Source organism: Pseudomonas sp. LM13, assembly GCF_041381355.1.
GTDB classification, from domain to species: domain Bacteria; phylum Pseudomonadota; class Gammaproteobacteria; order Pseudomonadales; family Pseudomonadaceae; genus Stutzerimonas; species Stutzerimonas frequens.
Window position 1 is genome coordinate 1 of the sequence record NZ_JACBXH010000039.1, and the last position, 41448, is coordinate 41448.

At 60.5% G+C, this 41448-nt stretch carries 37 protein-coding genes and 3 pseudogenes; 28 read left to right on the forward strand and 12 right to left on the reverse strand.

Annotated features, from left to right (window positions below):
• Positions 1-50 precede the first annotated feature (50 nt).
• The 4 genes from HZR81_RS19190 to istA all read right to left on the reverse strand — a co-directional run bounded on the left by HZR81_RS19190 (position 51) and on the right by istA (position 3493).
• Positions 51-527 carry a TIR domain-containing protein gene (locus tag HZR81_RS19190; RefSeq protein ID WP_012315200.1) on the reverse strand — a complete coding sequence of 159 codons (477 nt, stop codon included), beginning with the start codon at positions 525-527 and terminating at the stop codon, positions 51-53.
• Between the two features lie 4 nt (positions 528-531).
• The gene (locus HZR81_RS19195; protein WP_169882282.1) at positions 532-1089 is read right to left on the reverse strand and encodes a hypothetical protein; all 558 of its coding nucleotides are present in this window, start codon (positions 1087-1089) and stop codon (positions 532-534) included.
• Between the two features lie 116 nt (positions 1090-1205).
• Positions 1206-1961 (reverse strand): IS21-like element ISPpu7 family helper ATPase IstB, encoded by a 756-nt coding sequence (gene istB / locus HZR81_RS19200; protein WP_003290589.1) that lies wholly within the window; start codon positions 1959-1961, stop codon positions 1206-1208.
• A 17-nt stretch (positions 1962-1978) separates the two neighbouring features.
• Positions 1979-3493: an IS21-like element IS1491 family transposase gene (gene istA, locus HZR81_RS19205; protein ID WP_019364253.1), complete on the reverse strand. Its 1515-nt coding sequence runs from the start codon at positions 3491-3493 to the stop codon at positions 1979-1981.
• Between the two features lie 334 nt (positions 3494-3827).
• Here istA and HZR81_RS19210 point away from each other — a divergent pair, with 334 nt between their 5' ends.
• Complete coding sequence (locus HZR81_RS19210; RefSeq protein ID WP_500128985.1) at positions 3828-4799, forward strand: DNA replication terminus site-binding protein; 972 nt, start codon at positions 3828-3830, stop codon at positions 4797-4799.
• A gap of 175 nt (positions 4800-4974) precedes the next feature.
• Positions 4975-5265 carry a hypothetical protein gene (locus HZR81_RS19215; RefSeq protein ID WP_011077912.1) on the forward strand — a complete coding sequence of 97 codons (291 nt, stop codon included), beginning with the start codon at positions 4975-4977 and terminating at the stop codon, positions 5263-5265.
• 178 nt (positions 5266-5443) lie between these two features.
• On the opposite strand, the pseudogene HZR81_RS19220 reads toward HZR81_RS19215, so the two are convergent.
• Positions 5444-5833 (reverse strand): annotated as a pseudogene (locus HZR81_RS19220) (endonuclease); the annotation flags it as partial.
• A 144-nt stretch (positions 5834-5977) separates the two neighbouring features.
• On the opposite strand from HZR81_RS19220, the gene HZR81_RS19225 reads away from it, so the two are divergent.
• The 14 genes from HZR81_RS19225 to nuoN all read left to right on the forward strand — a co-directional run bounded on the left by HZR81_RS19225 (position 5978) and on the right by nuoN (position 22145).
• Positions 5978-7048, forward strand: coding sequence for an RNA-guided endonuclease InsQ/TnpB family protein (locus HZR81_RS19225; RefSeq protein ID WP_500128986.1), 1071 nt, complete (start codon positions 5978-5980; stop codon positions 7046-7048).
• A 183-nt stretch (positions 7049-7231) separates the two neighbouring features.
• Positions 7232-7639, forward strand: a complete 408-nt coding sequence (locus HZR81_RS19230) for an NADH-quinone oxidoreductase subunit A (protein ID WP_500128987.1) — start codon at positions 7232-7234, stop codon at positions 7637-7639.
• Between the two features lie 10 nt (positions 7640-7649).
• Entirely contained in the window at positions 7650-8324 is a 675-nt protein-coding gene (locus HZR81_RS19235) for a NuoB/complex I 20 kDa subunit family protein (protein WP_340553455.1), read from the forward strand.
• Positions 8325-8389: 65 nt separating this feature from the next.
• On the forward strand, positions 8390-10171 hold the full coding sequence (gene nuoC / locus HZR81_RS19240; RefSeq protein WP_500128988.1) for an NADH-quinone oxidoreductase subunit C/D: 1782 nt from the start codon (positions 8390-8392) through the stop codon (positions 10169-10171).
• Between the two features lies 1 nt (position 10172).
• The gene (nuoE, locus tag HZR81_RS19245) at positions 10173-10667 is read left to right on the forward strand and encodes an NADH-quinone oxidoreductase subunit NuoE (protein ID WP_500128989.1); all 495 of its coding nucleotides are present in this window, start codon (positions 10173-10175) and stop codon (positions 10665-10667) included.
• Positions 10664-12010, forward strand: coding sequence for an NADH-quinone oxidoreductase subunit NuoF (gene nuoF, locus HZR81_RS19250; RefSeq protein WP_500128990.1), 1347 nt, complete (start codon positions 10664-10666; stop codon positions 12008-12010). Before nuoE ends, nuoF begins: the two co-directional genes overlap by 4 nt.
• Positions 12011-12113: 103 nt before the next feature.
• Positions 12114-14837 (forward strand): NADH-quinone oxidoreductase subunit NuoG, encoded by a 2724-nt coding sequence (gene nuoG / locus HZR81_RS19255; protein ID WP_500128991.1) that lies wholly within the window; start codon positions 12114-12116, stop codon positions 14835-14837.
• Positions 14834-15829: an NADH-quinone oxidoreductase subunit NuoH gene (nuoH, locus tag HZR81_RS19260; RefSeq protein ID WP_500128992.1), complete on the forward strand. Its 996-nt coding sequence runs from the start codon at positions 14834-14836 to the stop codon at positions 15827-15829. The genes nuoG and nuoH overlap by 4 nt, the downstream gene beginning before the upstream one ends.
• 12 nt (positions 15830-15841) lie before the next feature.
• Positions 15842-16390 (forward strand): NADH-quinone oxidoreductase subunit NuoI, encoded by a 549-nt coding sequence (gene nuoI / locus HZR81_RS19265; protein WP_500128993.1) that lies wholly within the window; start codon positions 15842-15844, stop codon positions 16388-16390.
• Between the two features lie 70 nt (positions 16391-16460).
• Positions 16461-16961, forward strand: coding sequence for an NADH-quinone oxidoreductase subunit J (gene nuoJ, locus HZR81_RS19270; protein ID WP_500128994.1), 501 nt, complete (start codon positions 16461-16463; stop codon positions 16959-16961).
• Positions 16962-16964: 3 nt separating this feature from the next.
• Entirely contained in the window at positions 16965-17273 is a 309-nt protein-coding gene (gene nuoK / locus HZR81_RS19275) for an NADH-quinone oxidoreductase subunit NuoK (RefSeq protein ID WP_500128995.1), read from the forward strand.
• Complete coding sequence (gene nuoL / locus HZR81_RS19280; protein ID WP_500128996.1) at positions 17270-19114, forward strand: NADH-quinone oxidoreductase subunit L; 1845 nt, start codon at positions 17270-17272, stop codon at positions 19112-19114. The genes nuoK and nuoL overlap by 4 nt, the downstream gene beginning before the upstream one ends.
• Positions 19115-19135: 21 nt before the next feature.
• On the forward strand, positions 19136-20668 hold the full coding sequence (nuoM, locus tag HZR81_RS19285) for an NADH-quinone oxidoreductase subunit M (protein ID WP_500128997.1): 1533 nt from the start codon (positions 19136-19138) through the stop codon (positions 20666-20668).
• 7 nt (positions 20669-20675) lie between these two features.
• The gene (gene nuoN / locus HZR81_RS19290; protein ID WP_500128998.1) at positions 20676-22145 is read left to right on the forward strand and encodes an NADH-quinone oxidoreductase subunit NuoN; all 1470 of its coding nucleotides are present in this window, start codon (positions 20676-20678) and stop codon (positions 22143-22145) included.
• A 354-nt stretch (positions 22146-22499) separates the two neighbouring features.
• On the opposite strand, the gene HZR81_RS19295 is transcribed toward nuoN, so the two are convergent.
• The 3 genes from HZR81_RS19295 to HZR81_RS19305 all read right to left on the reverse strand — a co-directional run bounded on the left by HZR81_RS19295 (position 22500) and on the right by HZR81_RS19305 (position 26527).
• The gene (locus HZR81_RS19295) at positions 22500-22973 is read right to left on the reverse strand and encodes a hypothetical protein (protein WP_500128999.1); all 474 of its coding nucleotides are present in this window, start codon (positions 22971-22973) and stop codon (positions 22500-22502) included.
• Positions 22974-23080: 107 nt separating this feature from the next.
• Positions 23081-23320, reverse strand: a complete 240-nt coding sequence (locus HZR81_RS19300; RefSeq protein ID WP_500129000.1) for a hypothetical protein — start codon at positions 23318-23320, stop codon at positions 23081-23083.
• Positions 23321-24163: 843 nt separating this feature from the next.
• Positions 24164-26527, reverse strand: a complete 2364-nt coding sequence (locus HZR81_RS19305) for a DUF1173 family protein (protein ID WP_500129001.1) — start codon at positions 26525-26527, stop codon at positions 24164-24166.
• Between the two features lie 188 nt (positions 26528-26715).
• Between HZR81_RS19305 and HZR81_RS19310 the strand changes: the two genes are divergently transcribed.
• The 4 genes and pseudogenes from HZR81_RS19310 to HZR81_RS19325 all read left to right on the forward strand — a co-directional run.
• Complete coding sequence (locus HZR81_RS19310) at positions 26716-26949, forward strand: hypothetical protein (RefSeq protein ID WP_500129002.1); 234 nt, start codon at positions 26716-26718, stop codon at positions 26947-26949.
• 741 nt (positions 26950-27690) lie between these two features.
• On the forward strand, positions 27691-28941 hold the full coding sequence (locus tag HZR81_RS19315; RefSeq protein WP_500129003.1) for an ATP-binding protein: 1251 nt from the start codon (positions 27691-27693) through the stop codon (positions 28939-28941).
• A 62-nt stretch (positions 28942-29003) separates the two neighbouring features.
• Complete coding sequence (locus HZR81_RS19320; RefSeq protein ID WP_500129004.1) at positions 29004-29429, forward strand: hypothetical protein; 426 nt, start codon at positions 29004-29006, stop codon at positions 29427-29429.
• Positions 29430-29486: 57 nt separating this feature from the next.
• Positions 29487-29810, forward strand: a pseudogene (locus HZR81_RS19325) (DUF4158 domain-containing protein); the annotation flags it as partial.
• Between the two features lie 323 nt (positions 29811-30133).
• Here HZR81_RS19325 and HZR81_RS19330 read toward each other — a convergent pair.
• Positions 30134-31723: a DEAD/DEAH box helicase gene (locus HZR81_RS19330; protein ID WP_500129005.1), complete on the reverse strand. Its 1590-nt coding sequence runs from the start codon at positions 31721-31723 to the stop codon at positions 30134-30136.
• Between the two features lie 256 nt (positions 31724-31979).
• On the opposite strand from HZR81_RS19330, the gene HZR81_RS19335 reads away from it, so the two are divergent.
• Positions 31980-32882, forward strand: coding sequence for a DNA-binding protein (locus HZR81_RS19335; RefSeq protein ID WP_019406702.1), 903 nt, complete (start codon positions 31980-31982; stop codon positions 32880-32882).
• 6 nt (positions 32883-32888) lie between these two features.
• On the opposite strand, the gene HZR81_RS19340 is transcribed toward HZR81_RS19335, so the two are convergent.
• The 3 genes from HZR81_RS19340 to HZR81_RS19350 form a co-directional block, all read right to left on the reverse strand.
• Positions 32889-34154, reverse strand: coding sequence for a Y-family DNA polymerase (locus tag HZR81_RS19340; protein WP_052816819.1), 1266 nt, complete (start codon positions 34152-34154; stop codon positions 32889-32891).
• Between the two features lie 18 nt (positions 34155-34172).
• The gene (locus HZR81_RS19345) at positions 34173-35294 is read right to left on the reverse strand and encodes an ATP-binding protein (RefSeq protein WP_279647180.1); all 1122 of its coding nucleotides are present in this window, start codon (positions 35292-35294) and stop codon (positions 34173-34175) included.
• A 75-nt stretch (positions 35295-35369) separates the two neighbouring features.
• A complete protein-coding gene (locus HZR81_RS19350) occupies positions 35370-35810 on the reverse strand; it encodes a LexA family protein (protein ID WP_080695142.1) in 441 nt (146 codons plus the stop codon).
• A 172-nt stretch (positions 35811-35982) separates the two neighbouring features.
• On the opposite strand from HZR81_RS19350, the gene HZR81_RS19355 reads away from it, so the two are divergent.
• The 7 genes and pseudogenes from HZR81_RS19355 (at position 35983) to HZR81_RS19385 (ending at position 41426) form a co-directional block, all read left to right on the forward strand.
• Positions 35983-36528: a hypothetical protein gene (locus HZR81_RS19355; protein WP_500129006.1), complete on the forward strand. Its 546-nt coding sequence runs from the start codon at positions 35983-35985 to the stop codon at positions 36526-36528.
• A gap of 147 nt (positions 36529-36675) precedes the next feature.
• On the forward strand, positions 36676-37167 hold the full coding sequence (locus HZR81_RS19360; protein ID WP_500129007.1) for a DUF5983 family protein: 492 nt from the start codon (positions 36676-36678) through the stop codon (positions 37165-37167).
• 5 nt (positions 37168-37172) lie between these two features.
• Positions 37173-37433: a hypothetical protein gene (locus HZR81_RS19365; protein WP_500129008.1), complete on the forward strand. Its 261-nt coding sequence runs from the start codon at positions 37173-37175 to the stop codon at positions 37431-37433.
• Positions 37430-37687 carry a hypothetical protein gene (locus HZR81_RS19370; RefSeq protein ID WP_040137962.1) on the forward strand — a complete coding sequence of 86 codons (258 nt, stop codon included), beginning with the start codon at positions 37430-37432 and terminating at the stop codon, positions 37685-37687. Before HZR81_RS19365 ends, HZR81_RS19370 begins: the two co-directional genes overlap by 4 nt.
• Positions 37688-37752: 65 nt before the next feature.
• Positions 37753-38322, forward strand: a pseudogene (locus tag HZR81_RS19375) (RNA-guided endonuclease InsQ/TnpB family protein); the annotation flags it as partial.
• Between the two features lie 1127 nt (positions 38323-39449).
• Positions 39450-40280 (forward strand): replication initiation protein, encoded by an 831-nt coding sequence (locus HZR81_RS19380; RefSeq protein ID WP_500129009.1) that lies wholly within the window; start codon positions 39450-39452, stop codon positions 40278-40280.
• Between the two features lie 66 nt (positions 40281-40346).
• Positions 40347-41426: a DUF4942 domain-containing protein gene (locus HZR81_RS19385; RefSeq protein ID WP_500129010.1), complete on the forward strand. Its 1080-nt coding sequence runs from the start codon at positions 40347-40349 to the stop codon at positions 41424-41426.
• Positions 41427-41448 lie beyond the last annotated feature (22 nt).

Sequence of the window (41448 nt, forward strand, 5' to 3'; positions counted from 1 at the left end):
AGTAAAGAAAGCCACGTAAGCCTTGCTCCCTTATCTTTAAAGGGGTGCGCTTACGCGCACTCCTTGATGGCAGTTTCAATCCATGCTGGCAGGTTCGCTTTTATAGAACCGTAAGCATCATCTGCCCGGGGGTCGTAAACCCGTGGGCTGTACACCGTTCCGTTAGCCCGCTTGAGCGTCACGTAGTCGAAGGGGTTGAGGCCGTATGCCCCAGTGCCAGCATTTGGACACTTGAGGTTGTGGATACGAACACCAACCACAGGGATGCCCAACTCCCAGGCCTTCATGATCTCGAACTTCACCCATTTGCGTGATGCTGTCTCTTCACCAATCAGTACCACCAGGCAGGTCTTGCGCTTGAGATTCTCGGTGATCCAACGCTTGACCCCCTCCTCCGAACGCTTGATCTCCTCCCAGTGGTTTGGGCTCACGGGTTCATCACCATCGATCACCCCCATGTTGCGAATCTGCTGCACGCGCAACACATCCTTGCCGAAGTGGAAGCTATAAAACACGTTACGCTTCATCGCCTTATACCCCTTCCAGCTTCTTGATGATGGTGAGCACTGCAGCTTCGATGGATTTCGCACCGGCAGCCGGATCGTTCAGATTCTTAAGGCTTTCAGCCAGCCACTGATCATCAGGAGCGTACTTGGCCGGATCAGCCATGACCTTCTCTGCAAGCTCCTTGGCCTTGTACCCCGTAGCACCGATCGGCACCGGAACAACCCCCTGGCGCACAGCAATGTCGAACTCTCGCTCCACACCAGGCGCGCTCACGATCTCCCCGCCTTCAGTCTTGTTGCCGAAGACGAAAAGCGCGATGCCTGAGAGTGCGATCATCCGCTCACGGTATTGCTGCCATAGCACTTTCAGGTCCTGCCCCTGGGAAGCAACCTGCGGGAAGGGCCTCATCACAAGCTGGTCTTCTGAGAACTTCTCAGGGTTGGAGTAGATTGCATCCAGAGCACCGTTGATCACAGCGCTGCCCACCCCCCAGCCGAAGCCGTTCACCACCCGATAACCATGCTTCACCAAACTGGATGAGAGGGAGTGAATGAAATCCAGTGCTTCATCTGCGGATTCCACGCCATCCGGCCACCCAGTCCGCTCTCATCTGGCCAGGCATTCCAGGGCCATCTGGCCACCTGTTCCACGGCCATCCGGCCGGGCAGTCGGAGCGCAGCGACGCAGGGGTGGCATTGTTAGTCCGGGTTGGCTGGCGTCGTCAATTTCTGCGTCCGTTTGCGCATTGATTCACCCTTCAGATTGATCCGGTAAGCGTTGTGCACCAGGCGGTCGAGGATAGCGTCGGCCAGGGTCGGATCGCCGATCAGTTCGTGCCAGTTGTCCACCGGCATCTGGCTGGTAACGATGGTCGAGCGCTGGCCGTAGCGGTCGTCCAGTAGCTCCAGCATGTCGCGCCGCTGTTCGGCGGTGAACGGGGCCAAGCCCCAGTCATCGAGGATCAGCAGGTCGGTCTTGGCGTAGCTGCTCATCAGCTTGGCGAAGCGCCCGTCGCCATGGGCCAGACCCAGTTCTTCCAGCAAACGCGGCAAGCGCAGGTAACGCACGCTGTAGCCTTCTCGGCAGGCCTGGTGGGCCAGGGCGCAGGCCAGCCAGGTTTTACCGACACCGGTGGGGCCGCCGATGATCAGGTTGAGGCCGTCGCGTAGCCACTGGCCGCCGCTCAGTTGCAGGATCAGCGCCTTATCCAGCCCGCGCGGGCTGCGGTAGTCGATGTCTTCGAGGCAGGCGTTGTGCTTGAGCCGGGCCTGGCGCAGGCGGCTGCTCAGGCGCTTGTCGTCGCGTTCAGTCAGCTCGCGGTCGACCAGCAGGCCGAGGCGTTCCTCGAAGCTCAGGCTGTCGATGTCCGGGGTTTTCAGTTGTTCGTTCAGCGCCTTGAGCATGCCGTGCAGGCGCAGGGTTTGCAGCTTGTCCAGGGTCGGATGGGGCAGCATGGTGGGATTCCTTGTGTTCAGTGGTAGTAGCCGGGGCCGCGCAGGTTGGCGTGGTCGTCCGGCAGCAGGGGCAGGTGCTGCTGGGCCAGCGGCAGGTTCTCCAGCCCCTGGCGCAGGATCGATTCGAGGCTCTTGTAGCTGCACGTGCCGAGGCTGATGGCGCGACGGCAGGCCAACTCCAGGCGCACTTCGCCGTGGGTTTTGCCCAGGCGCAGGATGCCCAGGCAGGCCCGGTAGCCCTGCTGCGGATGGATGCGCCGTTCGAGGATGTGCCGGATCACGCCGGCGGTGTTCGGCCCGGTCTGCTCGGCCCAGCGGATCAGCCGTTGTGGCGTCCACTCGGCATGCTCGCGATGGCTCTTGGGCATGTGCTCGGCCTGCGTGCTGTGCCGGCCCTTGTGCATTGAGCGCAGGTGGCTGGCCACTCGCTGGTTGGCGTGGAAACACTCGACGGTGCGCGCCGTCAGGCGCACCTCCAGCTGCTTCTTCACCAGTTGATACGGCACCGAGTAGTAATGCCCATCGACCTCGACGTGGTAGTCGATGTGCACCCGCGCTTTCTTCCACTCGGCGTAGACGTAGGGTTGCTCCGGCAGGGGGCGCAGCGCCGGACGATCCAGGCTGTCGAAGGCCGTCTGGCGCGAGCCCGGCAGCTTCTTGAACGGGCGTTGGTTGAGCCGCTCCAGCAACACGGAGATGGCGCTGTTGAGTTCGTCCAAGGAGAAGAACTGACGGTTGCGCAGGGCCGCGAGGATCCAACGCTCGACCACCTGCACGCCGACTTCGGCCTTGGCCTTGTCGCGCGGTTTGCGTGCCCGCGCCGGCACCACCGCCACTCCGTAGTGCTCGGCAAGGTCGCGGTAGCTGGGGTTGATGTCCGGCTCGTAACGATGGGCCTTGCTCACCGCGCTGCGCAGGTTGTCCGGCACCACGATCTCCGGCACGCCGCCGAGGAAGGCGAAGCAACGGGTATGCGAGCCTAGCCAGTCCGGCAGCTGCTGCGACCAGGTGGCTTCGGCGAAGGTGTAGCTGGACGCGCCGAGCACCGCGACGAACACCTGCGCCTGGCGGATCTCGCCGCTGTGGCGGTCGATAACCGGCACCGTCTGGCCGGCATAGTCGACGAACAGCTTCTCGCCGACGCGGTGCTCCTGACGCATCACCACGTCCAGCTTGCCCTGCCAGGCCCGGTAGTGCTCACAGAACCAGCTGTACTGAAAGCCCTGCGGCTGGCTCAGGCGGTACTCCTGCCAGAGCAGCGCCAGGGTCACCCCGGGGCGGCGCAGTTCGGCATGCACCCATGCCCAATCGGGTAAAGGCCGCTTCTCGCTGGCAACCGCCGGGGCCGGCGGGAACAGTTGCTGCTCCAACTCGGCATCGGACAACGAACAGGGCCAACTGAGACCACTGGCGGCAAAACGATTGAGGTAGTCGCCGACGGTGACACGACCGACCTGCACGCTGACCGCAATCTGGCGAGCTGATAGTCCGACCTCGAACTTGAGACGTAGTACTTCGCGAATCTTACGCATGGATAAACGCTCCACGACGACCTCTCTGCTTCGAAAAAGAGGTCGATGGTAGTGAAGAAATCCTGCGTAGCTGCCTGCCCGGTTGAGTGGCCGGATGGCCGTGGAATCAGTGGCCGGATGCGCGTGGAATGGGTGGCCGGATCAGCGTGGAATCGGTGGTCAGATGCTCATGGAATGGGTGGCCAGATGACCGTGGAATCCGCAATAATACCACCCCTTCAATCGCGAGATCGTTTTCGCACCCTCGGCGTCGCTCCTGGTTAACATGGAGCGGAGGGGGAGGAGGGCATACGGTATAGCCGTAGTGAAGGGGTGGTATTATGAGGAATCCTAGATGACTGACGCAATTGTCTCCGCTTACGAGCGCTTGGTCGAAACCGTTGAGGCTTTCAATGAGAAGTGGCCCGCATTGGTTGTCGGCGGGATGATATGGCGCATCCCGCTCCTCACTGAACAGAGGACGCCATCTCGAATTAACGTCCAGGTACTGACAGGAACTGACGCGATCAAGGCCGCTGTAGAGGCGTTACGCGAGTTTGAGCGCGATCTCGGCCAGGCTCCAGGTACCGTGCTGCGTTTGCCGGGGTACTTTATCCTCTCCGGATCGATACTCGATGAGGGCAGGGCGGTGAACCGCTGCAAGAGCGAGCTGGTGGATGCGATCGAGGCTGAGCGAGTGTTTCGCAACGTTGCCGTCAGCCGCCGTTCCCACATCATGCGCCAGGCCCTGGGGAAAAATTTCTCCCTCAACCAGCTGAAGCGCGCAATCCAGGTTTTTGATGCTGCCCCAAGACAGATCACATTCACCTGGGCCGGTCACACCTCAGGAAAAGAGCGTGTCACTGTTGGCCACGTCCGTGAGGTGCTGCTCGCCGAGGCCCATGAAAAATCTATGGCCACCGGCGAGCCGGTGGTGAATAGCCCCCAGTGGATCGATCTGCGCAGCATTGCGAATATGGCTGAAACCGATATGCTGGATGTGCCAAAGCCCATCGCTCCGCATCCGCGGGCCATGCTGTGGTTTTCCGAGCGCAGCCGGTATGACGCAATGCTGCATGCCAACCTTCCATTCTTCGTACTCGATGGGCAACCCGCTGCAAGGATCGTTGGCCTCAAGAACTTCGATAGAGACTCGCGATCAGTAAAACGACCAGACGTAAAGCAACGGTTGCCGGCACTCCCTGGGGGGCGCTTTTTCGTAGCCTCATCCACTGCGGACCCAGTTGCTCAGGAGCCCGGCGCGCCAGAGACACCTGAGGTGCTATCGACGTACCGAGAGTCAGTAAAAGGCGTCGTTGATCAGTAGACTTACCCTTTATAAACAACAGCTTAGACTTCTTATAATCTTTGTTATGTTAAATTCGGTAGCAGCCTAATAATTAGGATGCGTCCTTTAGCCTCGCGCTTTGATGCTCTACCCAAATAGCTGGTGAACCACGTACGCTCTGCTGAGGCGGCTTGCATTCCGCCAGCTGCCTGAAATGGAGATCGAGAAGATGATGATTGATGGCGTTGAGAAACGAATTGAAGCCGGCGTGAATACGGCCCTGGACATGGTTGAGGTACTGGTTGCAGCTGGCCAGCCCCTCAAAGCTGCGATTGCCACCTCGCGAATACTCACGATGGAAGTTGTCCGCGAGTCTCTGGCAAAGAACCTGGCGAACAAAAGCGGCTCGGTGATTACTCACACCTTGGCCACTACGCCAGCCCATTCTGGTCCGGTACCGGCCCAGCACACTGCAAAAACGAAACAGCATCAGACCGTTGATTGATCATCGAGGCCGGCCGGGAGATCTTCACGATACACCCGGCCAGGCACGCAAAACTCGCTCCCTCACCTCACGCTTCCCGTCAGCACGGGCTGTAACGACCGCACAGCGCCCTGGAGGCTCAGGAAGGGTTAACCTGGCCCTGAAGGCTACAAAACCGCATATCCCCTCCGAACGGCCCTTATCGGCAGTTTCCGGCCCGTTTGAAACCCGCAGCTTCGGCGTCCGCAGCGCTCGCAAACTCTACCCGGTTGCGCGTTCCGACTTTTTCATAGCTCGGACAGCCCACTGGCAGGTGGTAAACATTGCTATTGCGGTTGCCAATCACCGGCGAAAGCGAGCTGGAGGCGTATCCACCAGATACCTGGTGCTGAACTGGTTCGCTCCGAATGGCCTGTGCCATTGTGCCCGCTCCCTTCACTCGCATACCGAGATTCCAGGATCTTTCACCTGTTACGAATGGGTTGCTATGCCCCATTACTCTGGCGATCCGCCGGTCACGCTCCTGTTCCCACGCGCTCACCGGGTATTGACGATCCCAGGCCATCAGCAACTGCTGTTGTGCTCTGCTGGGCTTTTTGCTGTCTTGCCGCGATGAGAAAGTCACCACCTACGCGAGAAGCCTCGGGGTTTAGCCCGAGGTCGAGAGCGTGGGTCGCGCAGCGACCCCTGTAGGGGTGTTGAAATCCTCCGCGACACTGTATATAAAAACAGCATGAAGCACACCAAGACTCTCAAGTTACGCATCAAGGACAAGCACGCGAAAACGCTGCTTGCGATGGCGCGTGAGGTTAATCTGGTGTGGAACTATTGCAACGAAACCAGCCATCGCGCCATACGGGATAAAAGCCAGTGGCTCTCAGGATTCGACCTGCAGAAGTTGACCAACGGCTTGAGTAAATGCGACGGCATCCTCATTGGCTCACCGACCGTGCAACAGGTGTGTGAGGACTACGCCAAAGCCCGCAAACAGTTCAAGCGGTCCAGGCTCCGCTGGCGTGTTTCCAGCAGGCAGTCCAGCAAATACAGCCTGGGCTGGGTGCCGTTCAAGGCTCGCGCCTTGCAGTACAAAAACGGCCAGATTCAGTTTGCCGGCCTCAAGCTTGGACTTTGGGACAGCTACGGCCTGAGCCAATACGCCCTTCGGGCTGGCAGCTTCAGCGAAGATTCGCGTGGCCGCTGGTATCTCAATATCTGCGTCCAGGTTGAGCAGCAGATGCCCACCGGAACGGCTGCGGTAGGCATTGATCTGGGCCTGAAGGCGGCTGCCACGACCTCGGAGGGAGAGGTACTGGTGGGTCGCCAGTACCGCGCCCTGGAGCAGAAGCTGGGCATTGCTCAGAGAGCCGGCAAGAAGGCGCGTGTTCGCGCCCTCCACGACAAGATCAAGAATCAGCGCAAGGATGGCCAGCACAAATTCTCCACTGCGCTGGTTGAGCGCAGCGCCGCTATTTTCGTGGGCGACGTAGCGAGCGGAAAACTCGTCAGGACCAAGATGGCCAAATCCACGCTCGATGCGGGATGGTGCCAACTGAAAACCATGCTGGAGCAGAAATGCCATCGGGCAGGCGTGGTTTTTGAGGTTGTGAACGAGCGCTATACCACCCAAGCCTGTTCGTGCTGCGGAAGCATTTCCGCCAGTAGTCCGAAAGGTAGAGCCGGCTTGCGAATAAGGGAATGGACCTGCGTGGACTGCGGTACAGCCCACGACCGCGATGTGAACGCGGCCCGGAACATCCTCGCGGCGGGACTTCGCCGTCTAGCTGTAGGAATCCCCGCTCTTTAGGGTGGGGAGGAAGTCAATGTTTTTTCTTGCTTTTGATCAACGCGGGGGAAATATATCGACAAGTTTCATGAGGAAACATGTACTTATTTTTTTATTGCCCTAGAATGTCAGACCATCAAGAGCTTGCGACGCATCGTCACATCGACAAGCACCATAACAAGCCGGTCCGACAAGGAGTCCGGTATGCCTGATGTATCCCTGTCCCACAACTGGGGCTTTGCGGTCTTTCTCCTGGGCGTCGCAGCGCTGTGCGCCTTCATGCTCGGCGTGTCCAGCCTGCTTGGCAGCAAGGCCTGGGGCCGCGCCAAGAACGAACCCTTCGAATCCGGCATTCTCCCCACGGGCAACGCGCGGCTGCGTTTCTCCGCAAAATTCTATCTGGTCGCGATACTTTTCGTGATCTTCGACGTTGAAGCCCTGTTTCTCTTCGCCTGGGCGGTCTCGGTGCGCGAAAGCGGCTGGACCGGCCTTGTCGGCGCTACCGTTTTCATAACAATTCTGTTCGCGGGTCTTGTCTACGAGGCCTCGACAGGTGCACTTGACTGGTCACCTGAAGGGCGCCGCAAGCGGCAAGCGAGGCTGAAACAATGAGGCTCTTCACATGCAATACAAACTTACCCGGATCGATCCGGATGCGGTCAATGACCGTTATCCGATCGGCCAGCAGGAGACTGTTGCCGATCCATTAGAAGACCAGGTTCATCGCAACATCTACATGGGCAAGCTGGAAGACGTGCTGAGTGGCGCGGTCAACTGGGGGCGCAAGAATTCCCTCTGGCCGTACAACTTCGGCCTGTCGTGCTGCTATGTGGAGATGACCACGGCCTTCACCGCTCCCCATGACATCGCCCGCTTCGGTGCCGAGGTGATTCGCGCCTCGCCGCGCCAGGCCGACTTCATGGTCATCGCCGGCACCTGCTTCATCAAGATGGCGCCCGTCATCCAGCGCCTGTACGAACAGATGCTCGAACCCAAGTGGGTCATCTCCATGGGTTCGTGCGCCAACTCCGGTGGTATGTACGACATCTACTCGGTCGTTCAGGGGGTCGACAAGTTCCTCCCCGTGGACGTGTACATACCCGGCTGCCCGCCCCGCCCCGAGGCGTTCCTGCAAGGCTTGCAACTGCTGCAGGAATCCATCGGCAAGGAGCGCCGCCCGCTTTCCTGGGTCGTCGGTGATCAAGGCGTCTATCGCGCCGAGATGCCGTCGCAGAAAGAACAGCGACGCGAACAGCGTATCCAGGTCACCAACCTGCGCAGCCCCGACGACGTGTGAATTTCGGCTTTCCCGACCGGAAGGCCTTCGCACACCCAAACGTTGACCGAAAAGCGACCGAGATCATGACTGCAGGCAATGCGCTGTATATCCCGCCCTACAAGGCTGACGACCAGGATATTGTCGTCGAACTGAACGCGCGCTTCGGCGCCGAAACCTTCATGCTGCAACCCAGCCTGACCGGCATGCCGGTGCTCTGGGTGCCCCGCGAAAAGCTCATCGAGGTGCTGGGCTTCCTGCGCCAGGTCAGCAAGCCCTATGTGATGCTCTACGACCTGAGCGCCACCGACGAGCGCCTGCGCACCCAGCGTCGTGGCCTGCCCGCCGCCGATTTCAGCGTGTTCTATCACCTGATGTCGCTGGAGCGTAACAGCGACGTGATGATCAAGGTCGCGCTCAACGAAGGCGATCTCAACCTGCCGACCGCCGTCTCCGTCTGGCCGAACGCCAACTGGTACGAACGCGAAATCTGGGACATGTTCGGCGTCACCTTCGCGGGCCATCCGTTCCTCACCCGCATGCTGATGCCACCCACCTGGGAAGGCCATCCGCTACGCAAGGACTACCCGGCGCGCGCCACCGAGTTCGATCCCTACAGTCTGACCGCCGCCAAGCAGGACCTGGAACAGGAAGCCCTGCGCTTCAAGCCCGAGGACTGGGGCATGAAACGCGGCAGCGAGCACGAGGACTACATGTTCCTCAACCTCGGCCCGAACCACCCCTCGGCCCACGGCGCCTTCCGCATCATCCTGCAGCTGGACGGCGAGGAAATCCTCGATTGCGTGCCGGAAATCGGCTACCACCATCGCGGCGCCGAGAAGATGGCCGAGCGCCAGAGCTGGCACAGCTTCATCCCCTACACCGACCGCATCGACTACCTGGGCGGGGTGATGAACAACCTGCCCTACGTGCTGGCCGTGGAGAAACTGGCCGGCATCACCGTGCCGTCGCGCGTCGACTTTATCCGCGTAATGATGGCCGAGTTCTTCCGCATCCAGAACCACCTGCTGTATCTGGGCACCTACATCCAGGACGTCGGCGCAATGACCCCGGTGTTCTTCACCTTCACCGACCGCCAGCGCGCCTACCAGGTGATCGAGGCCATCACCGGTTTCCGCATGCACCCGGCCTGGTACCGCATCGGTGGCGTCGCCCACGACCTGCCGCGCGGCTGGGACAAACTGGTGCGCGAATTCCTCGACTGGATGCCCAAGCGCCTCAACGAGTACGAAAAGGCCGCGCTGAAGAACAGCATCCTGATCGGGCGTACCAAGGGCGTGGCCGCCTACAACACCAAGGAAGCGCTGGAATGGGGCACCACCGGCGCCGGCCTGCGCGCCACCGGCTGCGACTTCGACATTCGCAAGGCACGCCCCTACTCCGGCTACCAGCATTTCGATTTCGAAGTGCCGCTGGCGGTCAACGGCGACGCCTATGACCGTTGCATGGTCAAGATGGGCGAGATGCGCGAGAGCCTGAAGATCATCGAGCAGTGCCTCAAGCACATGCCCGAAGGCCCCTACAAGGCCGATCACCCGCTGACCACACCGCCGCCGAAAGAGCGCACGCTGCAGCACATCGAAACCCTGATCACGCACTTCCTGCAGGTCTCCTGGGGTCCTGTGATGCCGGCCAACGAGAGCTTCCAGATGATCGAAGCGACCAAGGGCATCAACAGCTACTACCTGACCAGCGACGGCAGCACCATGAGCTACCGCACGCGCATCCGCACGCCCAGTTTCCCGCATCTGCAGCAGATCCCCTCGGTGATTCGCGGCAGCATGATCCCGGACCTGATCGCCTACCTGGGCAGCATCGATTTCGTTATGGCCGACGTGGACCGCTGATATGAGCACTCTGATCAAGACTGACCGTTTCGTCCTCAGCGAAACCGAACGCTCGGCCATCGAGCACGAGATGCACCATTACGAAGACCCGCGCGCGGCGTCTATCGAAGCCCTGAAGATCGTGCAGAAGCAGCGTGGCTGGGTGCCGGATGGCGCCTGCGATGCCATCAGCGAGATTCTCGGTATCCCCGCCAGCGACATCGAAGGCGTGGCCACCTTCTACAGCCAGATTTTCCGCCAGCCGGTGGGCCGCCACATCATCCGCGTCTGCGACAGCATGACCTGCTATATCGGCGGCCACGAGAATGTGCTCGACAGCATCAAGCAAGAGATCGGCATCGAGCCCGGCCAGACCACCGCCGACAACCGCTTCACCCTGATTCCGGTGTGCTGCCTGGGTAACTGCGACAAGGCCCCAGCGCTGATGATCGATGACGATACCTACGGCGATGTGCCTGCCAATGGCGTCGCCGCGCTGCTGGAGGCCTATCCATGAGCGTCATCAAGCAACTGGCATCCTTCGGTCCGGCCAACCGCATCGAACGTCACGAAGAAACCCATCCGATGACCTGGCGTCTGCGCGACGACGGCCAGCCGGTATGGCTCGACGAATACCGCCAGAAGAACGGCTACGCCGCGCTGCGCAAGGCCCTGGCCGAGATGGCCCAGGCCGACATCGTGCAGACGGTCAGGGATTCCGGTCTCAAGGGGCGTGGCGGCGCCGGCTTTCCCACCGGCGTCAAGTGGGGCCTGATGCCCAGCGACGAGTCCATGAACATCCGCTACCTGCTGTGCAACGCGGATGAAATGGAACCCAACACCTGGAAGGACCGGCTGCTGATGGAGCAGCTGCCGCACCTGCTGATCGAAGGCATGATCATCAGCGCGCGCGCGCTCAAGGCCTACCGTGGCTATATCTTCCTGCGCGGCGAATACGTCGATGCGGCGCGCATCCTCAACCGTGCCATCGACGAAGCCAAGGCCGCAGGCCTCCTGGGCAGCAACATCCTGGGCAGCGGCTTCGATTTCGAGCTGTTCGTCCACACCGGCGCCGGGCGCTATATCTGTGGCGAAGAAACCGCGCTGATCAACTCGCTGGAAGGCCGCCGCGCCAACCCGCGCGCCAAGCCGCCGTTCCCGGCTGCGGTGGGCGTCTGGGGCAAGCCGACCTGCGTCAACAACGTCGAGACCCTGTGCAACGTGCCGGCGATCATCGGCAACGGCGTGGCCTGGTACAAATCCCTGGCGCGCGCCGGCAGCGAAGACCACGGCAGCAAGCTGATGGGCTTCTCCGGCAAGGTGAAGAATCCCGGCATCTGGGAACTGCCCTTCGGCATCAGCGCCCGCGAGTTGTTCGAGGACTATGCCGGCGGCATGAAGGATGGCTACACGCTCAAATGCTGGCAGCCTGGCGGGGCCGGCACCGGCTTTCTGCTGCCCGAGCACCTGGAGGCACAGATGTACGCCGGCGGCGTCGCCAAATTCGGCACGCGCATGGGTACCGGTCTGGCGTTGGCCGTGGACCACAGCATCAACATGGTCTCGCTGCTGCGCAATATGGAAGAGTTCTTCGCCCGCGAATCCTGCGGCTGGTGTACGCCGTGCCGCGACGGCCTGCCCTGGAGCGTAAAGACCCTGCGTGCGCTGGAGCGCGGCCAGGGTACACCCCAGGACCTCGACATCCTGCTGCAACTGGTGGACTTCCTCGGCCCCGGCAAGACCTTCTGTGCCCACGCGCCCGGCGCAGTGGAGCCGCTGGGCGCCGCGATCAAGTATTTCCGCCATGAGTTCGAGGCGGGCGTTGCCCAGGCGACAGCCACGCCCCCACAGCCGGCATAACGAATTGAACGACGCCGAAGGCCGAGCCCGGCCCAGTCTTCGGCCTCAAGCAAAAAGATTTCCTATTAGCCAGACCCGCGCAAGCGGATGAGAAGACCTAGAAATGGCCACTATCCACGTAGACGGCAAAGACTACGAAGTCGATGGGGCGGACAACCTGTTACAGGCCTGTCTGTCACTCGGCCTCGATGTTCCCTATTTCTGCTGGCACCCGGCGCTGGGCAGCGTCGGCGCCTGCCGCCAGTGCGCGGTCAAGCAGTACAGCGACGAGAACGACACGCGCGGGCGGCTGGTCATGTCCTGCATGACGCCGGCCACCGACAACAGCTGGATCTCCATCGACGACGAGGAGGCCAAGGCCTTCCGCGCCAGCGTCGTCGAGTGGCTGATGCTCAATCACCCGCACGACTGCCCGGTGTGCGAGGAAGGCGGTCATTGCCATCTGCAGGACATGACGGTGATGACCGGCCACAACAAGCGCCGCTACCGCTTCACCAAACGCACCCACCAGAACCAGGAACTCGGCCCCTTCATCGCTCATGAGATGAACCGCTGCATCGCCTGCTACCGCTGCACGCGCTACTACAAGGATTACGCTGGCGGTACCGACCTGGGCGTGTTCGGCACCCACGACAACGTCTACTTCGGTCGTGTTGAAGACGGCGTGCTGGAAAGCGAGTTCTCCGGCAACCTCACCGAGGTCTGCCCCACCGGCGTCTTCACCGACAAGACCCACTCCGAGCGCTACAACCGCAAGTGGGACATGCAGTTCGCCCCCAGCATCTGCCACGGCTGCTCGCTTGGCTGCAATATCAGCCCCGGCGAACGCTACGGCGAGATCCGCCGTATCGAAAACCGCTTCAATGGTGAGGTGAACCACTATTTTCTCTGCGATCGCGGTCGCTTCGGCTACGGCTACGTCAACCGCGACGACCGCCCGCGCCAGCCGCTGCTGAGCGGTGACACCCTGGGCGTCGATGCCGCCCTCGACGCCGCCGCCGAGCTGCTCAAGGGCAAGCGCCTGATCGGCATCGGCTCGCCGCGCGCCAGCCTGGAAAGCAACCACGCCCTGCGCGAACTGGTCGGCAGGGACAATTTCTACAGCGGCATCGCCGCCGCCGAGCTGGAAAACCTGCTGCTGATCCGCGACATCCTGCGCAACGGCCCGCTGCCGGTGCCCACGCTGCGCGATATCGAAAGCCACGACGCGGTGTTCGTCCTTGGCGAAGACCTGACCCAGACTGCCGCACGCATGGCGCTGGCCCTGCGCCAGTCGGTTAAGGGCCGCGCCACCGAGATCGCCGCCCAGGCGAAGATTCCCGACTGGCATCAGGCGGCGGTGCAGAACGTCGCGCAGGACGCCCGCAGTCCATTGTTCATTGCCAGCGTCACCGCTACCCGCCTCGACGATATCGCCGAGGAATGCGTGCAGGCCGCACCCGAGGATCTGGCCCGCCTCGGCTTCGCCGTCGCCCACGCCATCGACCCCGGCGCCCCGGCAGTGACCGGCCTCGAAGCCGGCGCCGCGCAGCTGGCGCAACGCATCGCCACCGCCCTGCTGGCTGGCAAGCGTCCGTTGATCGTCTCCGGCGCCTCCCTGGGCTTCCGCGCCCTGATCGAAGCGGCGGCGAACATCGCCCAGGCCCTGAAGAACCGCGAGAAAAACGCGTCCATCAGCCTGATCGTGCCTGAAGCCAACAGCATGGGCCTGGCCCTGATGCTCGAAGGCGAAAGCCGTGACCATTCCGCAGACGCCGCCTTGCGCGAACTCGACGCAGGCACCGCCAACGCCGTACTGGTGCTGGAAAACGACCTCTACCGCCGCGCCGAGCGCAGCCAGGTGGATGCCGCATTGACCGCGGCAGAAATCGTGATCGTTGCCGATCACCAGCGTACTGAAACCAGTGCCAAGGCCCATCTACTGCTGCCGGTGGCCAGCTTCGCCGAAGCCGACGGCACCCTGGTCAGCCAGGAAGGGCGTGCGCAACGCTTCTTCCAGGTGTTCGAACCCAGCTACTACGACGGCAAGATTCTCGTGCGCGAAGGCTGGCGCTGGCTGCACGCCCTGCACTGCACCCTGCAGGGCAAGGCCGTGGACTGGACCGATCTGGACCAGGCCAGCGCCGCCTGCGCCGCCGCCAACCCGTCACTGGCCGCCATCGTCGAGGCCGCGCCGCTGGCCTCGTTCCGCATCAAGGGCCTCAAGCTGGCGCGTCAGCCGCTGCGCTACAGCGGTCGCACCGCCATGCGCGCCAACATCAGCGTGCACGAGCCACGTCAGCCGCAGGATCAGGATTCGCCCTTCGCCTACTCCATGGAAGGCTATGGCGGCACCGTCGAGAACCGCCAGCAGGTGCCCTTCGCCTGGTCGCCCGGCTGGAACTCGCCACAGGCCTGGAACAAGCTCCAGGACGAAGTGGGCGGTCATCTGCGCGCGGGCGATCCCGGCGTTCGCCTGATCCAGGCCGGCACTGCGGAACTGCCATGGTTTGCCGCCAATGCCGCCACGGCGCCTCGTCCCGGCCAGTGGCAGGCGGTGCCGCTGCATCACCTGTTCGGCAGTGACGAAACCTCTGCACTCGCCGCGCCGATCCAGCAACGCATTCCCGCACCCTATGTGGCCCTTGGCGAAGAAGAGGCGCAGCGTCTGGCACTGACCGAAGGCATGTTGCTCGGCCTTGAGGTCAAGGGTCAGACCCTGCGTCTGCCGTTGCGCATCCTGCCCGAACTGGCTGACGGCCTGGTCGGCTTGCCGGTCGGTCTGGCCGGCATTCCGGCAGTGATCGCCGGCGCCGCGGTTACTGCACTGAAGGAGATCACGGCATGAGCTGGCTGACGCCCGAAATCCTCGACGTGATCATTCAGGTGATCAAATCCCTCGTCATCATGCTGGCAGTGGTGGTTGCCGGGGCGCTGCTGAGCTTCGTCGAACGGCGCTTGCTGGGCTGGTGGCAGGACCGCCACGGCCCCAACCGGGTCGGGCCGTTCGGCATGTTCCAGCTCGCTGCCGACATGCTGAAGATGTTCTTCAAGGAAGACTGGAACCCGCCGTTCTCCGACCGCCTGATCTTCACCCTGGCACCGGTGGTGGCGATGGGCTCGCTGCTGATCGCCTTCGCCATCGTGCCGATCACGCCGACCTGGGGCGTGGCGGACCTGAACATCGGTCTGCTGTTCTTCTTCGCCATGGCCGGCCTTACGGTGTATGCGGTGCTGTTCGCCGGTTGGGCGAGCAACAACAAGTTCGCCCTGCTCGGCGCCCTGCGCGCCTCGGCGCAGACGGTGTCCTACGAGGTGTTCCTCGGCCTGTCGCTGATGGGCATCGTCGCCCAGGTCGGCTCGTTCAACATGCGCGATATCGTCGACTACCAGCAGCAGAACCTGTGGTTCATCATTCCGCAGTTCTTCGGTTTCTGTACCTTCTTCATCGCTGGCGTCGCGGTCACCCACCGCCACCCCTTCGACCAGCCGGAAGCCGAGCAGGAATTGGCCGACGGCTATCACGTCGAATATGCCGGAATGAAATGGGGCATGTTCTTCGTCGGCGAATACATCGGTATCGTGACCATCTCGGCGCTGTTGACCACGCTGTTCTTCGGTGGCTGGCACGGGCCCTTCCTCGACACCCTGCCCTGGCTGTCGTTCTTCTGGTTCGCGCTCAAGACCGGCTTCTTCATCATGATCTTCATCCTGCTGCGAGCGTCCATCCCCCGGCCACGCTACGACCAGGTAATGTCCTTCGGCTGGAAATTCTGCCTGCCGCTGACCCTGATCAACCTGCTGGTGACCGGCGCACTCGTGCTGGCCGCGGCCCAGTAAGGAGAAAACAGCATGTTCAAATACATTGGCGCGGTGCTGCACGGCACCTACACCCAGTTGCGCAGCCTGGTGATGGTCTTCAGCCACGGCTTTCGCAAGCGCGACACCCTGCAATACCCGGAAGAAGCGGTCTATCTGCCGCCGCGCTATCGCGGTCGCATCGTCCTGACCCGCGACCCCGACGGCGAAGAGCGCTGCGTGGCCTGCAACCTCTGCGCGGTGGCCTGCCCGGTGGGCTGCATCTCGCTGCAAAAGGCCGAGACCGAGGAAGGTCGCTGGTATCCGGAATTCTTCCGCATCAACTTCTCGCGCTGCATTTTCTGCGGCCTCTGCGAGGAAGCCTGCCCGACCAACGCCATCCAGCTCACCCCGGATTTCGAGATGGGCGAATACAAGCGCCAGGACCTGGTGTACGAGAAGGAAGACCTGCTGATTTCCGGCCCCGGCAAGTACCCGGACTACAACTTCTACCGTGTCTCGGGCCTGGCCATCGCCGGCAAGCCCAAGGGCGCCGCGCAGAACGAGGCCGAGCCGATCAACGTCAAGGGGTTGCTGCCATGAGCCCATGCCGATTCGCAGATTTCCCGCTGGCCGGCTTCGCGCCGGCCACCCACCCGTCGAGGACTCGCTGATGGAATTCGCCTTCTACTTTTCCTCCGGCGTGGCCGTGGTGTCCACGCTGCGGGTCATCACCGGCAGCAATCCGGTGCATGCCCTGCTCTACCTGGTCATCTCGCTGCTGGCGGTGGCCATGTGCTTCTTCGCCCTCGGCGCACCCTTCGCCGGCGCGCTGGAAATCATCGTCTACGCCGGCGCCATCATGGTGCTCTTCGTCTTCGTGGTGATGATGCTCAACCTGGGGCACAACACGGTTGCCCAGGAACGCGCCTGGATGGCCCCGCGCCTGTGGATCGGCCCGTCGCTGCTGGCCGCCGCCCTGCTCGCCCAGCTGCTTTATGCACTGTTCAGCGAACCCTCGGGAGCGACGCTGGGGCATACCGAGGTCGGCCCGAAGGAAGTCGGCATCGCTCTGTTCGGCCCCTACCTGCTGATCGTCGAGCTGGCCTCGCTGCTGTTGCTCGGCGCGCTGGTCGCGGCCTTCCACCTGGGCCGTCACGAGGCGAAGGAGTAACCCATGCACGCCATTCCCCTCGAACACGGCCTGGCCGTCGCCGCCCTGCTGTTCAGTCTGGGCCTGGTCGGCCTGATGGTGCGGCGCAACATCCTGTTCATGCTGATGAGCCTGGAAATCATGATGAATTCCGCCGGCCTGGCCTTCGTCGTCGCCGGCAGCCGCTGGGGCCAGCCTGATGGGCAGGTCATGTTCATCCTGGTGATCACCCTGGCCGCCGCCGAAGCCGCCATCGGCCTGGCGATCCTGTTGCAGCTGTACCGCCGCTTCAACACCCTCGATGTCGATGCCGCAAGCGAGATGCACGGATGAACCTACTACTGCTCACCTTCGTCTTTCCGCTGCTGGGCTATCTGCTGTTGGCCTTCTCGCGCGGACGCCTGTCGGAAAACCTTGCCGCGACCATCGGCGTGGGTTCCATCGGTCTGTCGGCGCTGACCAGCGCCTGGATCATCTGGCAGTTCAATACCGCGCCACCGGAAGGCGGCGTCTACACCCAGGTGCTCTGGCAGTGGCTGAACGTGTCCGGCTTCCAGGCTGATTTCGGCCTGCATCTGGATGGCCTGTCGCTGACCATGCTCGGCGTGGTCACCGGCGTCGGTTTTCTGATCCACCTGTTCGCCAGCTGGTACATGCGTGGCGAGGAAGGCTATTCGCGCTTCTTCGCCTACACCAACCTGTTCATCTTCAGCATGGTTCTGCTGGTACTGGGCGACAACCTGCTGTTGCTGTACTTCGGCTGGGAAGGCGTGGGCCTGTGTTCCTATCTGCTGATCGGCTTCTATTTCAAGGAACGCAAGAACGGCAATGCCGCGCTCAAGGCCTTTATCGTCACCCGCGTCGGCGATGTGCTGATGGCTTTCGGCCTGTTCATTCTGTTCGTCCAGCTCGGCACCCTGAATATCCAGGAACTGCTGACCCTGGCGCCGCAGAAGTTCGCCGAAGGCGATCTGTGGATCACCCTGGCGACCCTGGCGTTGCTCGGCGGCGCGGTGGGCAAGTCGGCCCAGTTGCCACTGCAGACCTGGCTGGCCGACGCCATGGCCGGTCCGACGCCGGTCTCGGCGCTGATCCACGCCGCGACCATGGTCACTGCCGGTGTCTACCTCATCGCCCGTACCCACGGCCTGTTTCTGCTCGCACCGGATGTGCATGAACTGGTCGGTATCGTCGGTGGCGTAACCCTGGTGCTGGCTGGCTGCGCCGCGCTGGTGCAGACCGACATCAAGCGCATCCTCGCCTACTCGACCATGAGCCAGATCGGCTATATGTTCCTGGCCCTGGGCGTGGGCGCCTGGGACGCGGCGATCTTCCACCTGATGACCCATGCCTTCTTCAAGGCCCTGCTGTTCCTCGCCTCCGGCTCGGTGATCCACGCCTGCCACCACGAGCAGAACATCTTCAGGATGGGTGGCCTGTGGAAGAAGTTGCCGCTGGCCTACGCCAGCTTCATCGTCGGTGGTGCGGCCCTGGCGGCGCTGCCGCTGATCACCGCCGGCTTCTATTCCAAGGATGAAATCCTCTGGGAAGCCTTCGCCAGCGGTCACAGCGGCCTGCTCTATGCGGGCCTGATCGGTGCCTTCCTGACCTCGCTGTACACCTTCCGACTGATCTTCATCGCCTTCCACGGCGAGGCGAAGACCGAAGCCCATGCCGGTCGTGGCCTCGCCCACAACCTGCCGCTGGTGGTGCTGATCGTCCTCTCCACCTTTATCGGCGCGCTGATCGTGCCGCCGCTGGCCAGCGTGCTGCCGCAAAGCGTCGGCCATGCCGGTGGCGACGGCAGAATCGGCCTGGAGATATTCTCCGGCGCCATCGCCGTGGCCGGTATCCTGCTCGCCGCGCTGCTGTTCCTTGGCAAGCGCAGCCTGGTCACGAGCATCGCGCAGAGTGCGCCGGGGCGTCTGCTGAGCGCCTGGTGGTTCGCTGCCTGGGGCTTCGACTGGGTCTACGACAAGCTCTTCGTGCAGCCCTACCTGCTGATCTGCCGGCTGCTCGCCCGTGACCCCATCGACGCCGGCATCGGCCTGATTCCACGCACTGCACGGGGCAGTCATGTCCTGCTGAGCCGCAGCGAAACCGGCCAGTTGCGCTGGTACGCCCTGTCCATCGTTGGCGGAGCCGTGCTGTTGCTCGGCGTCGTTCTGCTCTGACTTGCCCAAGGATTCGATATCGTGATTCTGCCCTGGCTAATCCTGATTCCCTTCATCGGCGGCTTGCTCTGCTGGATCGTCGAGCATTTCGACCAGACCCTGCCGCGCTGGATCGCCCTGTTCACCATGAGCCTGCTGCTCGGCCTGGGCCTCTGGCTGTGGAGCACCGGCGACTACAGTCTGGCGCCCTCGCCCGACGCGGCTTCAATCTGGGCCATGGAGTTCAAGCACGTCTGGATCGAGCGCTTCGGCATCAACCTGCACCTGGCGCTCGATGGCCTGTCGCTGCTGATGATCCTGCTCACCGGCCTGCTCGGCGTAATCTCGGTGCTCTGCTCGTGGAAGGAAATCCAGCGCCATGTCGGCTTCTTCCACCTCAACCTGATGTGGATTCTCGGCGGCGTGGTCGGGGTGTTTCTCGCCCTGGACCTGTTCCTGTTCTTCTTCTTCTGGGAAATGATGCTGGTGCCGATGTACTTCCTCATCGCGCTCTGGGGTCACAGTTCCAGCGAAGGCAAGCGCTCACGGATCAATGCCGCCACCAAGTTCTTCATCTACACCCAGGCCAGCGGTCTGATCATGCTGGTGGCGATTCTCGCCCTGGTGCTGGTGAACTACCACAACACCGGCGTGCTGACCTTCGACTACGAACTGCTGCTCAACGCACAGCTGGACCCAGCCATCGAGTGGCTGCTGATGCTGGGTTTCTTCATCGCCTTCGCGGTGAAATTCCCCATCGTGCCGCTGCACTCCTGGCTGCCGGACGCCCACGCCCAGGCGCCCACTGCCGGCTCGGTCGACCTGGCCGGGATCCTGCTGAAAACCGCGGCCTACGGCATGATTCGCTTCGCCCTGCCGCTGTTTCCCAACGCCTCGGCGGAATTCGCGCCGATTGCCATGGCGCTGGGCCTGATCGGCATTTTCTACGGCGCCCTCCTGGCCTTCGCCCAGACCGACATCAAGCGCCTGGTGGCCTATTCGAGCATCTCGCACATGGGCTTCGTGCTGATCGGCATCTACGCCGGCAGCGAACTGGCCCTGCAGGGCGCGGTGGTGCTGATGATCGCCCACGGCATCTCCGCCGCCGGGCTGTTCATCCTCTGCGGCCAGCTCTACGAACGCCTGCATACCCGTGACATGCGCGAAATGGGCGGGCTCTGGTCGTGCCTGCCCTGGCTGCCGGCACTGAGCCTGTTCTTCGCCGCCGCCTCCCTCGGGCTGCCGGGCACCGGCAACTTCGTCGGCGAGTTCGTGGTGCTGTTCGGCGCCTTCGCCAACTGGCCATGGGTCGTGGTGGTCGCCACCTTCGGCCTGGTGTTCTCCTCGGTCTACTCACTGATCATGGTCCACCGCGCCCACTTCGGACCGCACCGAGTCGAAGGTGCACTGAAAGGGCTGGATGCCCGCGAAGTCGGCATGATCCTGCTGCTGGCACTGCTGCTGGTTCTGCTCGGCGTCTACCCGCAGCCGGTGTTCGACACCTCGCTGGCGACCATGAGCGGCGTGCAGCAGTGGATCGGCGCCGCCCTCTCCCCATTCGCCTCAGTCCGGTAGTCGCACCATGGAATTCACTCAACAACACTTCATCGCCCTGCTGCCGCTGCTGATCCTCTGCACCACCGCCATCGTGGTGATGCTGGCGATCGCCTGGCGGCGCAATCACGAGCAGAGTTTCATCCTCAGCGCCATCGGCCTGATTCTCGCACTGCTGTCGATTCCACTGGCGCACCAGCCCGGCGGCCTCGACGTCACCGCGCTGCTGCGGCTGGACAACTTCGCCTACTTCTATACGGCGCTGATCCTGATCGCGACTCTGGCCTGCGTCACCCTGGCCCACGTCTACCTGGGCGAGAGCTCGACGGGCAATGGCTTCCCTGGCAATCGCGAAGAACTGTACCTGCTGATGCTGCTGTCAGCAGCCGGTGGCCTGGTGCTGGTCAGCGCGCAGCATCTGGCCAGCCTGTTCATCGGTCTGGAACTGCTCTCGGTGCCGGTCTACGGGCTGGTGGCCTATGCCTTCTTCAATCGGCGCTCACTGGAAGCCGGCATCAAGTACATGGTGCTGTCCGCTGCCGGCAGCGCCTTCCTGCTGTTCGGCATCGCCCTGCTCTATGCCGAATCCGGCAGCCTGATATTCAGCGAAATCGGCGCCAGCCTGGCCACCCAGGGCTCATCGGTGCTGGTGCAGGCCGGGATCGGCATGATGCTGGTCGGCCTGGGCTTCAAGCTGTCGCTGGTGCCCTTCCACCTGTGGACCCCGGATGTCTACGAAGGCGCCCCCGCACCAGTGGCCGCCTTCCTCGCCACCGCCAGCAAGGTCGCGGTATTCGTGGTGCTGTTGCGGCTCTACCAGCTGTCACCGGCCACCGGCGGCGGCTGGCTCGACGATGCCCTGAGCCTGATCGCCATCGTCTCGATCCTGGCCGGCAACCTGCTGGCGCTGAACCAGAACAATCTCAAGCGTCTGCTGGGTTATTCCTCAATCGCCCACTTCGGCTACCTGCTGGTGGCACTGATCGCCAGCGATGGTCTGGCGGTGGAAGCCGTCGGGGTTTATCTGGCGGCTTACGTGCTGACCAGCCTCGGCGCCTTCGGCGTGATCAGCCTGATGTCCAGTCCCTTCAAGGGCCGCGATGCGGATGCGCTGTATGAATACCGGGGACTGTTCTGGCGCCGTCCCTACCTGACGGCGGTACTCGCGACGATGATGCTGTCGCTGGCCGGCATCCCGCTGACAGCGGGCTTTATCGGCAAGTTCTACGTGGTCGCCAGCGGGGTTCAGTCGCAGCTGTGGTGGCTGCTGGGCACACTGATCATCGGCAGCGCCATCGGCCTGTACTACTACCTGCGGGTGATGGTCACCCTGTTCCTGCTCGAACCCGGACTGCATCGCCACGATGCGCCGTTCGACTGGGGCCAGCGCGCGGGGGGGATCATGCTGCTGGTCATCGCTGTATTGGTGTTCCTGCTGGGTGTTTATCCGCAACCGTTGCTGGAGGTGGTGCAGCAGGCGGGACTTTCCGTCGGCTAAGTCTATCGGCAAACAGACAGAACGCCCCGCATGCGGGGCGTTCTGCTTTCTGTGAACAATCAAGCGACTCTCTTTATCGACTCGACAGGCGGGGGTAAGGTCGTTCGCGATGTTACGCCCCGCATCGTCGTATATGGACTCCTCCCGGTTTGCCAGTAAAAACCAGTGCTTCTGAACCCAAGTACGACTGCTACCGTATATCCGGCTTCTGGATGAAGTGATTCGTCACTTCGAGCCTTGATGAAGTAGTCGCTCATGTGTGGCTGATCGGATTAGCGGCCTTGTCATACAGTGGGCCTTCGACGTTGTAAGCCTTCACACATGCCGGTTCGACCGGTTCGTCATCACTGTCTGTCACTGTGCAATCGTGGTGGATCTTCTACGGAATTGCGCTTGCTGCGGTGTTGCCTGTTGCTCGGTTACTGCGTTCAGCACGCAGGCAGCGATCATTACCATGTGCGCCAGTGCTTCTGTATCAGTACCAGCAGCTGCATTCATCGCAGCCTCGGACACGGCCTCACGCAGCGCCTGCAGGCCAGCGAATGTCAGGCTATTTAGCTCACTGACTCGCCCGCGCAGAACATCGAAAAGCTCCTGCCCCTCAAACTCTTCCCGGTACTTGCTCTCGTAATCGTCCTGCCAGAGAATCAGATCGACCTGTTCATCCTGGGTTAGCTGCACAACCACATGGGCATCCAGGCTGCGATTGGTTTCGACATAGCTCGCGGCGCGCTCATCGGCAGGATCAATGGCAGCGTAAAAGCGCCCGGCAAGGAATGGTCCATTTGCTGCCGTCTTGGTGCCCATGATGGGGCGCGCTGCATTCATCAGCAGCCAGCCTTTCGGTGCCCCAGCAATCTCCCAAAGTCCTTCCTCGGTTGTAACCCGCGCCTGCAGATGACCCGCAAGGTCAATCAGCGGGCCTGAGCTTTGCCCTACTCGTCCTCTTGCGCCAGCACGCTCAGGCTCTTGGTCAGTTCCTCGATCAGAATCTCCCGCGCCGACTGCTTGCTGTGGTTCTGCCAGCTCGCCCGCTGCAGGTAGTTCGCCGCCACCGGCAGTGGGTTCTTGCTGCGCCACTCCTTCTCCAGCTTGCGGGCCTCGCCCGACAAGCTCTCCTGCTGATTCTTCAGGTAGCTCTCCAGCTTGTTCTCCGTCGCCAGCCTGGTGAGCATCGCTGGATGCGTAATCCGCAATCTATATTGGCAGCAGCTGGCAGCAGCTGGCAGCAGCTGGCAGTGGCTGCCATCAGCCAGCACTCCATAAAAAGGCGTTCAGCATGTGATACACCGATATTGACTGGCAGCAGCTGGCAGCAGCTGGCAGTGGCTGCCATCTACTGCCATCAGCCAGCACTCCATAAAAAGGCGTTCAGCATGTGATACACCGATATTGACTGGCAGCGACTGGCAGTGACTGCCTCACAGCAAACACATCAGACGCTCAGGCCTTGGTGCTCGCACCTTTTGCTGAGCACTAGACCCGGCCCTACAAAACAGCCGTCACATCCCCCGCCTGATGAAAAGGCGCAGTGCGCAAGCACCCAGTAGTGTGGGATGCAAATAAAGTTTCATCCTTAGAAATAAAGTGTCATCCCGAGCAATCGGGTTCTGGCCTTGTCCGCCCCTGGAACCCCCAATGATTGCGGCCTGCAAGGCCGCAATCAGGGAGGAAATTAGCAAGATCACAATAGAAATCAACGACTTACGATTTCAGGTAAGGATGACACTTTATTCGCATGGCTCCGGGGTTTTCCGACCATTTGAAGGCCGCTGCGAGGCATTAGGATGAGACTTTAGGTACAGGTCGGGCAGTGAGCTTCCCAGCCAGCCCAGCAAATCGTTCCCGTTAGGATGAAACTTTATTTGCATCCCACAAGTAGCGTCATTTCTCTTGTCTATCCCAACCGGGCGAAGCATCCACGCCGGCAGCCACACCACACGCTGAAATAGCCCTCTAAGGCTACAAATTCACACGGTATTGAATTGCTGTATCACATGATGAACGGGTACGCTGTATCACATGCTGAACGCCTGCTGTGTATCACATGGTGAACGCTTAAAAATCAGTGCGAGACTATTACGGGTAGGGTGTTTGGGGTGATACACCAAACGCCGTGCCCGCCTCGACACCGGGGATGATTCGCCCCCTGGATCAGTCTTTTCCGACGCCATGAATCCCTGAAACCCAGACCAGATTCCAAGCCACCTACACACCGTACCTGACGACCTGGAGGACTGATGCAAACCAACGAATTGATCAAGGACCGGGCGATAGGTCTGTTGCAAACATACCGACGAGAATCTACGGAACCGCAGACTGATGTTGTGGACGTGGGTGACGTTCTTTGTTGGCTTAACCGTAGGGTTCGAGAACATGGATTGAGCATGACTGTTGCTGGCCTCGGCTTCGCGCTCGATCAGCGTTAGGCATTGCTCCAGGGCCTGGCGCTCCTCGTCAGCATGGAGGTCGTGCTTGATAGCCTTGTGGCGGGCTTTAACGCTGGCGGCTGTGAGCTTGCCCTTGTCGTTTTTTCCTTCGGCCAGTGGGCCGTCTTCACCGCCCTGCTCTTCGTCTAGCTCTTCCAGCTCGCGGCTAATGGCGTCGCGCTTTGCTTCCAGCTCGGTGATGGCGGCAGCCTCGGCGGTGTAGTAGCGGCGCACAATTAGATCGGGTGGCAGCAGGTCGGTATTGGGTTCATCTTTGTTCGGGCCGCTGGTGATCAGCGGCTGCCAGCCATCGATCACCAGTTGGTACACGTCATCCTGCAAGGTGGCGTACCAGTAGTCCTGTAAGTGCTGGTAAACATCGTAGGCATCCAGCAGCGGCGCGGCCTCGAAGCGATGCAGCAGATCTTCAGCCAGGGTATTGAGTAGCGTCTTGGGTCGGTCGCCGATGGCGATGCCTTGCAGGCGTGGGCGGTGTTCGGTACGCCAGGCATCGAACAGACCACTGATGGTCTGGTTAAAGGCGGTGAACTCAGGGTGGGCAAAGATGCTGGACTTGATCTCGGTCTGCGGCACCTTGAGTTGCAGGTAGCCGGGGCGCTGCGGGGCGAACAGTGCGCTGCGCAGGTTGGGCATCACTTCCCAGTAAGCTTGTAGGGCATCCACATCGCGCTCGGGGATGCCACCGTGCAGGTGGGCGTCGATATCTTGCAGGTCTTCCGCTGCGCTGGTGTCGATATAGCGCGGGATATTCAGGTTGAAATCGTTGGCCTCGATTTCGGCCAGCGGCACCAGCCGCGAGAACTTGGGTAGCTCGCGTTGCTGGGTGCAGGCATCGACGATCTTGTGGATGTCCTGCTCGCGAAGACGGTTCTTGTTGCCGTCTTTGATAAAGCTCTCATCGGCGTCGTAGCGTAAGGGTTTGTCGAAGCTGCGGCCTTGATCGTGCAAACGCTGCTCGATGACCGCTTCGTAGTCCGAATCCAGCGGAATCCATCGTTCGCTCACCACCATCAGGGCCAGCTCGATGACATCGGCCGTCGTCGCATTTCCCTGGCGGGGGGCGATCTGGGCAATGGCGATGACACGGCTGTCGCGCTTCCAGGCAGAAATCTCCCGCTCGAAACGCTTGGCCGCTGTGCTCCAGGTAGCCGGTGGCAGATTGAGCATTGGCATGCCGAACGGGCCGGAGATGGGCAATTTGACGAGCACGCCTTCATGGCGCTCGGGGTTGTACCGGGCCAACGGCGATACCGCGATCAGACGCAGGCCACGGGTCGAGGGGTTCAGCGCGGTGCCCTGGTTGCGTGATGACTCGCGGCTGTCCTTCGAGGCGGCCAGCATCATCACTTCGCTGAGCTTCAGCCGACTGGCCAAGATCCGCACCGCCGTTTCACGCAGGACATGGTTCACGATCCCGGCAGTGCGCTTGCCCTCCATGGCCGGATACCAGGTTGTCAGCCTCGATTCCGACCAGAGCAGATGCAACAGGCCCAGCAGCGTCATCGCCGGCTTGCTCACCCCAGGGCGAGTCGGAGCCAGAGCATCGGTGGCTTCTTCGGCCGGCGGGCTGGCGTCCTGCATACGGATACCCCGTGCCAGCCGAATCCGCAGGCTGCCGTAATCACCCTCTTCCACCACGCCCGGCTCGTAACCCTGCATTCCGGATCGGTCTGGCGCAGGCGCGTAGTACCGGCAGTCGTTGGCGTGCTGGCAGCCGGTACCGGCGAAGCGGGCCAAGTGGAAATCATCGCTCTCGTCGCGGCGCTTGATCGCGAGCTTGCGCGACCCCTTGCCCGGGCAGAGGCAGACCGTATGGTCGCCATAGGCTTTCTCAAGGACTGACTTCCAGCCTTTGGCAAAGTCGGGTTCGGTCTGAAATTCAGGTGAAAACCTTTTCCCTGAAACCAGGACCGGGTATCGGCAGTTGAGCATGCGTTTCTCCTCGTCCGGGCATCACCACCGAGCCCGATGGGCTTCCCCTCGTAGACCACGATGGTAACGGCCGATGCGGGTCGCTTGATGCGAATTGCCGCCGGAATCTGTTCGAGAATCACCACCTGCTTGGGATTTAGGCGGGAGACAATAGCGTGTAGGGAAACAAACCCTCCGCGACCCCGCTCATGAGCCAGAAAACGCCCAACAGCATCGTCTCCGATCGCCTAATTGATGCGGCGCATGGCTTCCAGGACTTCGATGTTGAAGGCTACGCCGACTTGCGCCGCGTCTGTGTCCCGTTCGGTATCAAAAAAGGCGAGAGCTTCAACGTCTACCACGGGGAAAACAGCAAACCTGGCGCTGTTTGGACAGGCGATCTGATGAGTTTCCACAGCCAATTTGCGAGCGCCAGAGCATGACAAGGCAGCGGTTCACGATCGTTTCGAGCAATTACACCAGCGTGGTCGCTGCATGGCCTGGCTCTGCTGCCGAAAACAAGCAGTACCTGCTCAATCGCCGCGTCATAGCGGAGGTGACGGCTGAGGACAGCGATGCGGCGATGCGTATATGGCGAAGATCGCTGGGAGACAACCAGCCGTCGTGCCTGCTTGAACCGTGCTGAATACAAACTTTTCCGCTACAGGTCCGATGAGGCCTGCAGCAAACCGAATCCGACCGTTGGCCCGCAAGCGGCGCCACGATCTGATGCAGAGCACTTGAGATGCTCAACAACACTTACGTCACAAAGGACGCATCATGGTAGGTAAACGGATTTCATCGCTTGGTCTGCTGGCCATGGCCATGGCCTTGGCACGTTTCTTGGGATTTCCCGCCCCTGGCGTACCTTGAAGGTACTGGCATTACGGCGTTCTCAAGCAAGGAGCTTGGCCATGCACCTGTTCGACCCACCCCTGTTCTCGACACCCTCCAGCAGCCGGTTGAGCGGCGCCGCGCTGACGTCTGAGTTGGAGGCAGCTATCCAGCAGGAGAACCGTATCCGCATCCGCTGATGCGCTCGATCAGCATGATATTAGACGGAGACATATCATGCAAATAGACGGATATCTATCAGGCAATTAGTCGGTCAGTTATGATGCAGTTGGACGGAGTGCGGCAGCGCTCTGCCGGCCCTTAAGTCATTACCCCCGCCAGGTAGCCCCGTGACCACCCCACATCACCCGCGATACCTGCGGCAGCAGGTACTGGATGCCCTCAGCGATACCCCAGTCGTCTGCATTCTTGGGCCGCGACAGGTCGGCAAGACCACCTTGGCCCGCCTGCTGCAGCCGGAGCGTACCTATGTCTCCTTCGACGACGCTACGCTGCTTGCGGCCGCCCGCTATGACCCGGTGGGCTTCGTCGCCGGTCTCCCTGAGCAGGTGATCCTCGATGAGGTGCAGCGGGTGCCCGAACTGTTGCCCGTCATCAAACTGTCGGTAGACAACGACCGGCGCCCTGGGCGCTTCATCCTCACCGGCTCGGCCAACCTGCTGCTGTTGCCCGGCGTGCAGGAATCGCTGGCTGGCCGGATGGAAGTGATCTACCTCAACCCGCTGTCCGAGCAGGAAAAGCGTCACGGCCGCCACTCCCTGCTCGAATCCCTGCTGTCCGGCCAGCTCAGGCCGGCAATCAGCGGCTTGCAACCGCCCGTTGCCGGAGTGGCCGAGGCTGTTGTGAGGGGCGGTTATCCAGAGCCCAACACGCGGACAGAGCCGCGTGCCCGGCAGTGGTTCCGTCAGTACCTCAACGCCATTATCCAGCGTGACGTGCAAGACATCGCCAACATCCGTGACGGTGACGAGCTGCTGCGCCTGCTACAGCTCATCGCCCTGCGTACCGGCAACCTGATCAACGTCAGCAACCTGGCACAGGACATCGGCCTGCAGCGCGACACCATCGGTCGCTACCTGACGGTACTGGAGCGCCTGTTCCTGATCCGCACGCTGCCCGCCTGGCATCGCAACGCCGCCAAGCGTCTGATCAAGGCACCGAAAATCCACATCGTCGATTCCGGACTGGGCTGCGCTTTGGCCAACCTGAAAGCCGCCGACTGGCCCCGGCCCGACAATGCCTTTGGCGGCATGCTGGAGAGCTTCGTCGTCCAGCAACTGATCTGCCAGGCCGGCTGGGTCGACAACGAACTGCGCTTCTCCCACTACCGCGACAAGGACCAGCTCGAAGTGGATCTGGTCATCGAACAAGACGACCGCCTGTGGGGCGTGGAAGTGAAAAAGGCCGCTTCGGTGCAGAGCAAGGACGGCCGCGGCCTGGCGCGTCTGGCTGAGCAGGCCGGGCCCAGCTGGCAGGGGGGCATCCTGCTTTACACCGGCACCAACACCCTCCCGCTGGCAGACCTACCCAATGCTTTTGCTGTTCCCATGGACAAGCTGTGGAACAAGGACATCCGATAAACACCAACGCCATAGCGTGTAGGGAAACAAGTCCTTCGCTCCTGGTCCTTCATCAGAACCCATTGCAAAAGATCTCCCTGGATTGGAATGCCGAAGGCGTTGGGGCAATGCTGGGAGATGCCGGAGATGCCCCTGCTCTGCCGCGCTTGGGATTCCCCGAGGCCCCGGTACTGTCGAAACATCACTCACCGCGACCTCAAATGACCGCACCGATGCTCATCAGCCTGCAAACCGCCAAAGCCGCCGGAGTCCAACTCAAGAACCTTCGCTCCTGCCAGTCCAGAGACGGCGAAGCGTGGAGCGCATCCGTCTATTTTCAAGGCAAGAAAGTCGGCTCCGTATGCGATCAGGGATGCGGCGGCCCCGTTGACTGCGATGTACCGGATTCGGTTTTGCAGACGATTCGTACCGCGGGTCATGCCGAGATGAAGGGAAAATTCACTCACTTCGCTCGTAACGTGTTGATGCCAAGAGAATTTACCAAATAGACCGCACAGCCTCTGATCGTGGACTATCTTTTCTGACTCCTCAGAAAAGGAGTTCCTATGGCTTCATTAGAGCGTACGGCGTATCCCACTCTGCCAAAGGCGTATTCAAAAGCTGAGCTGCAGCGAGATTTTTCGTTCTCAGATGATGAGATTAAATGGGTACGAAGCAAGTCCAAGGCCCCTTTTCACCTCAATCTCGCCGTTCTCCTCAAGACCTTTCAGGTGCTCCGGTATTTTCCTGATATCACCGACGTACCTGATCAACTGGTGGATTTCATTCGCGGAGAGTTGGGTCAGCGTAGCAAGGTGAAACTCGCGGAATACAAGTGGTTCCAGCAATATCGCCACATGAACGCGATCCGAGTTCGCCTCGGTGTGACGAGGGTAGCGCATGTCGGCACGCCCAATGTATTCGAGCGTAGAATTCACCTATGGATCAAAAGGTTAGAGAGGAAGTGAGTGAAATTTTCCCTTATCTCGGCACGCACCCTAGACCGGGATCGGCCGAGCGGGTGTGGTGACGGCATCTCGCGCCGCTTGGGTGGTCGGCACGCTGCTCGGCGCAGCGTGGTTGGCGCAACCAGTGAGTGTTGCCATTAGAAGTGCGTAAGCAGTGAGTCGCTTCTGGTAGCAGTGCACAGCAATTTCCTTGATGCCGATTGACTGCAGATAGCTTGCCCCTGGTAGGGAAAATCCCAAGGCCCTCATGCGCGCCGCTTACTCTTCGCACGCCTTACGTTGTAGCCCTTGACCCATTGCTGCATCGGCTCGCCTGGCGGCACCGACGCAACCGTGTTCACCCACTCGCGCTGGATTGGCTCAGCCATGAACGCCTGATAGGCGCCTTGCGCCCACATGGGACTTTTGCCTTTCATCTGGGCATACCCCAGCAGCTCTGCGTAAGCGTGTTGCTTCGTGTTCGGGGCCAGCTTGGTCTTGCGGTCTGCCAATTTAACCAGAACGCCAGCTGCTACCTCCACGCCGGCGTCGATCTTGATCTCGAACCCGCAGCGGGGACAGATCAAGCCGGTCATCACATAGCTGCAGGTTGGGCACGGCTTGGTCTTAGCTTCCTTGTCAGGGTTGTTATCCGGCTTGGCCCGATCTACCGGGTCACCGTCACCCATGTCGAGCCGGTCTGGTAGCGGGTCAGTGGGGAGCCCGTTACGCAGAAGATTCCCCGCATGATCGATGATGATGCCGTTGGTCTTGCCTTCGAATATCCGCAAAACCCGTCCCAGGATCTGGTAGTGCAACATCAGGCTCTTGGTCGGGCGGGCGATCACGATGCACGAGGTCCGGGGGTCGTCGAACCCTTTGGCTAGCATCCCGACTGAAACCAGCACCTTAATCTTGCCAGACTTGTAGAGCCGAATAATCTCGTCGGATTCGTCAGAGTGCATGTATCCGTCGATGTGCGCGGCCATTACGCCCGCATTGAAGAACGACTCGGCAAGTTGCTTGGCGTGATGGACATTGCAGGCAAAGACCAGTGTTTGCCGGTTCTCGCCCAGCTGCTTCCAGTGGCTTACGACATCCCCGAGGATATCGGCGCCGCCCATGACGCGGGCTAGCTCATCTTCAGCCCAGTCACCGCCAGTCGATGTTCCTACACCTTTCAGGTCAGGCACATGCGGGGCGTAACACTCGGCAGGGACTAGGAAGCCTTGGTCTGTCAGCTGCTTAGTGCTGATGCGATTGACCAGACGGTCATAGATTTTGCCGAGCCCCCGCTTGAACGGCGTCGCGCTCAATCCGATCACCGGCACCTTGTTCTTGCGGCACCACTGGATCAGATCCTGATGCGCCTTGAACAGGACGTGCGCCTCATCGATCACCACCAGCTTGGGCGGCTGAGTTCGCAGCAACCAGTCCAGGCGCGGCCCGAGTGACTGAACCGTTGCCACCTGAACCACTTTCGAGTAGTCGGTGCACGGGTGATTCGACTGAATAGCGCCGGCATATATGCCATCGGCGTGGAAGCGCGCAAGCGTCTGATCAAGCAGTTTGACGCTATCGACTATGAACCAGACCTTGTTCTGCTTTGCCGCCGCATTGGCGATGACGTATTTCGCGACCTCGGTCTTGCCCGAGCCGGTAGGGCTCATGAGCATCTGCACGAGGAATTGCTGGCGGATTCCCTCGCGCAAATCTGAAACCAGATCGTTCTGGTAAGCCCTGAGCTGCATGGTGCCTCCCTGAAGTGCTGACATCAGGAGAACACCGCTTCTGGGAAACCCAAGCCCGGCCGGCTGAGGAGTGCCGGCACACCATTTCTCGGGTTCGCTGCCCACGGCTGGTCCCCGGCGCGACGGGCACCTCTATGGGCTGTATCGGCAATTCGCGAGATCTGCGGCGCCTACCTGAGCACTGGGCTCGCCCCACGCCGGCCCCGCATACGCGTCTGCGATAAGTGCACGAGCAAAGCCAGATCAGCAACCCGCCCTGCAGTAGCACGGCTGTGTTTCATCACCTCATAAAATCACGGCATAGATAACGTTATGTGGTATCATGTTATTCGTTATCTGTTATTACGTTTCGGAGCACACCATGGCCAACATCACACCGGATAGGGTTTTCGCTGCAGCAGATGCCCTTGAGGCCTCAGGCAACCGCGTCTCTGTGCGCTCCGTGCGCGATCACCTTGGTGGGGGCTCCCCAAACCAGATCACCCCACTGCTCGCCAGCTGGCGTGCACGCAAGCCTTCAGTGGCGGCGCCGGAGATCCAGCTGGACCCTCGCATCGTCCAGCTCATTGCCGAGCAAGTCCGCGCAGCAGCCGGCGAAGCCGCTGTTCGCGCCGATGAGCGCGCAAACGAGGCCGAGGACACCCTGACACTGTGCCAGCAGGAAAACAGCGAGCTGGCCGAGCAGCTGGCCACGACCCTCCGCGCCCTGGACGAAGCCCGCGCCAAGGTCGAGCAGCAGGCAGGGACCATCAGCGAGATCCGCGAGGAAATCGAGCGCGTGCGCAGTGAAGCCGAGGAAGAGGTGGAGGCAGCCGACACCAGGGCAAACCGTGAGCGAGAAGTGGCAGAGACGGCGCAGCACGCCCTGGCCCGCGCCGAACTGCGGCTCGAATCCATGCCTCGCCTGGAAGGGGAAGTGGAACGGCTCCGCACCGCGCTCGACGAGGCACTGTCCGGTAAGCAGTCGGCAGAGCAACAAGCGGCAGTCGCCGCCGCCAAGCTCGATGCCGCTATCCAGCGTGTGTCGGCAGCAGAAGAGCGCGAGCGTGAGGCACGCCAGCAGCAGGCAGCAGCTCAGGAGGCAGCCGCCCGTGCCAATGGCGATGCCCACCAGGCCCAAATCACTCTGCAGGCCGTGCAGGCGCGGCTTGAGTCCACCAGCAGAGAACTGGAAACCGCCAGGGGCAGCTTGAGCGAGCTGAAGGAAGAGCTGAAGGAGCTTCGCGCTGAGAAGAAGCCAGCAAAGAACGGTGAGCAGGGCTAGGCGCCCTCAGCAGCGCGCTTGGGGTAATTCCTGCCAGGAGGTGGTGTAGGACGGGCTCAGAAGCCTCTGCCGCATCACCCATCCGCCGCCCTCATGATCGCTGCCGAGGCGAATAGCTCCCCTGCCCTGTCTGGCATTGATCGCATCCATCACCTGCATGACAGCCTTGCTTCCGCTGCGCGGCGCCGGTGCGAAGAGGTCGCCGGTGATGGCACCCCGCTCGACGAACTGACTTAGGATCACACCGGCCTTGGCATAAGCCACACCTTCACGAAACATCGCGCCGAGCCCTTGCTGCGCTGCTGCAACCAGATCGCGTGTGTCATCGGTCGGGTACGGCAGCGCCATGATCCGCGTTCCGCTGAAGCGCTCGCCGGGGGCAAAGGCACTGCTTTGAGCGAAGACCTGAATGCAGTTTGCCAAACTCCCCTGGGCGCGCAGCTTGGCAGCAGCAACCGAGGTGTAATGCGCCACGGCGCTACGCAGGGATTCCAAGCGGTAAATCTTCTCCCCGAATGTCCGTGAGCTGATGATCTGCTGCTTGCGCTCCGGCCCTGTGTCGCCAAAGGGAAAACATGGGATACCGCACAGCTCGCGCGCGGTACGCTCGACGTTGACGCTGAAGTAGCGGCGCAGTAGCTTCGGATCGGCGTTGGCCAGCTGCCAGGCGGTCTTGATGCTCAGCTCCGATTCAAGTCTCGCGCTCAACCTCCGGCCAATCCCCCAAACCTCTCCAACCGGCGCATAGCGGAGTAGCTTTTCCTGTCGCGAAGGGTCGGTCAGCAGCACCACGCATCCCGTCTTGGCCTTCCATCTCTTCGCCGCCCAGTTGGCCAGCTTGGCGAGCGTCTTGGTGGGGCCGATGCCAACACCCACCGGCAAGCCAATGCGCCGCATCACTTGTGCCTGCGCCTGCCGGCCCCAGGCCTCCGGGTCGGCAATACCATCGAGCCACGAAAAACATTCGTCGATTGAGTACGGGGAGATTCGAGGCGAATGCTCCTCCAGGATGGCCATCATGCGATTGCTGAGCGATTGGTAGAGCGAGTAGTTCGAGGAGAAAATCTTCACCTGATTTCGGGCTTCGAGGTCGCGCAGCTCGAATACCGGCTGGCCCATTTTTATGCCGAGCGCCTTGGCCGGGTCATTACGACTGACCACACATCCATCCCCGTTGCTGGCGACCACCACCGCAGAGTCACGCAGCCACGGCTCGAACAGGATCTGCGCCGAGCAGTAGAAGGCGTTCGCGTCGATCAAGGCGATAGTCATGGCAGCCAGCCAGCGGGGTCAGTCCTGATCATCGTCCAGCAAAACCCGCCGCAGGTAGCTTTGCAAGGCGCCGTCCTCAATGCTCCAACTGCCGTGGTCGAGGTTACCGATCAGTTCGGCTCGCTGCAGGCGTTTGAGCGCTGACTGCACCTGAGTCGTCGTAGGCGCTATTCCGCTGGGGAGTTCATCACCGAGCCTCTTGCGGTATTCAGCCGAGAACAAGGATTCCCCAGTGAGAATGCCCACAAGCAATGCCTGATCCAGCGGAGCCAAGCTCTCGATCAGGGTGGCGAACTGGCCTTCGTCGAGCATGGAAGCCCAGACGATTTTATCCGCCTCAACTACGGGCAGGTTCTGCGTCAGGCTCAGGTTGTAAATCTCGCGCAAATGCTTGGGCATCATTCCGCGCCGCACGTACAACGAGAACGCCTCGGCAGCTTCCCAGGTTCGGCCGGTGGCCTCGAAATACAAGGCGGCAAGGTGCTGCGCGAATTCCATACCCAGCTCCGGGAAACTGACCTCCGAACCGTACTGGTAGAAAGGGGCTTTGCTGCGCCGGAACATGCGCGCCAGACCATGCTGAGAAGAGCCGGTAAACACGGCATAGACCTTACCTTGCGCGCCCTGCAGTAGCGTGCGCAGCGTGGCGGTGAACGTCTCGAATTCCTTGCGCGTGGCGAGGTGCTGAACCTCGTCGATGATCAGCAGCGCCTTGCCTTTGCCGAGCTGGCTGAATCGTTCGAACAGCTCGGGCAGGACAAGCCCCGCGTCGTCCGCCAGATCGAGGCCAATGGATACTCCGTCCGCCCCGGCACCGGCGTTCACGCCACTGATCACCTGACCGGGCCTCGTAAACCGTAGCAAGGTGCGCCGGACAAAGCCGGTGCCATGAATGGCCTCCTGCAATGCCCGCGCGATAACTCGCTCCGGGTGATCCTTGTCCAGCCATAGGTCAGCGGTCGCAACAAGAAACCCCTTGTCTCTGGCCATCGGAATGAGATCGTTGCGCACGAACGTGGTCTTGCCTTTTCGACGCGGAGCGAAAATGGTCGTGGCAGTCTGGATGTTGTTCTCGAAGCCCAGCAAAATGGACTCGGCCAGCGCGTGCCGGGGGAAGTGCAGACGATCCTTGGTGGTCATGAATATGCACCTTTATGCGATTCTGGATAATTATTCATTTTTGCATAATCCAGCATAAACCTAACACCCCGCAACTCATCTGGCGGCGCCCATCTGGCGCAGCACCCAGATGCACACGCCCCAAACCTCCAAGGTTTCTGCCTCGCCCAGCACAATCGGCGGATACGCCGGGTTCGTGGCCACGAGGGAGAAATTGCCTTGTTCATCCTTGGCCAGCTCCTTGACGGTGAACTCGCATCCGATGATGGCCAGCACTACATCGCCGACCTTGGCCTCCTTCGCCTTATCCACCACCAGGATGTCGCCGTCGCGGATGCCGGTCCCGAGCATCGAGTCTCCTGACGCGCGAAAGAGGAAAATCGAGCCGGTCGGCCTGATACCCACCAGCTCATCGAGCGATAGATCCGGTACCGCGTAGTCGGCCGCTGGCGAGGGGAACCCGCAGCTCACAGGCCCAGCCAGGGGGAGTGGTTGACTAGAGGCATTGGGCGAGAGCTTGGCAGAGAGCTGGATCATGATGCGAAACCAATACTGTACATATGGACAGTATTCTAGTGCGACACCCTGAATCCTGAAACGAGTTTTTCCCCTGGGAATTCCAGTGATTGCTCGCCTTGGGTTTCGACGGCTCCATGCAAGCCTGTTCTGGCGGGGATTGGCCCCGCAAATAATCACAGCGGAGTCGCTAATGGACGAGGTTGGAAAAGCACGCGGTCGCAAATTTGCGGCCCAAATTGAGAGCGCTGGGTGGGTGCTTGACGCCGGTCAGGAAGATGTTACGTCCTCGGGAGGCTTCTGGCTCTATTCCTACAGCATTCCGCAGGGCTCGCGTCTGGTGGCTCAGCTGACACCCGAGGGGTATCGCGCTATGTGCTCGGGCGAAATGCTGAAACATGCTGCCGGCCTGAGCCCTGTTGATGTCCTCGCAGGCGCCTTGGCCCATTACGATACGTTGCGCCCAGAAAAGCGGGATCGGACATCTTCTCGTGATCTGGCTCTGGCTTTGGCTCTGTATGCCAGCCATACCCAAACGCTCAAGGCTTTGCCAAGGCTTCAAGGTGGGCTCTCGCTGCACTTCATGGTTTTCGATTGGCATACCGCTCAGGGCACCCGCATTTTGAAGCCAGGTGCAACACCTCACCCCTCCCCCATTACACCCGCCGAACTGGAAGGTTTTTCCGCGCGCGTGCTGTTCGAGCACTTGATCAAGAACCCGAGTGAGCGGCCTGCATAGCACCGGTTCCAGGAGGAATTTTCTTCTGGGTTTTGTAGGCATGTACGGCCCTCGCTGCCGGTAGCTAAGCAAAGGCGCGCCGGCTCAGCTTGGGTTTCTTTGGCTCAGCGATAGCCTGGAAGCAATCCAAACAGCGAGGACACCCGTATGCAACCCCTCAACTTTTCATTGATCTTCAGCGGCACCGTCAACCCGAATGGTGGTGATGAGGAGGCCACTGGGATCGCCATGCAACGAGGCGAGTTGTACGCCAATCTTGAGCAGGTCGTTTGCGATATCACTGGCAAGGGCCTGGTCACTGGTGACACTCCCGCCACTCTCGAAGATCACTCTCACCGCGTCCGTATCACTGAAGGCCGGTTCGACATGATGGCGATGCCCGTTATCTCGACTGCGCACCTGGACCAGCCTACTGCTCAAGCGCTGAGTGATAAGCCGGACGCCTGTAGCTGGGCCATCGTCGCCAATTACGGAGCGGGCATGTTCATCCGCTTCTTGGAGCAAGAGGGGCTGGAAACAGAGGTGCCGCAGTGTGCCGCCGATATTCGCCAGTGGCTCAAGCGTCAGGCGCTCGATGGCTGGGTGCGGCTGGATCGGGACTGGGATGCCGTTGATGGCCTGAAGACCTACGAGTGGTAGTGCCAGTGGCTCTTGAACGATTTCATTTGCTCGGGCGGCGTACCAGTGCCGCCTCCCTTGTACTGCGGGGATGCTTCCAAGGAAAAGAGGTGGTCGAGGTTGCGCCTTGGTCCGGTGAACAAACGGACCATTGGCAGACCACTGTCCAGCTGCGCTCGGAAGGGATCACCGCCATCGTTGAGTTCAACCTGTTTTTCCCGGATGGCGGGGAAGATCCTAACCGTGTGGATCTGATCCGACTGCCGAACAAGGAAGCATCGAGATGACGATTGAGCGTGTTAGTGGGCAGCGGCCATACGTGGCGAGCTGGCAGGCGTATGGCGGACACATGATGTATGTCGGTGTCTTCCCGTCACATGTCTGCGGTCAGGTGCTGTTGGCAACCGCGAAGTCCTCCGAAGCGGCTGGGTTTGTGTCCGGTGAAGCTTGCGCTGCCGCACTAATGGCCTTCGGCTTCAAGGTTGACGGCGAAACGTGGATTGATATCGCTCCGATGTGCGGTCAGTTGGCGCTGTTCTGACCGCCCGACTCTGCTTGGGGCTGGAATTCTGATTTCGCTGGGAACCCGCATGCAAAGCAGCATTATTCAGCAGCAACTGGAAACGGGCAAAAGCCCGCGTCCAACACATCCATCACCGCATCGCCAACGTGCGCCGTGACTATCTGCACAAGGCTTCCACAACCATCAGCAAAAACCACGCGATGGTCTGTATCGAAGACTTGAAGGTCAGCAACATGAGTGCATCGGCAGCCGGCACGGCTGAGCAACCAGGACGCAACGTGAAGGCCAAGTCGGGCCTGAACAAAGCGATCCTGGATCAGGGATGGTTCGAGTTCCGTCGCCAGCTCGACTACAAGCTGGCCTGGAATGGTGGTTGGCTGATCGCGGTGCCCGCCCGCAATACCAGCCGAACTTGCCCGATCTGTGATGATGTCAGCCCGGACAATCGCAAGACACAGGCGCAGTTCCTGTGCGTTCAGTGTGGCTATGCGCAAAACGCGGATGTGGTGGGCGCAATCAACGTGCTTCGCCGGAGCGAAGCTCTACTGAGCAACGAAGGGCCGGACTTGGCCCGGTTAGCCTGTGAAGTGAACGGCGCGGTAAGGCCGTCAGCAGCAGGAACCTGTTGGCCGAGCAATCGGCTTAACGCCTGAAAAGGAATCCCCTTCCTGAGCAGCTGCGAAGGTGGGGGAGGATGTCAAAGTTGCCTGATCTGAGGTGCTGAGCTGCCAGGTCCGCTCTTCCCCTGGTAGGGATGCCCTGTCGCTGCTAGCTGGCAAAGTTGGTTCGCAGGAGGTGGGAGTCGTGGGATCAGGTCCCAGGCCGGGGCTCGATCCCGCCTTGTCCACAACCACCTGCCCTTTTAAATCTTTTTTTCTTGTTTTATGGCTTGTTTTTAAAAGCTTTATCGGAACGCTCCAGCCCTTCTACCATGCGGGTTTCAGAAGGGTCATGACTACAGATTCCCACCTTCATGACTACAGATTCCATGTCTCATGCCTACAGATTCCATTCCTCATGACTACGGATTCCATGCTTCGTGCTACAGATTCCATGCGCTATCCACAGGCAGGTGAGAACGCGGGATGAAGGGGCGAAGTCAGGGCTACAACAAAACAACCAATTTGTAAGGCTCAATCTTACGCATTTGTTGTAGGTTTAAGCTTCCGGCACCTCTGAAGGCCGCTAAATCATTGATCTGCAACCAGTTTTCCTTTTATCGGAACCTTGAGCTACTTCCGATTGTCCCGCTGGCCTCACAGCTACAAATTCCATGCTGTGAGCATGATCAATGTCACGATTTTGAGCCGCAGATCGGCCGATGGGTGCGGCCTAATGACTACAAATTCCATGTTAAGCAGCGCTCCGAACGGGCTCATGACTACAGATTCCATGTCGTAAGCCAGGCTTTGGAGCCCTCATGACTACAAATTCCATGCTTCATGACTACAGATTCCAGGTGGAAAACCTCCCTCTCTCGGCGTCATGACTACAGATTCCATGCGAAACGAGCGGATCGGAACGCCTCATGACTACAAATTCCATGTTCCCAACCAGGGCGGCGTGGCCTTATGACTACAGATTCCATGCTGAAATGACCTCAGGAAATCCTCATGCCTACAGATTCCAGGTCGAGAAGATCACCCGCATCAAGCTGTCATGACTACAGATTCCATCACCTGCCGGCACGGTGCGAGATATCTGCAGGATGGTCGGTTGGGGTTTCCGGGAAAGGCCTTTATGCTCAACACCCTGAATGACTTTTGACCGGGATTGAGGCATGGGAGACATCATCACGACTGATAGCGTCGCCACTGAGCCAGACAGCGACACCAGCAATGAAACGATGATTTCGCCTCACGTTGTCTCCAAGCACAACGATCTGGTGGGCGCGTCCTATCGCTTGTCCGTGGCTGAGCAGCGGCTGATCTTGCTGGCCATTGCCAAGATCGATTCGCGCAAGCCCATGCCCAACGGGATCGTAGTCACCGCGCACGACTTCATGAGCCGGTACACGGTCAACAAGAGCGATGCCTACACCCAGCTCCAGGACGCCGCCAAGCAGCTGTTCAACGCCAAGATCACCTCCATCACCGGGACTGGCAAAGGCCGGGCGATCCACGAGGTCCGCTGGGTCGAGCGCTGCACCTATGTCAAAGGCGAAGGCCGGGTAGAGCTTCTTTTCTCCACGACCGTTAAGCCATATCTCTCCAGGCTGATCGGCCATTACACGTCCTACGACCTTTGGCGTGTTTCCGGCATCGAATCAACCTATAGCTTTCGACTCTTTGAGATGTTGATGCAGTACAAGTCGAAAGGATGGCTTTACATCACAGTTGAGGAGCTGCGCCGGCGCCTTCAGCTCGGCGAGGCCTATGAGCGCTTTAGTAATCTGCGCAGTCGTGTTATCGATGCTTCAGTTAAAGAGCTGCGCAATAAATGCAGCATGGAACTGGACTACGAGTTAATAAAAGAGCATCGGACAGTTAAGGCAATTAAATTCAACTTTAGGTTGCTCGATCAAATGACGCTCCAGTTCCAGAGCGGGAGTTTTCCTCCTGAGGATCTTGAGCAAGACATGAACGATATCATTGCAGAGCCCGAAGGTTAGGCAGCGCTGATTTGGGTATTTAAGGTTACGCGGGACAATTTGGTCATTTCCTTATAGGTGATGACCATGTTGAGCAACATACCCGCAACAGAGCCAGAAGTAATCCCTGCCGATATTATAGACACGTTCTATGCTCCGGTCGCTTTCGACCGATTCTCCTCCCTTGTCTCTGCTTATGAGACAACCAAGAAAAAGATATTGGACGTGCATGCTATCTACACCCAAGAGAATGTCTCGGGTGTTATGCACTACTTTTTCAATGGGAACAGTAAAGACAAGTATGGCCACTCGGCAAGTCTTCGCCACACAACCTCGTTCTCCGAGATTTTCCAACTCCAAGGCGCCCTGTTTGAGCTGGAAGCCACATACTGGGATAAAGCGCTGCGGGAAACAGACCTGATGGACTATATGCCGCAGGAGCGCCGTAATCAGTGGAATGAAATCCTGAACGCCTGGCGTGACCATAATTATGTAAAGGGCCAGAACCCAGAACGTGATATGCCGGATTTTAATATCGACAATCTTCGGAGCACGATAACTTCTTTGCAGGCTCGGAGAGCCGAGTTCTTGGCTGAGCGGGTAGATGGAATATTCAAGGGACTATCGCGTCAGCACGTAACGAATGTTCCAGAGGGATTCTCCAAGCGCATGATCATGAGTGGCGTGTTCAACGAGTGGGGAAGCACGTCGCATGATCGCGAGGGGTATATCCACGACCTGCGGATGGTGATCGCGAAATTCATGGGTCGCGACGATCCCTGCCGATCTTCAACGGGACGACTACTGCAGACCGCACGCGCGGCGTCTGGAGAGTGGATCGAAGCGGACGCCGGCGCATTTCGGGTGAAGGCGTTCAAGGTGGGCACAGCTCACCTGGATGTGCATCCTGAGATGGCGTATCGGCTCAATAGCATCCTTGCTTATCTGCACCCTGCAGCCATACCTGAATCGTTCCGCAAGCGGCCGAAGCGGGCACCTACAGGCACATTCAAGAACAGGCCACTGTTTGATCGGCCGTTCTCAAATGCGGTTGGGGCTCTGCTGGCCCAGATCGAGCCTTTCAGGAAGATGGTTAAGTCTAAAAGCTTCCGTCGCGATTACGACTGGCGGTTGCAGGAGCTGAGTGCAACACGGTTATTGAATTGAAGCCGGAGCATCATGCCGCATT

Coding starts and splice junctions, on each gene's coding strand:
- nuoF (WP_500128990.1), top strand. CDS start 10,664: ATGAGCGTCATCAAGCAACTGGCATCCTTCGGTCCGGCCAACCGCATC.
- nuoI (WP_500128993.1), top strand. CDS start 15,842: ATGTTCAAATACATTGGCGCGGTGCTGCACGGCACCTACACCCAGTTG.
- istB (WP_003290589.1), bottom strand. CDS start 1,961: ATGCTGCCCCATCCGACCCTGGACAAGCTGCAAACCCTGCGCCTGCAC.
- nuoC (WP_500128988.1), top strand. CDS start 8,390: ATGACTGCAGGCAATGCGCTGTATATCCCGCCCTACAAGGCTGACGAC.
- HZR81_RS19335 (WP_019406702.1), top strand. CDS start 31,980: ATGGCCAACATCACACCGGATAGGGTTTTCGCTGCAGCAGATGCCCTT.
- HZR81_RS19300 (WP_500129000.1), bottom strand. CDS start 23,320: ATGCTCACCAGGCTGGCGACGGAGAACAAGCTGGAGAGCTACCTGAAG.
- HZR81_RS19295 (WP_500128999.1), bottom strand. CDS start 22,973: ATGAATGCAGCGCGCCCCATCATGGGCACCAAGACGGCAGCAAATGGA.
- HZR81_RS19215 (WP_011077912.1), top strand. CDS start 4,975: ATGGAGATCGAGAAGATGATGATTGATGGCGTTGAGAAACGAATTGAA.
- HZR81_RS19380 (WP_500129009.1), top strand. CDS start 39,450: ATGGGAGACATCATCACGACTGATAGCGTCGCCACTGAGCCAGACAGC.
- HZR81_RS19190 (WP_012315200.1), bottom strand. CDS start 527: ATGAAGCGTAACGTGTTTTATAGCTTCCACTTCGGCAAGGATGTGTTG.
- nuoG (WP_500128991.1), top strand. CDS start 12,114: ATGGCCACTATCCACGTAGACGGCAAAGACTACGAAGTCGATGGGGCG.
- HZR81_RS19355 (WP_500129006.1), top strand. CDS start 35,983: ATGGACGAGGTTGGAAAAGCACGCGGTCGCAAATTTGCGGCCCAAATT.
- nuoE (WP_500128989.1), top strand. CDS start 10,173: ATGAGCACTCTGATCAAGACTGACCGTTTCGTCCTCAGCGAAACCGAA.
- HZR81_RS19235 (WP_340553455.1), top strand. CDS start 7,650: ATGCAATACAAACTTACCCGGATCGATCCGGATGCGGTCAATGACCGT.
- HZR81_RS19350 (WP_080695142.1), bottom strand. CDS start 35,810: ATGATCCAGCTCTCTGCCAAGCTCTCGCCCAATGCCTCTAGTCAACCA.
- HZR81_RS19310 (WP_500129002.1), top strand. CDS start 26,716: ATGAGCCAGAAAACGCCCAACAGCATCGTCTCCGATCGCCTAATTGAT.
- nuoK (WP_500128995.1), top strand. CDS start 16,965: ATGCACGCCATTCCCCTCGAACACGGCCTGGCCGTCGCCGCCCTGCTG.
- HZR81_RS19305 (WP_500129001.1), bottom strand. CDS start 26,527: ATGCTCAACTGCCGATACCCGGTCCTGGTTTCAGGGAAAAGGTTTTCA.
- HZR81_RS19360 (WP_500129007.1), top strand. CDS start 36,676: ATGCAACCCCTCAACTTTTCATTGATCTTCAGCGGCACCGTCAACCCG.
- HZR81_RS19225 (WP_500128986.1), top strand. CDS start 5,978: ATGAAGCACACCAAGACTCTCAAGTTACGCATCAAGGACAAGCACGCG.
- HZR81_RS19345 (WP_279647180.1), bottom strand. CDS start 35,294: ATGACCACCAAGGATCGTCTGCACTTCCCCCGGCACGCGCTGGCCGAG.
- istA (WP_019364253.1), bottom strand. CDS start 3,493: ATGCGTAAGATTCGCGAAGTACTACGTCTCAAGTTCGAGGTCGGACTA.
- HZR81_RS19385 (WP_500129010.1), top strand. CDS start 40,347: ATGTTGAGCAACATACCCGCAACAGAGCCAGAAGTAATCCCTGCCGAT.
- HZR81_RS19340 (WP_052816819.1), bottom strand. CDS start 34,154: ATGACTATCGCCTTGATCGACGCGAACGCCTTCTACTGCTCGGCGCAG.
- nuoJ (WP_500128994.1), top strand. CDS start 16,461: ATGGAATTCGCCTTCTACTTTTCCTCCGGCGTGGCCGTGGTGTCCACG.
- HZR81_RS19370 (WP_040137962.1), top strand. CDS start 37,430: ATGACGATTGAGCGTGTTAGTGGGCAGCGGCCATACGTGGCGAGCTGG.
- HZR81_RS19210 (WP_500128985.1), top strand. CDS start 3,828: ATGACTGACGCAATTGTCTCCGCTTACGAGCGCTTGGTCGAAACCGTT.
- nuoL (WP_500128996.1), top strand. CDS start 17,270: ATGAACCTACTACTGCTCACCTTCGTCTTTCCGCTGCTGGGCTATCTG.
- HZR81_RS19230 (WP_500128987.1), top strand. CDS start 7,232: ATGCCTGATGTATCCCTGTCCCACAACTGGGGCTTTGCGGTCTTTCTC.
- nuoN (WP_500128998.1), top strand. CDS start 20,676: ATGGAATTCACTCAACAACACTTCATCGCCCTGCTGCCGCTGCTGATC.
- nuoH (WP_500128992.1), top strand. CDS start 14,834: ATGAGCTGGCTGACGCCCGAAATCCTCGACGTGATCATTCAGGTGATC.